The organism is Cellulomonas sp., assembly GCF_036279715.1.
In the GTDB taxonomy this organism is placed as follows: Bacteria; Actinomycetota; Actinomycetes; order Actinomycetales; family Cellulomonadaceae; genus Cellulomonas_A.
Genome location: NZ_DASUIR010000137.1, coordinates 1 through 53874, shown reverse-complemented (window position 1 = coordinate 53874; position 53874 = coordinate 1). Strand labels below are relative to the sequence as shown.

The window sequence follows — 53874 nt, the reverse complement described above, 5'->3', positions numbered from 1 at the left end:
TGCCGGCCCCGAACGCGTCCTCGGCGCCCATGAGGATCGGGAGGCTGAACCGTCCCTCGAGGTCGTTCGTCAGCAGGCCGACGGTGCCGGTCTGACCGGCCAGGATCGCCTGGGCGAGCGTGTTCGGCGTGAAGGAGATGCGCTCCGCGGCTTCCACGACTCGACGTCGCGTGTCCGGGTGCACGTTGGCGCGTCCGTTGAGGGCCTTGGACGCGGTGGCCATGGACACGCCGGCGAGGACGGCGACGTCCCGCAGCGTTGCGGCGCGGGGGCGTGCCGCTGCACCGTTGGTCTTGTTCACTCGTCCCCCGTCGTCTCTCGCACACGCCAGAAAGGCCCGGACCCGCCCGGTGCTTTGACCGCTGCGTTCGCACGATGCTAGCCTACAAAAACCGTTTCGGGACGTTTCGCCTGTGCTGAGTGCAGCCCCGAGTCATCGTCGCCTCGCCACCTGGAGCCTCCCATGCAGACCACCCGAGACCTCACCGGATCCGTCGTCGCCATCACCGGTGCCACGGCGGGCATCGGACGTGAGACTGCGCGCCTCCTGGTCGCGGACGGAGCGCGTGTCGCACTCGGTGGCCGGCGCACGGACCGGCTCGACGAGCTGGTCGCCGAGCTCGGCGCGGAGAACGCCGTCGGGGTGCCCATGGACGTGCGCGTGCCTGCCGACAATGCGCGGCTCGTCGCGGCGGCCGTGGACCGGTGGGGCCGACTGGACTCCGTCATCCCGAATGCCGGCATCGGCATGTACGGCGGGATCCTCGACCAGAGCGACGAGGACCTCACGACGATGATGGACACGAACTACGCGGGCACGGTCTGGACCGTGCGTGCGGCGCTGCCGGCGATGCTGGCCGCAGGGGGTGGCGACGTCGTCATCGTCTCGAGCGTCGCGGGCTTCCGCGGCGGTGCCGACGAGGCGGTCTACGCCGGGACCAAGCACGCGCAGGTCGGGCTGGCGGGGTCGCTCGATCGCGAGCTGCGCGAGAAGGGGGTGCGCGTCACGCTGATCTGCCCGGCCGGGACGTTCACCGAGTTCGCCGTCGGCGCCGGCCGCACCGACGACGACCCCCGTGCGAGCGAGTGGCTGACGCCCGGCGACGTGGCTGCCGCGATCGTGACTACCCTGCACCAGCCGCGCACGATGCGCACGTCCATCTGGACGCTGTGGAGCATGGGTCAGGGCAGCTGACGAACAGCGGGCGTGGGCTCGTCCGGGGAACGTTTCGCACGTCGGACGGGCCCCCGAGGGTCATCATGAACGGGTGAAGGTTCAGCTGCTGTACTTCGATGGATGCCCGAACTGGCGCGAGACCGACGACCGGCTGCGCGTAGCCCTCCAGGCTGTCGGGGGCGCCGATGTGGCGGTCGAGCATGTCGTGGTCTCGACGCCGGAGCAAGCAGTGGAGCTGAGCTTCCACGGCTCGCCGTCGGTGCTGGTGGACGGCGTCGACCCGTTCGCTGCGCCGGACGCTCCCGTCGGCCTTGCGTGCCGCCTGTACCGGACGGCGTCGGGGGTCTCCGGTGCGCCGACCGTTGAGCAGCTGGTCGCTGTTCTCGCGCCGGGATGAGCACGTCCGGGGTGGCAGCGCCCCGGAACCGGAGGGCGTCGCCAGACCGCTACGTCGAGCGGGTCGGGGGATGCTCGACCATCGCCAGCGCGCCCGACGGGCACCGGCCGACGACCTCGCGGGGCTGCTCCGCCAGGTCGGGGGTGCTGGTCTTGCGGGTCATGGTGTGATGCGTCGTTCGAGGACGCTGACGTCGCGCACCGCGCCCTTGTCGGCAGACAGGGCCATCGCCGCATACGCACGCAGCGCGGTCGAGACCACGCGGTCGCGCGAGGTCGGGTGGTAGCCACCGCCGGCCTCGAGCTTGGCGCGGCGATCGGCGAGGTCCTCGTCGGGGACGTCCAGGTGGATCGACCGCTGGGGGATGTCGATGAGGATCGTGTCGCCGTCCTCGACGAGCGCGATGACACCACCGGCCGCCGCCTCGGGGGAGACGTGCCCGATCGACAGCCCGGACGTCCCGCCGGAGAATCGTCCGTCGGTGATGAGCGCGCACTGGGCGCCGAGCCCGAGGCCCTTGAGGTAGGACGTCGGGTAGAGCATCTCCTGCATGCCGGGTCCGCCGCGCGGTCCCTCGTAGCGGATGACGACGACGTCGCCGGCCGTGATGCGGCCGCTGAGGATCGCCTCGACGGCGTCGTCCTGGGACTCGAGCACGACGGCGGGGCCGGAGAACGTGAAGCAGGACTCGTCGACCCCGGCGGTCTTGACGACGCACCCGTCCTCGGAGAGGTTCCCGCGGAGCACCGCGAGCCCGCCGTCGACCGTGTAGGCGTGGGCGACGTCGTGGATGCACCCGGTCGCGGCGTCCAGGTCGAGGCTGTCCCAGCGTGCCGACTGGGAGCCCGCCGTGGCCGAGCGCACGCGGCCCGGTGCGGCGTGGAACAGCTCGATCGCCTCGGGCGTGGCGGCGCCGCCGCGGATGTCCCACGCGTCGAGCCAGGTCTGCAGCGAGTCGGCGTGCACGGAGTGGACGTCGGGGTGGAGCAGGCCGGCGCGGTTCAGCTCGCCGAGGATCGCGGGGATGCCGCCTGCCCGGTGGACGTCCTCCATGAGGTAGCTGCCGTTGGGCGCGACCTTGCACAGGCACGGCACGGCCGAGGAGCGCGCCTCGATGTCGTTGAGCGTGTAGTCGAGCTCGGCCTCGTGGGCGACGGCGAGCAGGTGCAGGATCGTGTTGGTCGAGCCGCCCATCGCGATGTCGAGCGACATCGCGTTGTCGAAGGCCTCCCGGGTCGCGATCGCCCGCGGCAGGACGCTGGCGTCGTCGTCCTCGTAGAAGCGGCGGGTGATCTCCACCGCGGTGCGCCCGGCCTGCTCGTAGAGGTCGCGGCGTGCGGTGTGGGTCGCGAGCGTCGAGCCGTTGCCGGGCAGGGCCAGGCCGAGGGCCTCGACGAGGCAGTTCATCGAGTTGGCGGTGAACATCCCCGAGCACGACCCGCACGTCGGGCACGCGGCCTCTTCGATGAGGTCGATGTCGGCGTCGGACACCGTGTCCGCGACCGCGTCGGCGATCGCAGTGACGAGGTTGAGCCGGGTGCGCGTCGTGCCGTCGGTCAGGACCGCGGTGCCGCCCTCCATCGGGCCGCCCGAGACGAAGACCGTGGGGATGTTGAGTCGCATGGCCGCCATCAGCATGCCGGGCGTGATCTTGTCGCAGTTCGAGATGCACACCAGCGCGTCGGCGCGGTGCGCCTGGACCATGTACTCCACCGAGTCGGCGATCAGGTCGCGCGACGGCAGCGAGTAGAGCATGCCCTCGTGACCCATCGCGATGCCGTCGTCGACGGCGATCGTGTTGAACTCCCGCGGCACCGCCCCGGCCGCCAAGATCGCCGCGGACACGATCCGCCCGACCGGCTGCAGGTGCGTGTGGCCCGGCACGAACTCGGTGAAGCTGTTCGCCACGGCGATGATCGGCTTGCCGATGTCCTCGCGGGCGACCCCGGCTGCGCGCAGCAGAGCGCGGGCGCCGGCCATGTTCCTGCCGTGGGTGACTGTTCGTGAACGCAACGGTGGCATGACGCCATTCCATCACCCGCAGGGGACTGGCGGATCCCGAGGACCGGCAGGCGGACGGCAGCCGGCCGAAAGGTCTCGCGCTGTGTGGGACCAAGGTCCTAGCCTGGACGGCATGAGCGAGGCGATCCGGGCCCAGGGACTCGTGAAGCGGTACGGGAAGGTGACAGCGCTGGACGGCGTCGACATCTCCGTGCCGACCGGCACCGTGCTCGGGCTGCTGGGACCCAACGGGGCCGGCAAGACGACGATCGTGCGCATCCTCGCGACGCTGCTTCGGCCCGACTCGGGTGAGGCCCAGGTCGCCGGCGTGGACGTCCTGACCGACCCGGCGGGCGTGCGACGGAAGATCGGGCTGTCGGGTCAGTACGCCGCCGTGGACGAGTACCTGACGGGGTTCGAGAACCTCGACATGATCGGGCGGCTGTACCACCTCGGTCGTCGGGCGAGCCGAGTGCGGGCGCGCGAGCTGCTCGCCCAGTTCAGCCTGGACGACGCCGCGGACCGCCCGGCCCGCACCTACTCGGGCGGCATGCGACGACGGCTCGACCTTGCGGGGGCTCTGGTGGCGGATCCACCGGTGCTCTTCCTGGACGAGCCGACGACCGGTCTGGACCCGCGCGGCCGGACCGAGATGTGGGAGATCATCCAGTCGCTGGTGTCGGGCGGCACGACGCTGCTGCTCACCACGCAGTATCTCGAGGAGGCCGACCTGCTCGCGGACACGATCGTGGTCATCGACCACGGCACGATCATCGCGAAGGGGACCTCCGACGAGCTGAAGCGGCAGGTCGGCGGTGAGCGCCTCGACGTCACGGTCGCCGACGGCACCCGGCTCGCGGAGGCGCGCGACCTGCTCGAGCCGCTCGGGATCGGCCCGGCGACCCATGATCATCAGCGCCGGACGGTCCTGATCCCGGTGACGGGCGGCGCCGCGGTGCTCACCGAGGCGTTGCGTCGTCTTGACGCAGTCGACCTTCGGCTCGACGACGTCGGCCTGCGCCGCCCCACGCTCGACGACGTCTTCCTCATCCTCACAGGACACGGCGCGGCGGACACCGAGGCCGCCGGCGTCCGGCAACGGGAGGCAGCGCGATGACCTTGACGATCCCGCACGTGATCGCCGACGCGCACGTCGTCGCGAAGCGCAACATCATCAAGATCAAGCGGGTCCCCGACCTGCTGGTCTTCACGACCCTGTCGCCGATCATGTTCGTGCTGCTGTTCTCGTACGTGTTCGGCGGCGCGATCGACCAGGCCGGTGGGGGATCCGCGTACCGGGAGTTCCTCATCGCCGGGATCTTCGCGCAGACGGTCATCTTCGGCGCCACGATCACCGGCGCGGGCCTGGCGGACGACGTCAAGAAGGGCATCATCGACCGCTTCCGATCGCTGCCGATGGCACCGTCCGCCGTCCTGACGGGACGCACGCTGTCCGACGTCGTCAACAACGTGATCGTGCTCGTCGTCATGTCGCTCACGGGGCTCCTGGTCGGGTGGCGCATCCGTAGCTCGCCGATCGAGGCGCTGGCAGGGTTCGGACTGCTGCTGGTCTTCGCGTACGCGGTCTCGTGGGTCATGGCGTGGATCGGCATGCTCGTGCCGAGCCCGGAGGTCGTGAACAACGCCTCGTTCATCGTGATCTTCCCGATCACCTTCGTGGCCAACACGTTCGTCCCGCTGTCCACGCTTCCGGGACCCCTGCGGAGCTTCGCGGAGTGGAACCCCGTCTCGTCCGTCACGCAGGCCGCCCGCGAGCTGTTCGGCAACATCCCCGCGAACACCCCCGAGCCCACCGCGTGGCCGCTGCAGCATGCGGCCGAGTACACGCTCATCTGGACAGTGCTCATCCTGGTGATCGCCATCCCGGTGGCGAACGCGCAGTACCGCGTGTCGACGAGCCGCTGACCTCTCCGGTCGGTGCTCCGGGTCCCTGACCGGAGCCGGGTGCACACGGCGCGCCGTACTGGGACCGCGGTACGCCGATCGCCCGTCGATGGGGGACGACACGTCGGCCCCAGGTTGCGAGAGTGAAGGCATGGTCGCGGACCGACCTGCTGAGGTCGGCGGACCTGCAGCTGACGTCCGAGGAGCTCGCTGCGTTGTCGGCCGCCTCGGCGTGGGCCGTCGGGGCGTCGTCCTGCCCTAGTCCTTACCCTTGTGCTTGCCCGGTCCGGCGTCGGGCTTCGTAGTGGCCGGGGCAGGTGCCGGCGTTGCCTTCGCCGTGGGTGTCGGTGACGATGCTGGTGGCTGTGCCGCAGCGAGTGCTCCGAGATCGCCGCGGACCCGGTCGATCGCCGCCTGGATCTTCGCTCCGCGGTCGGCCCCGACCTGACCGGCGGTGAGCGCCTGGTCGAGCCGTGACTGGAGGGTGTCGAGCAAGGTCACGGCGGCCGCGTAGTGGCCCGCTGCGGCGGCGGTGCCGACATCCTGGACGGCGGCCTGCAGCTCGCTGGAGGTGGTCGCGGCGATGTCTGACGCACCGGACGCGCACCCGGAGAGCAGGGCTACGCCGACGACCGCGGCGGCGAAGCGCCGCACGCCGATCATGGGCTCACGCTCGTCAGGAGAGCCTGCAGGTCGGTGCGCAGCGGTTCGACGAGGGCGGGCACAGTGGGTGCCGTGCTCGGCGTCGGCGCCGGGTGGGCGAGCCGTGGCACCGCGACGACGGCCGCGACGACGACGAGCAGTCCGACCGCAGCCAGGACGAGGGGACGGCGGGTCCGGTGCGTTCGCGTGCCGCCTGTCGACGGCGCGCCACGCGCGTGCCTCTCGCCGTGCCCGCCATCCAGACTTGCGCCCCGCCCGGTCGCATCACCGGCGTCGTGCTCGGCGGCCCGGTTGGCAGCATCGCGGCCGAGCTGTGCGATGACTGCGGCCGGCATGATCGCGGTCGAGCCGCTCGCGTGCGCGTCCATCGGGACCGTCAGCGTGGTCGGTGTGTCGACGCCGACGCTCGCCCCGAGGGCCTCCGTCGCAGGTGATGAGGCGAGGGCGTCCTCGGATGCGGCCGCCTCGCGCTCGAGCGCCCGCGCGGCGACAGCGACGTCGACGGCGGTCGGCCTCGCCTCGGGGTCGCGCGCCGTCATGGCCGACAGGAGTGCGGCCCAGCCGGACCCGACGGAGCCGGGGATCGGCGGATCGCTGACCAGGCGTGCGCCGACGGACTCCATGAGGGCGCCCGGGAACGCGCGTGTCCGCGTCAGCGACTCGAGGAGCACGAGGCCCAACGAGTAGACGTCCGACGCGGGAGCGGGAGCGGCGCCGCGGGCCTGCTCGGGGCTGAGGTAGGCGGCTGTGCCGACCAGACCTCCCGCGGCGGTCAGGCGCGTCGAGTCGATAAGGTGGGCGATCCCGAAGTCGGCGAGCTTCGCGGTGAACTCGTGCGTGGGCAGCGGCGAGGAACCGAGGAGCACGTTGCCCGGCTTGATGTCGCGATGGACGATCCCGCTCGCATGGACGACGTGCAGGGCCTCGGCGAGATCTACCGCCATCCGGCACACATCCGCACGGGCGAGGGGACCTCGCTGGATCCGCGCACCCAGGGTCGGACCGTCGACCAGCTCCATGACGAGGAACGTCCGCACGCTGCCGTCGACCTCGTCGACACCCGCGTCGAACAGGGTGACGAGCGCGTGGTGGTTCAACGATGCGAGGAGCTCGACCTCGGCTCGGGCGCGCCGCACCGCCGAGGCATCAGCGGAGGCTTGTGGGATGACCTTCAGCGCCACCACGCGCCCCAGGATCTCGTCACGGGCGCGGTAGACCGCGGCCGTCCCACCATGGCCGATGACGGCCTCGATGCGATAGCGGTCGCCGACGAGGCTGCCTGCGACCGCGGCGTTCTCTGTGTCGCTCATGGCATCTCCCCTCTAGGCACGCCCACACGGTACGTGGCTCGTGCCGAGCACGCGCGCGCGGTTGCCCTCGGCGGGGCCCGCTGCTCTTGACATCCCCCGGGCTGTCCCTAGTCTGGGTGCTGCCTGATTGACACGAGTCACCAGTGCATTTCACCTCAATGGGGAGGCCTGAATCGCATGAGATCGTTACCCACCCCGACCCTTGGCGCCGGCGCCGAGAGCCATGGCACCTGGCGGCCCGGCCGACGACGTCGTGGCCGCACCCTTGCCCTGGGAGTCGCTCTCGCGACGGCTCTCACCGGCGGCATCGCGACCGCGGCAGGCGCGACGAACCCACCCGCGACGAGCGCCACCGAGCCGGACCTCGGCCCGAACGTCGTCGTCTTCGACCCCAGCATGCCGGTGAGCCAGATCCAGGCGACCGTCGACGCGGTCAACGCCGAGCAGATCGACGCCGAGATGGGGACGGGTCGGCACGCGCTGCTGTTCAAGCCGGGCGTGTACGGCACGGCCACCGCGCCGCTGCAGATCAAGGTCGGCTACTACACCGAGGTGGCCGGCCTCGGCGCGTCCCCGACCGACGTCGTCATCAACGGCAAGATCGAGGTCTACAACCGCTGCCTCGACGACGGCGGCACCAGCAACTGCCTGGCCCTCGTGAACTTCTGGCGCACCCTGTCGAACCTCACGCTCAACATCAACGGCACCGGTCAGGACGGCTGTCGAGCCTCAGCCGACTTCTGGGCCGTGTCTCAAGCCGTCTCCATGCGGCGACTGAACATCACCGGCGGGAACCTCTCGCTGATGGACTACTGCACCGCCGGCCCCCAGTACGCGAGCGGTGGATTCATCGCGGACACCAAGAGCGGCTTCGTCATCAACGGGTCGCAGCAGCAGTGGATCACGCGTAACAGTGACATCGGCGGATGGTCCAACGGCGTCTGGAACGCCGTCTTCGCCGGCGTCGTCGGCGCCCCGACGGATGAGGCGTTCCCGAACCCGCCGTACACGACGCTCGACACGACCCCTGTGAGCCGTGAGAAGCCGTTCCTGTTCGTCGACGGAAGCGGCCGGTACAACGTCTACGTGCCGTCGGCGCAGCAGAACAGCCGTGGGGTCACGTGGGCGAACGGTCAGACCCCGGGACGATCGATCCCGATCTCCAAGTTCTATGTCGTGAAGCCGTCCGACTCGGTGCAGGTCATCAACAACCAGCTCGCCCGCGGCCGCAACCTGCTGCTCACCCCGGGCGTCTACGACGTCTCCAGGTCCATCGCCGTCAAGCGCGCCGACACGGTGGTGCTGGGGCTCGGCCACGCGACCCTGACGGCCGTCGGCGGTGCGACTCCCGTGACGGTGGCCGACGTTCCCGGGGTGATCCTTGCCGGCCTCACGATCGACGCAGGTGATGTCAGCTCGCCCGTCCTGCTGCGCATCGGCACGAATAACGGCCGCGAGGCGACCAGGGCCTCCGACGCGCTCAACCCGACCACGCTCAGTGATGTCTACTTCCGGGTGGGCGGTCCGCACGTCGGCAAGGCGGACGTCAGTCTCGAGGTCAACAGCGACAACGTGCTGATCGACCACCTCTGGGCCTGGCGCGCGGACCACGGCGTCGCCGGCTCGGTCGGTTGGGACGTCAGCACCGGCCGCAACGGCGTCGTCGTCAACGGCGACAACGTGACCGCGACCGGTCTCTTCGTCGAGCACTACCAGCAGTACAACGTCCTGTGGAACGGCGAGAACGGTCGCACGGTGTTCTTCCAGAACGAGCTGCCGTACGACCCGCCGAACCAGGCGGCGTGGCAGCACGACGGCGTCCTGGGCTGGGCAGCGTACAAGGTGGCCGACGACGTCACGACCCACGAGCTGTGGGGCGGCGGCGCGTACATCTTCACGAACGTCGACCCGACGATCCACGCTGCGCGTGGCTTCGAGGTCCCGGTGGCGCCGGGCGTCCGGCTGCACCACGTCCTGACGGTCAACCTGAGTGCCGGGACGATCGACCATGTGGTGAACGACACGGGTGCTCCGGTCGACAACACCACCACCGGGACGCCGAGCTTCGTCACCAGCTTCCCGTGACGGACGACGACGACTGAACGGCGTATCACGGGCCTGGGGGTCGGGGCGAGCTCGCTCCGGCCCCCAGCGCTGTCAACGGGAACGTGCGGCGACGCTCACGTCGAGTCGCGCGCGACGACGTCGAGGACATCGGCGGGGAACGTCGGCGGCAGGGTGTGGCCGTCGATTGCCGCGAGGACCGCCGAGGCGAGATACCGCGCCTGGGCGTCGACGCCCTGAGACACCGTGGTCAACGCGGGAAGCGCGAGCCGCGCGGCCGGGATGTCGTCCACGCCGATGACGGCCACGTCCGCGGGCACGCTCACCCCCTCGGCGCGCAGGCCCGCGAGAACCGCGAGTGCCACCTCGTCGTTGTAGGCGGCCACGGCCGTCACCGGGATGCCTGCCGCGCGCCATCCCCGGACAGCGAGCGCGGCCGACCGCACGTCGAGGTCGACGGGCGCCACGAGCGGCTCCGGGAACCCGCGGTCCGCGCACTCGAGGCGCACACCCGCGAGCCGGCCGTCGGCGAAGTCCGCGAGCCGGGGATCGGTGGGCGTGGCGTACGCGATCACGCGGTGGCCGCGGGTGGCGAGGTGCTGCACCTGGAGGCGGCCGATCGCAGCCTGGGAGACCGAGTGGGCGACGGGGTCGCGGGGGTCCTGCTCGAGCGCCGTGCCGACCACCTGGATGCCTGCCTGGCGCATCGACTGCTCGTCCTCGGGGGCGAAGGTGGTGAAGCCGACGACGGCGCGGGGAGTCACCGCCCGCCACAGCTCGGACAGCGGCCGGTTGCCGCGACCGTGGTGGACGAGCACCGTCAGGCCGCGCTCGGCGAGCTGACGCGCAAGGTGGTCGAGCAACGTGTCGATGACCGGACCGATCGGCCAGTTCGGCAGCACGCAGAGCACGAGGTCGCTCTTGCCCCGACGCAGCGTCCGCGCCGCCGCCGACGGCGAGTAACCGAGCCGGACCGCAGCGGCGCGGACGCGCTGGCGCGTCGCCTCGGAGATCACCACGCCCTCCTTGGCGTTGAGCACATAGCTGACCGTGGTCCGCGAGACCCCGCTCTCTCGAGCGACGTCGGCACTGGTCACGCCCGGCACGGGTACCTCCCTCGGCAGCCACGACTTCCCGGTCCACACCCTAATCTCGTGCCAGTCGCCCGGCAGTCACGCTCTGGTCGCCCGGTTGTCGGCAGGGGTGATTTCTCGCCCCACGACCTGATCAGCCCACGCGCGGTGAGGACTGGGTCCCTTAGCGTGACGACTTGTGACGATCTTCCAGGCCGGGCGCCCGTGAGCGAGGCGCCGGCCCACGCTGCGTTGCTGGACGCCATGAGCGACGGCATGTACGTCGTCGAGCCGTCCAGGCGCATCACCTACTGGAACCGCGCCGCGGAGGCGATCTCGGGCTTCTCCGCCGACCAGATGGTGGGCGGGTGGTGCGGGGACGGCCGTCTCAACCATGTCAACGAACGCGGCGTCGAGCTGTGCGGTGCGGGCTGCCCTCTGGTCGCGACGATGACGGACGGACGCACCCGGTCGGTCAGGGTCTTCCTGCACCACCGTGAGGGGCACGTCCGACCCGTCCACGTGACCGCCGTCGCACTCCGCGCCGAGGACGGCACGATCAGCGGCGCGGTCGAGACCTTCCGGGACGACTCCGACCACAGGGAGCTGGAGCAGGACCTGCGCGACGCCGAGCACCTCGCGCTGATCGATCCACTCACAGGTGTCGGCAACCGTCGATCCCTCGACCGGTGCCTGAGCCTTCGGCTCTCCGAGTGGCGACGTGACGGCGCGCGCTTCGCCGCGCTGGTGATCGACGTCGACCGGTTCAAGCAGACCAACGACACCCTTGGGCACGACGCGGGCGACGCCGTGCTCACCGTGCTCGCCCGCAGCCTCGTCCATACCGTCAGAGCCGGTGACCAGGTCGTGCGGACGGGTGGCGACGAGTTCGCGGTGATCACGGGTCCGATCACCGACGACGAGCTGCGCTCGCTCACGGAGCGTCTTCATGTCGTGGCCGCGAACAGCCGCTACGGCGACGTCTCACCCCTGCGGATCACGGTGTCGATCGGCGCTGCCATGGTCGGCGTCGACGATGACGCCGCAGCGCTCATGCGCCACGCGGACCGCCAGCTGCTCAGGGCGAAGCGCGCGGGCCGCAAGCGAGGCGTCGCCGAGGACGACGCCTCGACGGCCTGATCGCTGCTCACCGCACACTCACGCCGGGGGTGGGGCAGACCCGTCGGGCTCGGCGGGCGACGACAGCCGGCCGACGTCCGACGTGTGGCTCGCGCCGACGCGCTGGCTCGGTGTGCGGCCGAGCCGACAGGTGCCGGTCCAGACCACGAGCACGACGCCGACCGCGATGAGCACGTCGCCCACGCTGAAGGTGTTCGCGAGCGGCAGCGGCGCCGGCCACGCGAACACGTCGCCCAGCCAGGGCAGGACCGGGTGCGCGACGACGGCGGAGTTGGCGAACGCCATGTGGTTGTCGAGCGCGGCCGCGGAGACGGCGCCCGCGGAGGCCGGCAGCACCCCGCCGTTGAGCGCGATCGTGAGGCCGTTCGACGCTGCCCCCGCCGCGACGACCGCGATGTGGGGGAGCGTGCGGTTCACCCAGAGGAAGCCGACGACGACGACGTAGGTCAGCACGTGCAGCACCGGCGCGACCACCCCAGGCAGCGGGACCTCGACGGCGACCACCTGCAGTCCCAGGGTCACCCAGACCAGGAGCGGCCAACGCCACGCGTGCAGCAGCAGCCCGGCGGGCCACCGACCGACGAGCAGGGGCGAGACGAGTCCGAGGACGCAGACGGCGAGCAGCAGCACGGTCAGAGTGTCGCCGCGGGGCGAGAGGCCGCCAGCGATCGTTCGTCGTCGAGGCGCAGGAGGATCTGGTCGGGCGTGGTCGGGCGACCCAGGTGGTAGCCCTGACCCACGCCGCAGCCGAGGGCGCGCAGGGCGACGGCCGTCTCCTCGTCCTCGATTCCTTCGGCGATCACCCGCAGGCCGAGGTCCAGGGCAAGGGCGATCGTCGACCGGACGATGATGAAGTCGTGGGTGTCGCGGCCCATGTCGACGACGAACGACTTGTCGATCTTGAGCTCGTCGACCTCGAGAGTCTTGAGATAGCTGAGCGAGGCATGGCCCGTTCCGTAGTCGTCGACCGCGATCGCGACCCCGAGCTCGCGGAGCGTGCCGATGACCGCGTCGACCCGCGCCGGGTCCGCAAGGATGCCGGTCTCCGTCACCTCGAGCACCAGCATCGCGGGAGGGATCCCGTGCCGCGTGAGCGCCTCGGCGACCTGCCGTGGCAGTGCAAGGTCGGACAGGTGCCGGGCGGAGAGGTTGACGGCCATGCGCAGCTCGTGGCCCGCTGTGCGCAGCGCGGCCAGCTGGCCCAGCGCCGCGTCGAGCACGAAGGCTGTCAGCTCGGCGATCATGCCGGAGTTCTCCGCGAGAGGGATGAAGCTCTCCGGCGGGACGGCCCCGCGGGTCGGGTGCTGCCAGCGGATGAGCGCTTCGAGGCCGACCATCCGCCTGCTGATCAGGCTCACCTGAGGCTGGTACGCGACGTCGAGCTGGCCGGTGTCGAGGGCGGTACGCAGGTCGGCCAGCAGCTGCAGACGCTCGAGCGTGTTGACGTCGTACTCGGGCGAGTAGGTGCTGATGCGGTCCCGGTCGAGCTTCGCCTGGTAGAGCGCGATGTCCGCGTTCTTCATCAACGCCTCGGCGTCGTCGCCGTGCTCCGGGGCGACCGCGACGCCGGCGCTCGCCCGCACGAGCAGCTCGACCTCGCCCACCCGCATCGGTGCCTCGAGCGAGGCGAGCAGCGCTTGCGCGACCGTCTGGGTGGCCGCCAGGTCGCCGTCGACCACGACGGCGAACTCGTCGCCACCGAGCCGACTGGCGAGGTCGTCATCGCCGAGCGCGAGCACGAGGCGCTCTGCCACCTGCTGCAGGAGCCTGTCGCCGACAGGGTGACCCAAGGTGTCGTTGATGTCCTTGAAGTGGTCGAGGTCGAGCAGGACGAGGCCCGGACCGCTCGACGCCGTGCGGTGGGCGGCTGCGAAGGTGTGCTCGAGCTGGGTGTAGAGCCGGTCCCGGTTGCTCAGGCCGGTCAGCGAGTCGTGCGACGCCTCGTGTCCGTGGCGGATCGCCGCGGCCGTGGTCCAGTGGACGACGACGACGGGCGCACACAGGAGCGCAAGAACGGCCACCCCGTCCTTGGCGACGGTAGCCGCGACCGCGCCGATGCACAGCAGCACCACCTGCGTCGCGGCGTGAAAGCGTGCGTCCTCGCGAACGACGGTGAGCAGCGGCTGGGGCGTCGCGATCGCGACCACGATGGCCACGAGGAACAGGTTGACGACGACCATCGCAAGCCCGCCTGCCAACAACGGGCCGACGTCGCGCGCCTCGACCGTCGAAGGACCACCGAAGAACGGGCGATGCGCCAGGCCCGAGTAGACGGCTCGGGCGGCGACGAGACTGAGGACGTACTGAGCGGAGTTGAAGGCCGACTTCTTCGGCGTGCGACGGTTGATGAGGTCGTCAGCCAGGCTTGCGACGGCCTGAGCCAGGACGGCTACCCCGACGCCCGCGACTGCGACGAGGGCGAGGACGAACGGACCCGACGTGGACACGGTGCCGGACGACCTGCCGCTCCGCGAGATGAGGAGCGGCTTCGTCTCGCCTACGACAGTGGCAACTGCCAGGAAGCCGATCGGCCACCAGGCGCCCTGCGCGACCGCCGACCACGGTGTCTGTGCGACCACGCCGACCAAGGCCGCCAGACCCAGACCGCACACCGCTGCGACGTAGGCGCCGAGCAGCGAAGGCGGGGCCGCGGGCGTGCCCGCAGCCCCGCCTTCGCGAGGCTGAGCAGTTACCACTTAAACCCGGCGCCGGCCAGCGCGGCGACGGCGACGATCGTGCCGGCGGAGGCTGCGATGCGGATGATCGTGCTGTTCTTCGCGATGCGCCACTTGTCCATGATGGTTCTCTCTCTCTGGTTGCCGGGCGGCGGTCGCGGCGGATGCCGCCCCTGCCACTCTCCACGAACCCGAACCCACGGGGCACCTGCGAGTGCGCTCGCCATTCACTGATGTGATCGGCCGACAGGGGCGCGGCCTTGAGTCATCGTTTCGTGTCGAGGGGGTCCGGGTCTACGGGCCGCGCCGAACACGTTGTCCTGAATGTGCTGTTCACGAGGCCTCGACGGGCTGGCGGCCGACAGCCGATCACACGGCACAATGGTGGTGATGACCTCCTCCGAGCCACCGCAGCGACCCGAGGTGGAGCTGCGTGAGGTTGCCCGCGGGGTCTATGCCCCGGCCCTGGTCTTCGAGATCGGCGTCGGCGCGATCATGCCGATCATCCCGCTCTCGGCGGTCGCTCTCGGTGCGAACCTCGCGGCTGCTGGACTGCTGGTGGCACTGCTGGGTGTCGGGCAGATCGTGGGGGACGTGCCAGCCGGGGTCCTTGCGGCCCGCATCGGCGACCGGCGGGCCATGCTCGTCGCCGCGGCACTCTCCGTGCTCGCGCTCACCGGCTGCGCGCTCGCGCCCAACATGTGGGTGCTCGGCGCGGGCGTGGTCTGCGTCGGAGCGACCAACGCCGTCTTCACGCTGGCCCGCCAGTCGTATCTCACCGAGGTCATCCCGGTCCTGAAGCGCGCCCGGGCGCTCTCGACGCTCGGCGGCGTCCAGCGCATCGGCGCCTTCATCGGGCCGTTCATCGGCGCGGGTGTCGTGCACCTGGTGGCCCTGAACGGCGTCTACTGGCTCGCAGTCCTCACGAGCCTCGTCGCCGGGCTCGTCGTGCTCGTGGTCCCCGACGTCGCCGGGGCCGAGGCGGTCCGACGTCGCCACGCTGCCGTCACCGTGCCGATGCGCACCGTGCTGCGCCAGAACGCCCGGGTCTTCCTGACCCTCGGGTTCGCGGTCATGGCAGTCGGCGCCGTCCGGGCCAGCCGCCAGGTCGTGCTGCCCCTGTGGTCGGAACAGCTCGGATTCAGTCCTGCCACGACCAGCATCGTCTTCGGCATCTCCGGAGCGGTGGACATGCTGCTGTTCTACCCGGCCGGCAGGGTCATGGACCGTCGCGGCCGGCTCTGGGTCGCGATCCCGTCGATGGTGGTTCTCGGCTGCGCGATCCTCGCGCTGCCCATGACCACCACCCTCGCCGGTGTGACGGTCGCGGCGATGGTCATGGGGCTCGGCAACGGCATCGGTGCGGGGATCCTCATGACGCTGGGCGCCGACGTCGCCCCCGCTGCGGTGCGGCCGCAGTTCCTCGGGATCTGGCGCTTGTTCTCCGACGCAGGAGTGGCGGGCGGCCCGCTCGTGGTCGCCGCCGGAGCCGCGCTGGGGAGCCTTGCGGCGGGGATCGCCGCCATGGGTGCGGTCGGGCTGCTGGCGGCAGGAGGCCTCGCTCGGTGGGTGCCGCGGTGGTCCGACCACGCCAATGCGACAACCCGCCGACGCGCAGCCGAGCGGGAGTCGTAGCCTGCTGTCGTGTCGCAAGGGATGACTGTCGTCGAGCGGGTTGCCGGGTGCTGCGGGGAGCTCGTGCTGCTCCGAGGTGAGGGGCACCACGAGATCGTGGCGAACGGTGTCTTCTTGATGGACACCCGCGGTGGCGCCTCCGAGCGTCTCCATGTGACCGCAGCAGCCGACCGGATGCCACAGCCGGGTCGGATGCTCATCGGCGGGCTGGGTGTGGGCTTCTCGCTCGCTGCGGCGCTCGCCCACCCGGGCGTCGGCGAGGTGCACGTCGTCGAACGGGAGGCCGCAGTGCTGCGGTGGAACCGCGGCCCGCTCGCCTCGGTGAACGGAGACGCGCTGCGTGACCCACGCGTGCACGCGTACGAGGCCGACGTGGTCCCGTGGCTGGTCGGGGCGCCTGCGGGCTCGCTCGATGCGATCTGTCTCGACGTCGACAACGGGCCCGAGTGGCTCGTGACGCCGGGCAACGGGTGGCTGTACGCGGACGACGGCCTGCGCACCGCCACGCGCGTGCTGTCTCCTGGCGGGGTCCTGGCGATCTGGAGCGCAGCGCCCGTGCCTGCCTTCGTCGCGCGGATGAGGGAGCACTTCACCGACGTGGCGGTCGCCGAGGTCTCTGCCGCGAGGGGCGAGCCGGATGTCGTCGTCGTAGGTCGTTCGCCGTCCCGTTGACCTTCCGGCAGGGTCGGACTTAGGTTACCCTTGCCGACCAGTCGATGGTCGCCTGGTCCGCAGTGGAGGAGCCATGCTCTCCGAGTTCACACCGGTGCCCACCCTCGCGGTCCGGGACCTCGAGAAGGCACGTACCTTCTACGAGGACGTCCTCGGATTCACACAGGTCGGTGATGCGCCCGACGGGGTCATGTACCGAGCCGGTTCGAGCCACATCCTCGTCTACCCCTCGGCCTACGCCGGCACCAACAAGGGGACGGCTGTGTCGTTCGAGGTCCCCGGGGGCCAGTTCGACGCCGAGGTCGCGGCGCTGCGAGCGAGCGGCCTGGAGTTCCAGACGTTCGAGCTCCCCGGCGCGTCGTGGGTGGACGGCGTCGCGACGTCCGACGGGATGAAGGCCGTGTGGTTCGCCGACCCTGACGGGAACATCCTCAACGTCGAGACGTCACTCGAGGCCGCGCCGGTCTGACGCGCCTCGGGTTCCGGCCCGACGAGGTACATCTCAGCAGCAGGCGGCGCCGCCCCCGGAGGTGAGGGAGCGGCGCCGTCCTGCGCGATAGGGCGGCTCAGGCCGTGGCCCATCCGCCGTCGGCACTGACGACCGCGCCGTTGACGTTGGACGCCTCGTCGGACGCGAGCCAGGAGATGACCGTCGCGATCTCGTCGGGGTCGGCCATGCGCGACATCGTCGCCATGGACAGCTGGGCGCGCTCCATGGCCCACGGCACGAGCGGGTTGGAGGTGGCGCCGATCGCGGTCATCACGCCGCCGGGGAGGACGGCGTTGGACCGGATCCCCTTGCCCCCGTAGTAGTACGCGACGCTTTTAACGAGGCCGATGACCGCGTGCTTGGAGGTCGTGTACGCCACCCCGGACGCACCGGCTCCGAGCGACGCCTTCGACGCGACCGTGACGATCGCGCCGTGACCTGCAGCCTCCATGGCCGGGATGACCGCTCGCGTCAGGCGCATCACACCGGTGACGTTGACGCCCATCACACGCTCCCAGAGCGCATCCTCGAGCTCGCCGAGCGGCACGAAGTGGTCCATGATCCCGGCGACGTTCGCCAGGATGTCGACCCGCGGACCGGCCGCCGCGACGACGCGGTCGACGTCGTCCTGGCGGCTGACGTCGGCGACGACGAGCTGCGCCGTCTTGCCGGCCTCGGCCAGCAGCTGCTCGGTCTCGCTCAGAGCCGCGGCGTTGACGTCGCAGCCGATGATGGTGGCGCCCTCCTGTGCGAGTCGCAGGACGGTGGCGCGGCCGATGCCGTTCGCCGCTCCGGTGACGATGGCGACCTTGCCCTGGTGACGGGTTGTGTCCATAACTGATCTCTCCGTCGAGTGCAGTGGACGTGCTGTCTCTCGGACGATACGCGCTGGTGAGGAGCAGGATCTCTGGCCGAAGGTCCCGAGCGCGTCGTCGCGCTGCCGGAGTGGGTCGCGGCCTCGTCGGCAGGTCCGGGCGGCGTAGAGTGACGCCGCCCAAGAGTGCCGGTGCGGCTGGAGACGTGCGATGAACAGATCACGGCTGCACGGCCGGCATGGCGGCGTCAGGCCACGCAGGAGCGGGGGATGAGGCCCGCCCACCACCTGAACCCCCGGCTCGTCGCGCTCGTTGCGCTCGGTGGCATGGTCGGCACGACCGGCCGTTACCTGCTGAGCGAGGCGCTGCCCAGCCACGGCGGCTGGCCGGTCGCGACGTTCGTCGCCAACGTGGTCGGCTCCTTCCTGCTCGGCGCCCTGCTTGAGGCGCTCCTGCGGCGCGGAACCGAGAACCCGCGGCGTCGCGCGGTGCGCCTCGGCCTCGGCACCGGCGTCTTGGGTGGCTTCACGACCTTCAGCAGCCTCGCGATCGAGCTCGAACGCTTGCTCTCTCACGACGCGCTGCTCACCGCGGCGACGTACGCGGTGTCGACCCTGACGTGCGGGCTGCTCGCGTGCCTGCTCGGCGTCGTGGTGTCGGCACGGCACGACCGGCGACGTCGGGCATGCGGCCCCGACGGTGCCGTCCGACCGGCGTCCGGGGGCACGGACCGATGACCCTCCTGCTCGTGGCGCTGCTCGGCGGGCTCGGTGCGGCGACCCGGTTCATCGTCGACGGGCTGATCCGTGGGCGTTGGAGCCGGGTCTTCCCGCTCGCGACCGTCCTGATCAACGTCTCGGGGTCGGCACTCCTCGGGCTCCTGGCGGGCGCTCTGGCGTACCACTCCCTGTCGACGACCGTCTACCTGGTGGCAGCCGTCGGGTTCTGCGGCGGCTACACGACCTTCTCGACCGCGATGGTCGAGACGGTCCGCTTGGCGCAGTCGGGGGACTACCGCCGGGCCGTCGCCAATGCGCTGGGGACGCTGCTCCTGGCGGTGGCCGCCGCCGCGCTGGGGGTGCTCGTCATGTGGCTGCTCGCATGACGGCCCGGTCCGGGGCCCTCGTCGTCGTGCGCCACGGAGAGAGCACGCTGAACGCAGCCCGACGTTTCACCGGCCGGATGGACGTGGACCTCTCGGTCGCGGGGGTCGACCAGGCGCGCGCAGCAGCAGCCCTGATGCGGGACACCGACGTGGTGCCCGACGTGCTGATCAGCTCGCCGATGCTCCGCGCACGACGGACCGCCGAGGTGATCCGCGCCGAGCTCGGGCTGACGGCCGTGCCGCTGGAGCTGTCGTGGCGCCTCGTTGAGCGCGACTACGGGTGCCTGACGGGCATGGCCAAGCACCACGCGCGTGAGCTGCTCGGCCCCGAGGGCTTCATGAGCATGCGTCGGACCTTGCACGGCACCCCGCCGCCCGCCGCGCCCGGCACGGTCGTGACGTCGGACTGTTACGCGGAGCCGGGGGCCGAGCTCTCGCCGGCCGGGGCGGGGGAGTCGCTGCACGACGTCATCGCCCGGGTCGCGCCGTGGTGGGCCGACACCCTCCCTGCGCTTCGTCGCGGCGGCACGGTCCTCGTCGTCGCGCACGGCAACAGCCTGCGGGCCCTGTGCGCGCTGATCGACGACCTCGACGAGCACGAGGTCCAGGACCTCAACCTCCCGCCGGGGCACCCCCTCGTGTACGACGTCGCGCCCGACGGTCAGGCCACCCCGCGCGGCGGACGGTACCTCGACCCGCCGAGCGCACGTCGGGCTGCCGAGGAGATCGCCGGCGAGGGCGGGACGTGACGAGCGTGGCTAGCCGACCATCGCGGCGCTGCGGTCCCACAGCTCGCGCGCGAGGTCGACGTCGTACGCCTGCGTGTTCGCTTTCGCGACCTTGCGCTTGACGTAGTACTCCCCGGAGACCCAGTCCGCGCCCGGCTCCGTCGACGCGAGCCAGACCAACGTGTCGGCGCCCTTCTCCGGGGAGATCAGGACGCGCCGCAGCACCGTGGTGTAGACGATCCGCATCGGGCTGGTCGAGTCGGCCGCGAAGTTGGTCGCGACCCCGCCGGGGTGGAACGACGCCGTGGCGAGGCCGTGCGCCGCGTAGCGCGTGTGCAGCTCCCTCGTGAACAGGATGTTCGCGAGCTTCGAGTCGCCGTACGCCTTGTTCGGCGAGTACTTCCCTCGGGCGTCGAGATCGTCGATCTCGAGGTGGCCGAACGCCGAGTTGGCCACGCTCGACGTGGTGATGACGCGGGCGTTCGACTCGATCAGCCGGTCGAGGAGGAGCGTGGTCAGCAGGAACGGTGCGAGGTGGTTGACCTGAAAGGTCTTCTCGTGCCCGTCGACGGTGTCCGTGCGCTCGCCCATGATGCCGCCGGCGTTGTTGGCGAGGACGTCGATCCGGGGGTACGCCTCGAGCAGTCTGTCGGCCAGCTCGCGCACGTCGTCGAGCCGGGCGAAATCGGCGAGGAACGTCTCGGCGCCGAGCTCGGCCGCGACAGCCCGGGTCTTCTCAGCCGAGCGCCCGACGACGACGACCCGGCCGCCGCTGCGGGCCAGCTCGCGTGCCGCGGCTGCCCCGATCCCGTCGCTCGCGCCGGTGATGACGATGGTGCGTTCGGACATCGGTGTTCTCCCCGCGTCGAGCCGGGCCCCGCGAGCACGGCGGGGCCATGGAGAGGGTATGCCCGGCACCCGTGGACGCCGCGTACGTCCGGTCAGCTGCCGGTGATGGTCAGCCAGAGGCCGACAACACCGGCGACCAGCATGATCGCTGTCGTCCTCCAGCCGAGTGTTGCCGCGAGCTTGCCGTTGCGGTACCGGCCCATGAGCTGCCGGTCCCGCGAGATGAGAGCGGGAGCGTGACCGGCGCGGTCCAGAGCATGCCGGTGCCGAACGTGGCCCCCGCCTGCGCGTAGGTCGCCACGCCCGACGGGTCGTCGTCCGACGCCCCGGTGACCAGGCCCGGTCCGAGCACGTCGAGGAACCGGCGGACAGGCGAGCGGTGGACCTCGTCGGTGGACGGGCCGGAGGTCGTCGCGGTCACGGGACTCCTTCGATCGTTGCCGACATCTCGCTGCGTCGGGACGCTACAAGCGGTGCAGACGGCTCGCGAGTCGAGGGCGTGAGCGCGGACGGCCGACATGCGGGCACGCGACGGACCGGACTAGCGTGCTGACGTCCGCGCGTCGTCCACGAAGGGGTCGTCATGACATCGGCTGAGCTACTGGTAGACGCGTTCGGTCGCATCCGTGAGGTGGTGGAGGCGGCGGTCGACGGGCTGTCGCCCGAGCAGCTCGCGGAGCGCCCCGAGGGTCGCGGCAACTCGGTCGCGTGGCTCGTGTGGCACCTCACGCGCGTGCAGGACGACCACGTCGCGGACGCGTTCGGCACCGAGCAGATCTGGACGACCGCAGGGTGGCACGAGCGGCTCGCGCTGCCGTTCGGCCCGGCGGAGACCGGCTACCGGCACACCTCCGACAAGGTCGCAGCGGTGCGCGTCCCCGCCGAGCTTCTGACCGGCTACCACCGGGCGGTTCACGAGCGGACCGTCGCCCTGGTGGGACAGGTCGTGGACGCGGACCTCGGACGCATCGTCGATGTGCGGTGGGACCCGCCCGTGACACTCGGTGTCCGGCTCGTCAGCGTGATCGCCGACGACCTGCAGCATGCGGGTCAGGCCGCGTACGTGCGCGGGCTCCTCACGGGGTCGACAGCCCGCTGACCTCGAGCCGCGCCGACATCGTGTGGCTCTGGTCGGGCTCGAGCAGCACGCTGTCGTCGCGCACGTTGCACGTCTCGACGCAGACCATCCCGGTCCACTCGTCGTCGCCGAAGTCGGCCATCGCCCGGGCGTTGTCGAGCCACGGGTTCCAGACCACGGTCGTGGCCGACCCGTCCTTGGCGATGGCGATGGCGCGCGCGCCGGCCTCGTCGCGCACGGTGGTCGGCGCGGTGGTCGCGAGGTAGATGCGGTCGGTGGGGCCCGTGAAGCGCACCGGTCCGGGCTCGCCGGGCAGGGGGTCGGGGCCGGACGGCCGGTCGACGTAGTCCGTCCCCTCGAGCCCGGTGACCTCGGTCGAACGGACGTCGCCGACGGCGAGGTACGTGTGGAGAGCCTCCTCGAAGGCGAACTCCGTGGTGTCGCGGTTCACGACCTCCAGCGTCATCGACAGCCGCACGCCGACGACGACGGTGAACGTCGCCTCGAACAGGTAGGGCCAGGCCGACGCCCGCGTCGCCTCGCTGTCGGTGAGGCGGAGCCGGACGACGACCTCGTCGCCCTGCTCCTCGGCGTCGACGAGCTCCCAGTCGGACAGGCGGGCGAAGCCGTGCTGCGGGGCCTCGGGGTGGCCGGCGCGTGCGCCGAACCACGGGAAGCAGATCGGCACGCCGCCACGGATGGCCGAGCCCTCGTCGAAACGGCTCTCGGCGCTCAGCCACACGACGGGCTGCTGCCCCTGCGGCACCCAGCTGGTCACGTGGGCGCCGTGGAGGTAGATCTCCGCGGTCGATGCGGGTGCGGTCACGCGCACGAGGGGCAGCCCGCCCTGTCCGGTCTCGAGGCGCACGCTGGGGGGCAGGGTCGACATGTCGTCTCCGTCGGTCATTCGGTGGTCGTCTTCGGTCGCGGTCACCCTGGGTCGGGCGCAGGCTCCAGGTTCCTCTTCCGGCGGCCGCGGCGCACGTCGCCGCCAGGGCGGTCACTCGTGCATGCGCGAGGCGGCACACTTCAGGTGTGGCCGACGACGCGATCCGCACACTGCTGGCCGCCCCGCCGGACCTCCCGGTGGTCGCCGGGCTGCCCGCGCTCACCGCCGCCGTCGCTTCCCGGGGACTCACGGTCGTGCAGGCTCCGCCGGGAACCGGGAAGACGACGATGGTGCCGCCTGCCCTCGCGGCGCTCGTCGAGGGGCGCGTCGTCGTGACCCAGCCGCGGCGCATCGCGGTCCGCGCGGCCGCGCGCAGGCTCGCGCAGCTGCTCGGCGAGCCGGTCGGGGCAAGCGTGGGGTACGCCGTCCGGGGCGAGCACCGCAGCAGCCGAGCCACCCGGATCGAGTTCGTCACGACAGGCGTCCTGCTGCGTCGGTTGCAGCGTGACGCCGACCTGCCCGGCGTCGACACCGTCGTGCTCGACGAGTGCCACGAGCGCGCGCTCGACGGCGACCTGGCGCTCGCGCTGCTGGTGGACGTGCGCACCCACCTGCGTCCCGACCTGACGCTGGTCGCGATGTCCGCGACGGTCGAGGCGGCACGGACAGCGGACCTGCTCGGGGGCGCCGAACCGGCTCCCGTGGTCGCGGTGACGAGCGCCCTGCACCCCGTGGCTCTGCTGTGGTGCCCGCCGCCCGGACGGGTCGCGCGGACCGACGAGCGCGGGGTCACCCCCGGGTTCCTCGACCACGTGGCGGCCTGCACGCGCCGGGCGCTCGCCGAGTGCTCAGGGGACGTCCTGGTGTTCGTGCCGGGCGCGGGTGAGGTCAACGGCGTCGCGCGCCGACTCGCCGGGATCGATGCCGACGTCCGCCCGCTGCACGGACGACTGTCGCACCGGGACCAGGACCTGGCGCTGACGGCGGGTCCACGCCGCCGGGTCGTCGTCTCGACCGCCGTGGCCGAGTCGTCGTTGACGGTGCCCGGGGTGCGGGTCGTCGTGGATGCCGGCTTCTCACGGGAGCCGCGCACCGACCATCGACGCGGTCTTGCCGGGCTCGTCACCGTCGGGGTGAGCCGGGCGGCCGCCGAGCAGCGTGCGGGCCGTGCGGGCCGCGAAGGTCCCGGAGCGGTCTACCGGTGCTGGTCGCCGGCCGAGCATGCGCGGCTGCGCGAGCACCCCGAGCCTGAGATCAAGACGGCTGACCTCACGGCCTTCGCGCTCGACCTCGCGTGCTGGGGGAGCCCCGACGGCGCGGGCCTCGCGCTCATGGACCCGCCGCCCGAGGCCGCGCTCGCCGCAGCGCGCAGCACCCTGGTCGGGCTCGGCGCGGTGGACGCGGACGGTCGGGTCACCGAGCGCGGGCGGCGGATCGCGGGGATCGCGGCCGACCCGAGGCTCGCACGCGCGCTCCTGGACGCGTCGGAGGTCGTCGGACCGGACCGCGCCGCGGAGGTCGTCGCCCTGCTCGCGGACGACGTGCGCGCTCCCGGCGGGGACCTCGTCGCGGCGTTGCGGGCCCTGCGGCGAGGCAGCTCCGACACCGCGGCCTGGGTCGCCCAGACGCAGCGGCTACGGGCCGCCCTGCCGCCCGGCGCCCGGGCGCCCGCGGGTGGCGGTCACCTGACCGACGACCTCGCCGTCGGGCTCGTCGTGGCGTTGGCCCACCCCGACCGCATCGCACGCCGGCGTCCGAACGGCTCGACCTACCTGATGGCGTCGGGGACCGGCGCGTCCCTCCCAGCGGAGGCGTCGCCGTTGGCCGGTTTCACCTGGCTGGCGATCGCGGATGCGGACCGCGGGGCTGGACGACGCGACGCGACGGTCCGCTCCGCAGCACCGCTCGACGAGTCGCTCGCGATCGAGGCGGCCCCGTCGTTGCTCACGGACGAGGACAGCGTCTCCTGGGTCGACGGGCAGGTCGTCGCGCGGCGCACCCGGCGTCTCGGCGCGATCGAGCTGTCGTCCGCAGCGATCACCGACCCGTCGCGCGCGCTCGTGGCCGCCGCGGTCCGTGCGGGCCTTGCCCGTGACGGCCTCGCGCTGCTGCCGTGGTCGGCCACGGCGACGAGCCTGCGGCGCCGGATGGCGTTCCTCCGTGCGACGTTCGGCCCGCCGTGGCCCGACGTGTCGGACGACGCGTTGCTGTCCGACGTCGACGGCTGGCTCGGCCCGGACCTCGCGCGGATCCGCGGTGCGCGTGACCTGCAGCGCGTCGACGTCACGTCGGCCCTGCGCCGGATGCTGCCGTGGCCGCAGGCGGGGCGCCTCGACGAGCTCGCACCCGAGCGGGTCGTGGTCCCGAGCGGCGCGGGCGTGCACGTCGACTACGAACCGGACCAGCCCGTGCTCGCGGTGCGGGTCCAGGAGGTGTTCGGCTGGCGGGCGACGCCCCGGATCGCGGACGGTCGCGTCCCGCTGCTGCTGCACCTCCTCTCGCCGGCTCGGCGTCCCGTCGCGGTGACCGCCGACCTGGCGTCGTTCTGGCGCACGGGCTACCCGCAGGTGCGGGGCGAGCTGAGCCGCCGCTACCCACGGCATGCGTGGCCGGACGACCCGCTGACCGCGATCGCGGTCCGGGGCGCTCGGCGGCCGCGCGACGCGTGACATGCGCGTGCCGTTCGACGGCGCCGCACTCGTGCCGTCAGCGCTCGAGCCGACGCGCCGCCCGAGCGATGCGCCGCCAGGCGGCTCTCGTCGTCGCGGTGTCGGTGCGAGCAGCCGCCTGCTCGCGTGCGTGCAGGAGACCCACGGTGAACGTGTCCTCTCCGGCGGCGCGCTGCGCGTTCGCGAGCCGGATCAGGTACTGGCGTGCGACGACGCTGTCCTGATGCTCGCCGAGCAGGTCCTGGACGCCGTGCGCCGCCTCGGCAAGCTCGTCCGCGGGGCGACCGAGGACTTCTGCAGCCGACTCCGCCGCGTAGTGGAGCCGTTTGGCCTTCTTGCGCGCCTCGTGGAGGGCGACGTCCTGGTCCGGCGCCGACATGTCCGCCCGGGTGGCACGCACCGCGCGACGCGCGAGCCGCACGTCCGCGCGCAGGGCACGCCGAACGGATCGCGCGGCACTGCGCTCGGGAGTGTCCGACGGTGTGCCGACTGTCGTGAGCGCGTCGAGGTCGCGGAGCAGGTGCGAGTAACGGGCTGAGCTGAGCGCCTCGGCCGCGGCTTCCTGCCCGCGGCGCGCATCGGCGTCGAGCGCGGAACGGATGCGGTCACCGACGGGCCCGACGACGAGATCGTCCGGGGTGTCGGCGAGCTCCCCGAGGAGGCGGGCGCGCATCACCTGCGCGTCGCGCGCCGGGCTGAGCGCGGACCCGAGCCACCGCAGCTCCTCGGTGAGCCCGCGAGCCTCCGTGGGAGGCAGAAGCCTGCGGTAGGACGTCAGCGTGGAGCGCAGCCGACGCGCAGCGATGCGGACGTCGTGGATCGCGTCGGGCTCGCCCGCGCGGACATCGGCGTCGGCCGCCCGGAGCTCGTCGATCTGGCGCCGCAGCAGCGTCGCCGCGAACATGGACGAGCCCGGGCGCGCGGAGACCGACATGGGACCATCATGGGCACCTGACAGCGGCGCGCCAACCACGAGGGGCTCTTGACGTGAGCGAACCCATCGCCGACGCCGATCTCGAGCGGATCTACCACCGGTCCGCGGCCGCAGCAGCGGAGCGGACCCTCAGCGACATCCTCCACGCGACAGCCCGCGGGAACGGTGACGCGCTCGCGATCGACGACGGCTCGGTCGCGCTCACGTACGCCGAGCTGGCCGCGGCGGTCACCGCGAAGGCCGCCGAGCTGGCCGCAGTCGGGATTCGACGAGGCGATCGGGTGGGCATCCGCATCCCGTCCGGCACGGTCGAGCTCTACGTGGCGATCCTGGGCGTGCTCGAGGCGGGCGCGGCCTACGTCCCGGTCGATGCCGACGACCCTGACGAACGCGCCCGGACGGTGTTCGCCGAGGCGGACGTCGTGGCAATCCTCATCGGCGAGGGAGAGATCGTCCATCGCCGACCCGTCGTCCAGACCGCCGGGCGTCGGCTGGTGAGACGGCCCACGCCCGAGGACGACGCGTGGGTCATCTTCACGTCGGGCTCGACCGGGATGCCCAAGGGGGTCGCGGTGAGTCACCGGTCGGCGGCTGCATTCGTCGATGCTGAGTCCCGGCTGTTCCTGACCGGGCGACCGCTCGGACCGGGCGACCGGGTCCTCGCCGGGCTCTCGGTCGCGTTCGATGCGTCGTGCGAGGAGATGTGGCTCGCGTGGGCGCACGGCGCGTGCCTCGTCCCGGCGCCCCGAGCGCTCGTACGGACCGGGATGGACCTCGGACCGTGGCTCGCGGTGCAGGGGATCACGGTGATCTCGACCGTGCCCACCCTGGCGGGGCTGTGGCGCCCGGAGGACCTCACGGGCGTCCGGCTCCTCGTCTTCGGCGGCGAGGCGTGCCCCCCTGAGCTGGCCGCACGGCTCGCGATGCCGGGCCGCGAGGTCTGGAACACCTACGGGCCGACCGAGACCACGGTCGTGGCGTGCGCGACGCGGCTGACGGGCGAGGCCCCGGTGCGCATCGGCGTGCCACTCGACGGCTGGGACCTGACGGTCGTCGACGGCGCCGGCCGCGTCGTCGAGGCGGGCGAGATCGGCGAGCTCGTCATCGGCGGGGTTGGTGTGGCCCGCTACCTCGACCCGCTGCGGGACGCGGAGAAGTTCGCGGCGCTCCCGGCGCTCGGGTGGCAGCGCGCGTACCGCACCGGTGACCTGGTCCGGTACGACGCGGCGGGACTGGTCTTCGTCGGCCGAGCCGACGACCAGGTCAAGCTCGGCGGACGACGTATCGAGCTGGGCGAGGTCGACGCGGCCCTGCTGGCCCTGCCGGGCATCGCCGGTGCCGCGGCCGCCGTCCGTTCCACTGCGGCCGGCCATCAGGTGCTCGTGGGCTACCTCGCGCCGGCCCAGGACGTCGAGCTCGACCTGGCGGCGCTCCGGACCCTGCTGCAGGAGCGCCTCCCCGCGCCGCTCGTGCCGCTGCTCGCGCCCGTCGGGTCGATCCCGACACGGGGTTCCGGCAAGGTCGACCGCGACGCGCTGCCCTGGCCGCTCGAACGCCTCGAGAGCGAGGACCTTGCCCCGGCTGCCCTCGTCGGTGCAGCGGGCTGGCTGGCCGAGCAGTGGACCCGCACGCTGGGCGTCGCTGTCCAGGGCCCCGACGCCGACTTCTTCGCCGACGGTGGGGGGAGCCTGTCGGCCGCCCAGCTCGTGTCTGCTCTGCGTGAGCGCTACCCGAACGTCACTGTCGCGGACGTCTACGAGAACCCGAACCTCGGCGCGCTGGCCCAGCGGCTCGAGGAGCTCGAGCCGACGACGTCGGGCGAGTCGCGCAGCGTCATGCCGACGCCGCGTCGGGCCCAGGTCGTCCAGTCACTCGCGGCGGTGCCGCTGCACGCCGTGATCGGCCTGCGCTGGCTCACCTGGCTCGCCGTGGTCGACAACGTGCTCGCGGCAACCGGGAGCGTCCCCTGGGTCTCGCCCGTGTCATGGTGGTGGGTGCTGGCCGGCTGGCTCGTCCTCGTCACGCCGCTCGGCCGCATGGGGATGACGATCCTGGTCGCCCGCACCCTGCTCCGGACGGTGAAGCCGGGTCGGTACCCCCGCGGCGGCAGCATGCACCTGCGTCTGTGGTTCACCGAGAGCTTCGCCGCGGCGGCGGGCGCCGACAACCTCGCCGGTGCCCCGTGGGTCAGCACGTACGCGCGCGCGCTCGGAGCAAAGATCGGTCGGCACGTCGACCTCCACTCGTTGCCACCCGTGACGGGACTTCTCACGCTCGGCAAGGGCTGCTCGATCGAGCCCGAGGTCGATCTGACGGGTCACTGGCTCGACGGCGACGTGCTGCACATCGGCAAGGTCCGGGTCGATGCGCGCGCGACGGTGGGGTCGCGCAGCGTTCTCGCGCCCGGGATCCGCGTCGGCCAGGGCGCCGAGATCCCCGCCGGGTCGGCCGTGCTCGTCTCGGTGCCGCCGGGGGAGCGGTGGACCGGGTCGCCCGCGACCTTCGCCGGGCCCGCACGGCACGACTGGCCGCACCGCCGCGCGCCCCGCGCGCCCGGATGGGTGGCCGTCTACGGTCTGACCGCGGTCGTGCTCGGCGCTCTTCCTCTGGTCGCAGGTGCGTGCGGCCTGGCCGTCGTCGGTCTGGGGGTGCGCGGCTCGGCAACACTCGGCGGAGCGGCCCGCGGCGCGTTGGCGTGGGTGCCGGCCGGGGCCGTGGTGATGTTCGTCGTCCTGGCCGTGCTCACGCTCGTCTGCGTGCGCCTTCTCGGAATCCGGCTGAGCGAGGGCCATCACCCTGTCCGCAGCCGGGTGGGATGGCAGGTCTGGGCGACCGAACGCCTCATGGACGACGCCCGCACCTGGTTGTTCCCGCTCTACTCGAGCCTCGCGACCCCCACCTGGCTGCGCTCGCTCGGTGCCACCGTCGGGCGCGGCGTCGAGGCGTCGACGGTACTGCTGCTCCCGCGGATGACCACGATCGGCGACGGTGCGTTCCTCGCCGACGACACGCTCATCGGGTCCTACGAGCTCGGCCGCGGCTGGCTGCGGATCGACCGGGCGAAGGTCGGCAAGCGGGCGTTCCTCGGCAACTCGGGGATGACCGCGGCGGGTCGGGCGGTTCCGAAGCGCGGCCTCGTCGCGGTCCTCTCGGCGACACCGGAACATGCCAAGTCCGGAACGTCGTGGCTCGGGTCGCCGCCCGTTCGGCTGCGCCGCGCGCCGACGACGTCGGACGAACGGCTGACGTTCGCGCCGTCGGTGCGGCTGCGGGTCGCGCGTGCGGTGGTCGAGGCGCTACGCGTGATCCCGGTGGTGACCACGGTGGGCATCGGCGTGGCGCTGCTCGGATCGTTGCAGGCCGTGCTCGATGCGTGGGGCGGGCTCGCAGCAGGCCTGCTCGCCGGCCCGCTCGCGATCGCAGCGGCAGCGCTGGGGTGCACCCTGGCGACACTCGCCAAATGGGTCCTCGTCGGGCGCGTCCGGGTGGGGGAGCACCCGTTGTGGAGCTCGTTCGTGTGGCGCAACGAGCTCGCTGACACCTTCGTGGAGACCGTGGCGGTGCCATGGTTCGCGCGCACGGCTCTCGGCACCCCGGCTCTCACTCTGTGGCTGCGGAGCCTCGGGGCCCGGATCGGCCGCGGCGTGTGGTGCGAGACGATCTGGCTTCCCGAGGCGGACCTCGTCGCACTGGGGGACGGCGCGACCGTCAACCGCGGGTGCGTGCTGCAGACGCACCTCTTCCATGATCGGATCATGAGCATGGACACCGTGACGCTGGCAGCGGGCGCCACGCTCGGACCGCACGGTGTCATCCTGCCGGCCGCGTCGATCGGCGCCGGAGCGACCGTGGGGCCGGCCGCCCTGGTCCTGCGCGGCGACGAGCTTCCCGCGGGCAGCCGGTGGACGGGCAACCCGGTCGCGCCATGGCCTGCGCCCGTTCGGCGTTCGCGATGACGGTCGACCCCTACGTGCCGGGGCACGGCAACCCGGGCTTCGCGGTGAGCCGCTACGAGCTCGACCTGGACTACCGCGTCGCGAGCAACCGCCTCGTCGCCACGGCGCGGCTGCACGTCACGGCGACGGAGCCGCTCACCCGGTTCAGCCTCGACCTGGCCGGGCTGCGCGTGAACAAGGTCATGGTCAACGGCCGTCGGCCGAGCCGGTACGTCCACCGCACCGGGAAGCTGCAGATCGTGCTCGAGGCGGCCGTCGGCGCCGGCACCGGCCTGGTCGTCGATGTGGACTACTCCGGACAGCCGCTGCCGATCGTCGGGCTCTGGGGTGAGGTGGGCTGGGAGGAGCTTGCGGACGGTGTGATCGTCGCCGGTCAGCCCGATGGTGCACCGTCGTGGTTCCCGTGCGACGACCACCCAGGCGACAAGGCGAGCTTCCGGACGACCGTCACCACGGACGTCGGCTACACGGTCGTCGCGAACGGCACGCAGACCTCGCGAACCGCGCTGGCGAGCCGGGTCCGGTGGGTGTTCGACCAGCCCGAACCCACCGCGACGTACCTGGCGACGGTGCAGATCGGTCGCTACGAGCCGGTGCGGATGAGCGGTGGCCCGGTCCGCCAACGGGCGTTCGTGCCGGCTCAGCTGGCGCAGAGGTTCCGCCACGACTTCGGCCGCCAGAAGGAGATGCTGGCGCTCTTCGTCGAGATGTTCGGTCCGTACCCGTTCGCCGAGTACACGGTCGTCGTCACTGCGGACGACCTCGAGATCCCGCTCGAAGCCCAGGGGATGTCCGTCTTCGGCGCGAACCACCTCGACGGCCGCCGTGGGCAGGAACGGCTCGTCGCCCATGAGCTCGCGCACCAGTGGTTCGGCAACAGCGTGACGGTCGGGCGCTGGCAGGACATCTGGCTGCACGAGGGTTTCGCGTGCTACGCCGAGTGGCTCTGGTCCGAGCGCACCGGGGGGCCCACTGCCTCGGCGATGGCGCGCAAGGCGTGGTGGGACCTCCGTGGGCAACCGCAGGACATCCTTGTGGGCGACCCCGGTCCGGACCGCATGTTCGACGACCGCATCTACCGGCGCGGTGCGCTGACGCTGCACTCGATCCGGACCGTGGTCGGCGACGTCGCCTTCTTCGACACGCTACGGTCCTGGACCCGGACGCACGCCCACGGCACCGTGAGCACGCAGGACTTCGTCGACTGCGCGGCACGCTTCACGGCCGAGCCGCTGCATCACCTGTTCGACGGGTGGCTGTTCCGAACCGAGCTGCCACCGCTGGTCAGCGAGCGCACGTCGAGCTCGACAACGTGAACCTCGAGGGGCCCGCCCGAGCCCGTCCGGACGGCGACCGCGCACGCGAGGCCCGCTGCGAGCTCGACGTCCGCGAGCTGCCAGCTGCCTGCGTCGTCACCCGATGAGGGGTCGAGGACGCGTGGCGGCTCGTGCGGCGCGCTGACCACGACGCAGCGAGGATCGACGGCGAGGCCGAGGCCCGTGGCCTTCAGCACCGCCTCCTTGCGCACCCACGTCCGCGCGCGTGCGCCCGGATCGTGCCCCGCGTGGGCGGCCATCTCGGCATCCGACAGCGTCACAGCCTCGAACCCGTCGAACCGGGCGGCTCCCGCAGGCTCGACATCCACGCCGACCGGTCCGGCCGCCGTGACCGCGACCACGACGACGTCGTCCGCATGGGCCACGCTGACGTGGGGCGGCGCCGGGGTTGCGGGCGTCGACGCGACGAACGGCTTGCCGTGATCCGTCGCTCCGCACAGGGCGCACGCGCGGCGGACGACGACGTCGTCGGCGGCCGCGCCGGTCCAGGTGCTGACGGCCGCCCGGAGCAGCACGCTCGCCGACGCGGAGCGGTCACGGTCCCCGCTGCGGCGCAGACGGCCGAGCCGTGCGTGATCGTCAGCCGGCAGGGCGAGAAGCTCGGCCGCCACCGTTCGAGCCCAGGTGATCGCCACCAGCTGCGAGGGTCGGCTCGGGATCGAGTCGTGCCCCGACCCCAGCGGTCGCGTCACGGGTTCACCAGGCCGAGCGGGCGTAGTCCTTCAGGAAGCAGCCGAACAGGTCCTCGCCGGCCTCGCCGCGCACGATCGGGTCGTACACCCGCGCGGCGCCGTCGACGAGGTCGAGGGGCGCGTGGAACCCCTCCTCGGCGAGCCGGACCTTCGTCGGGTGCGGCCGCTCGTCGGTGATCCAGCCGGTGTCGACGCTGGTCATGAGGATGCCGTGCTCGGCGAGCTCGGTCGCGCTCGTCCGGGTGAGCATGTTGAGCGCAGCCTTCGCCATGTTCGTGTGCGGGTGCCCGGGACCCTTGTAGCCGCGGCCGAAGACCCCCTCCATCGCCGAGACGTTGACGATGTACGCCCGCCGCCCGCTCGACGCGGCCATGGCCCGGCGCAGCCGGCTGACCAGGATGAACGGCGCCGTCTGGTTGCACAGCTGCACCTCGAGCAGCTCCATCGCGTCGACCTGCTCGACAGTCGCGACCCAGCTGTTGGACTCGGCCGTGTCAGGGACGAGGCCGCCGGCGTCGATCGACGTGCCCGCGAGCAGCCGCTCGAGCGAAGCCGACTCGGCCGTGAGCGCGAGCTGGGAGACGTCGGCGCCCGGCCCGAACGTGGGGCTCGTCAGCGCCGAGACCGAACCGGCGAGCGCCCTCGGGTGGGCATCGGACGAGTGGCCGAGCGTGAGGACCTTCGGCAGCGGACCGGCCGGCAGGGGCTGCTGCTCGGCGTCGACCAGCGGGGCGTACGAGCCCGGGGAGCGGCGCACGGTCTGCGCCGCGTTGTTGATCAGGATGTCGAGCGGGCCAGCCGCGGCCACCGCGTCGGCGAGCGCGACGACCTGGGCCGGGTCCCGCAGGTCGATCCCGACGATGGTCAGCCGGTCGAGCCACTGCTCGGAGTCGGGCATCGCGGCGAACCGGCGGGCGGCGTCGCGGGGGAACCTCGTGGTGATCGTCGTGTGCGCACCGTCTCGGAGCAGCCGCAGCGCGATGTACATGCCGATCTTGGCTCGGCCGCCGGTCAGCAGCGCGCGCTTGCCGGTCAGGTCGGTGCGGGCGTCCCGCTTCGCGCGGTTGAGCGCCGCGCACGACGGGCAGAGCTGGTGGTAGAACGCGTCGACGTGGGTGTACAGCTCCTTGCAGATGTAGCACGGCCGCGGCTTGAGCAGGGTGCCCGCGGTGGCGCCCGGCACGCTGGCGACGAGGGTGATGCCCTGCGTCTCGTCGTCGATCCGGCCGGGACTGCCGGTCGCCGTGGCGTGCACGACGGCGCGGTCGGCCGTGCTGATCGCGTCGCGACGTTCGGTCCGGCGCTGCTTCTTCGCGGACTTGAACAGCTGCGACGTGGCACGGCGCGCCACCGCGAGCTGGGGGTGGTCCGACGGGAGCTGTCCGACCTCGTCGATCACCCGGAGGAAGACCGCGAGGTCCGCGGGGTCGACACCATCGCCGGGATCCGTCGCCTGAGCGTCGTCGGTCTGGGTTGCCGTCATGAGTGCTGCCGTCCTGCCGTGATGCCGCCGCGGTCCGGTCGGTGACCCCGATCTCCCGCGTGATTGCCACGTCAACTGTACGTGGCCCCCGGGGAGGGCCAGGCGAGCGCCCGAGCCGAAGGGCTCAGGCGAGGTTGGCCGCCGCGCGGCGCCGCTCCCGCTGCTCGGCCGGATCGGGCACCGGAACTGCCGCGAGGAGAGCGCGGGTGTAGGGGTGCGCAGGCGCACGCAGCACCTCGGCGGTCGAGCCGATCTCGACCAGCTTGCCCCCGCTCATCACCGCGACGTCGTCGGCGACCAGGTCGATCACGGCCAGGTCGTGGCTGATGAACAGGCACGCGAAACCCATCTCGGCCTGCAGTCGCTGGAAGAGCGCGAGCACGGTGGCCTGGACCGACACGTCGAGCGCACTCGTCGGCTCGTCGGCGATGAGCAGGTCCGGCGCGAGCACGAGAGCCCGGGCGAGGCTGACCCGCTGGCGCTGACCGCCGGACAGCTCGTGGGGGTAGCGCGTCGCATACGCCGCGGGCAGCTCGACGGCCTCGAGCAGCTCGGCCACGCGACGGTGCCGGGAGGCGTCGTTCCCGACGGCGTGGACCGACAACGGTTCGGAGATGCACGCACCGACGCTCGCGCGGGGGTTGAGCGACGCCGCCGGGTCCTGGAACACGAAGCCGAACCGCCGGCGCAGCGCGCGCAGCGTGGCGGGCGAGGCCGTCCGCAGGTCGGTCCCGAAGACCTCGATGCTGCCGACGGCAGCGGGCACGAGACCGACGACCGCGCGGCCGACCGTCGTCTTGCCCGAACCGGACTCGCCGACCAGGCCGAGCACCCGCCCCGGCTCGATCGTCAGGGAAACGCCGTCGACCGCGCGCACCCGCGGGCTCCCGAGCCGTCCCGGGAACTCGACCACGAGGTCCTTGACCGCCAGCGCGGGCGTCGAGGTGCCCGCGCGGGGGGCCGGCGCCTGGGCGTCGACGTGCGACCGTCCTTGTCCCAGGTGCGGGACCGCAGCAAGCAGCCGCTGCGTGTACGGGTGGGCCGGTGCCGCGAAGATCTGTGCGGCCGTCCCCTGCTCGACGACCTGTCCCCGATACATCACGACAACCCGGTCGGCCAGGTCGGCGACGACGCCCATGTTGTGCGTGATCAGGACGATCGCCGTGCCGAGCCGGTCCCGTAGGTCCCGGAGCAGCTCGAGGATCGCCGCCTGCACCGTGACGTCGAGGGCCGTGGTCGGCTCGTCGGCGATGATCACCTCAGGCTCGCACGCGATCGCGATGGCGATCATGACGCGCTGCTTCTGCCCGCCGGACAGCTGGTGCGGGTACGAGTGGGCGCGGCGGGCCGGGTCGGGGATCCCGACGAGGTCGAGGAGCTCGACGGCGCGAGCCCGGGCTGCCCGGCGCGACAGGGGTCGGTGCGAGCGCAGCGCCTCGACGACCTGCCAGCCGACCGTCCGGACCGGGTCGAGCGACGTCGCCGGCTCCTGGAAGATCATGGCGATCCGGTCGCCGCGGATCCGCCGCATCGGCTCGCCCCGCAGCCCGGTGAGCTCGGTCCCGTCGAGCTGGGCCGATCCCTGGACCGTCGCGGTGCCGGGCAGCAGGCCCAGGAGCGCGCGCGAGCTCACGGACTTGCCGGACCCCGACTCGCCGACGACCGCGACGATCTCGCCGGGTGCGACCTCGAAGCTCACCTCGCGGACCGCGCGGACGGGGTCGGCATCGGTCTGGAACGTGACGCTCAACCGGTCGAGCCTCAGCATCGGAGGCGTCGGGACGCTCATCGGTCGTCCTCTGTCGTGGGTATGGCGGCGGCGGGGGAGGCGGACTCGCCCGCGACCGGGTCGAGGTCCCCGGCTCTCGCTATCTCGTCCTCGTCCGCGGTCGACGTCCCACCGCCGCGCGTGCGCAGCATCGGGTTCAGGACATCGTTGAGGCTCTCGCCGACGAGGGTGACCCCGGCGACGACGAGCACGATCGCAAGACCCGGGTAGACGCCCGTCCACCAGATGCCGTTGGTCGCGTCGGCCAGCGCCTTGTTGAGGTCGTAACCCCACTCGGCAGCGGCAGACGGCTCGATGCCGAAGCCGAGGAAGCCGAGACCGGCGAGCGTCAGGATCGCCTCGGACGCGTTGAGCGTCGCCAGGACCGGCAGGGTCTGGGACACGTTGGGCAGCACGTGACGGAACATGATCCTGCTCGAGCGAGCCCCGGTGATCCGGGCGGACTCCACGAAGGGCTCGTTCTTCACGGAGACGGTCAGGTTGCGGACCACCCGGAAGTACTGCGGGACGTACACCACGGTGATCGAGATCGCGGCGGCGAGGATCCCGCCGAACGGCGTCGATCGACCGCCCGAGATCATGATCGAGACCACGATGGCGAGCAGGAGGGACGGGAACGCGTAGAGCGCGTCGGTGACGAGCACGAGGACCCGGTCGAGCACGCCGCCGAAGTAGCCGGAGACCAGCCCGAGCGGGACACCGACCAGCAGCGAGATCGCGACGGCGAGCACGATGACGGTCAGCGCCGTGCGGGCCCCGAACAGCACGCGGGAGAGCACGTCCTGGCCGCCGACGGTCGTGCCGAACAGGTGTGCGGCGCTCGGCGGCTGCTGCGTCCCGAAGATCACACCGCCGGCCCGGTCGGCGTTGAAGCCGTAGGGCGCCAGGAGCGGAGCGAGCACTGCTGCGGCGATGAACAGGGTGATCACGGCGATGCCGCCGAGGAGCATCCCGCGCTGCAGGCCGTGCGTGGACCGGAGCAGCGCGACCCCGGGGAGGCCCTTGCGCGGCGGCGGTCCCGCGAGCCCTTCGGTCTCGATGGTGACGATGGCGCTCATCAGTACCTCACTCTCGGGTCGACGAGAGCGTTGATGACGTCGATGAGGAAGCTCGCCAGGGCCACGACGACCGCGATGGCCGTCACCAGTCCCTGCACGGCGACGAAGTCGCGGGCGAGCAGGTAGCGCGACAGCACGTAGCCGAGCCCCTGCCACTCGAACGTGGTCTCGGTGAGGATCGCCCCTCCGAGCAGCATGGCGATCTGCATGCCCATGACCGTCACGACCGGGACGAGCGCGTTGCGGAACGCGTGCTTGCGCACGACGAGCCGCTCCGGGACGCCGCGGGCGCGCGCCGCCGTGACGTAGTCGGTGCGCATCGTCTCGATCAGGTTGATCCGGATCAGGCGGATGAACACCCCGGCGGTGAGCAGCCCGAGGGCCAGCGCGGGCAGGATCGCATGGCGCAGCACGTCGAGGACGTAGCCGGTGTCGCCGTACAGGATGGCGTCGACCACCATGATGTTGGTCTTCGGGTTCACGTTGGTGAGCGCGACCTCGACCCCCGCGGACGCTCGGCCGGAGGCGGGTAGCCAGCCGAGCGTCGCGGAGAAGAGCAGCTTGAGGAGCAGCCCGACGAAGAACACCGGTGCGGCGTACACGAGCACCGCGAACATCCGGATGCTCACGTCCGGGAGCCGGTCGCGGTAGCGCGCGGCGAGCCGCCCCAGCGGGACCCCGACGAGGAACGCGATGAGGAGCGCCCACACGCTCAGCTCGAGCGTCGCGGCCCCGTTGGTGATGAGCACCTCGCGGATCGCACGGTGGTCGGTCAGCGCGGTGCCGAAGTCACCGTGCAGAAGACCCGCGAGGTACTCGCCGTACTGGGTGAGGATCGGTCGGTCGAAGCCTGCCGCAGCCCGACGTTCCGCCAGCTGGGTGGCCGACAACCGCCCCCCCTGGGAGGCGGTGATCGGGTCGCCGATGACGCGCATGAAGAAGAACACGACCGTGACCAGGATCAGCACGGTAGGGACGATCAGTGCGAGTCGGACCAGCAGGTAACGAACGAGAGGGCTACGCGGGATGAGCCGCCGAGGAATGGTTGCGGCGAGCGAAGACGTCGGTCAGCCCTTCGTCAGCACGGCGTAGCGGAACTGGAACGACGCGTTGAGCGTGTCCTTGACCCCGCTGACGCCATCGCGAGCGACGGCGACCTGCGAGCCCTGGAGCAGCGGGATCGTGGACAGGTACTTCTCGGCCATGACCTGCTGGATCTTCGTGATGGTCGCGAGACGGCTGGTCGTGTCCTTGTCCGTCCGCTCCGACGCGAGCAGGGTCGAGATCTCGTCGTTCTCGAAGTGGTTGCCGAGGAAGTTGCCCTTGTCGAAGAACGGCGTCAGGTAGTTGTCGGCGTCCGAGAAGTCCGGGAACCAGCCGAGCTGGTAGGCCGGGTAGGCGTCGGCGGTGCGCTCCTTGGCGTACGTGACCCACTCGGTCGACTGGAGCTGCACCGAGAAGAGCTTGGTCGCCTCGAGCTGGCGCTTGACGGCGTTGTACTCCTGGTCGGAGCTCGGCCCGTAGTGGTCGGGGTTGTACTGCAGCTGGAGGGTGACCGGGGTCGTCACGCCGGCGTCGGCGAGCGCCTTGGTGGCCGCGGCGACGTCGGGCTTGGTGCCGTAGAGGTCCTTGAACGGCGTCGCGGCACCCGGCAGGCCCTCAGGCACGTAGGAGTACAGCGGGGTGTATGTGTCCTTGTAGACCTGCGTCGCAATCTCCTGGCGGTCGAGCGAGTAAGCGAAGGCCTTGCGGATCGCGAGCTTCTGCTCGGGGGTGTCGCCCGGCATCGTGTTCATGTTGAACACGACGTAACGGATCTCACCGCCGGGACCGGTCACGACGCTGACGCCCTTGGTGGTCTTCAGGCTGTCGATGTCGGTCGCCGTGAGGCTGCGGGTCGCGACGTCGATCGCGCCGCTGGCGATGTCGAGCTTGAGGTTGTTGGCGTCGGCGTAGTACTTCAACGTGACGCTGTCGTTCTTCGGGGCGCCCTGGATGCCCGAGTAGTCGGCGTTCTTGGCGAGCACGACGAGCTCGTTCTTCTTGTACGAGGAGATCGTGTACGGGCCCGCGAAGGCCTTCGCCGTGGCGATGGCGGAGTCGTCGAGCAGCGCGTCGGCAGGGAAGGTCTTCTCGTCGACGATCGGGCCGGCGGGTGAGGCCAGGACCTGGGCGAACGTCTGGTCGTTGGCCGACTTGAGCGTGAAGGCCACGGTCTTGTCGTCGGGGGCGGCGATCGACTCGACGTTGCCGAGCAGCGACGACGGCCCGTTGGCGTCGGCGATCTTGATCTGGCGGTCGAAGCTGTACTTCACCGTCGAGGCGTTGATCGGGTTCCCGTTCGCGAACTTCAGACCGTCCCGCAGGATGCAGGTGTAGACCGTGTCGGACGTGAACTCGCAGCTCTTGGCCGCGTCAGGCGCCAGCTCGGCACCGCCCGGCTTGAAGCTCATGAGGAACGGGTAGACCTGGACCTCGATGTTGAACGAACCGTTGTCGTACGAGCCGGCCGGGTCGATCGCCGTCACCTTGTCCGTCGTCCCGACGAGGATCCCTGCCCCAGCCGCCGCACCCGCGGTGCTCGTCGCGCCGCCGTCGGTGCGACCCGCGCCGCACGCGGTCAACGCAAGGAGGGTCACGGCTGCTGCCGCGACCGCTGCGACACGGCGGTTGATGCTCGTCTTCACGGTGGTCCTCTCGGAGGTGGATCTGGGGTTCGTCGGGGCTGTCCCGGCGCGCTGCTGACAACGCAGGCGCGTCTCGGATACCGCACCGAGAGTTTCCCACCGCTGTGTTAACCCAAGGTATCCCCCCAGGTTACGTCTCGGTAACAGTTAGGTCACCCGACTCTGATCGCCGTACCGTGCCGCGGGTCAGACTCGGGGTGGCGCGACGCCGCACGGCATCGACCGCGGCGATCGCCTCCTTGAGCGCGAGCCCTTCCGGCGGGTACGCAGCGTCGTCGTCATGCTGTAGAGCGGCAGGTCCCGGATCTGGATCTCGACGAGCTCCAGGCATGGCGGGGCCAGGCGGATCAGGGCCTTGGCGAGCGTGCGGTTGATCGACGCCTGCGCGAGGCGGGTGCTGTCACCGTGGCGGGACCGCGCGACCGATGGCCTGGGGCAGGGGTCCGTTCCCGCCGCCGACGCGCACTGCCACGACCGCGACGATGAACGCCACGAACGCCCCCGCGGCGTCGAGGACGAAATGGTTGCCGGTGACGACGACGACGAGGAGGGTGACGGCGGGGTACAGCATGCCGAGCGCCTGGACGGCCGGCCGGCGCACGTGCCTGGCGATGATCACACCGCACCACAGAGACCACCCGACATGCATCGACGGCATCGCCGCGTACTGGTTCGACGCGCTCGTCACCGGCTCGGAGGCGGCGACCCCCCAGGTTCCCCAGGCGCGCACGGTGTCGACGAACCCGCCGCCCGCCATGAGCCGCGGCGGCGCGAGCGGGTAGAGCCAGTAGCCGACGAGCGCGATCAGGGTCATCACGAGCAGGACGCCTCGGGCCGCGCGATAGGCCTGCGGTCGCCGCCTGTAGAGCCACACGAGGAGGGTCAGCGTCACGGCGAAATGCATCGTCGCGTAGTAGTAGTTGGCCGGGACGGCGAGCCATTCGACGCGGCCGAACCGAAGGTTCAGTCCCTGCTCGACGTCGAGGCCGAGTACGCCTTCGAGGTCGAGGATCGCCGTCGCATTGTTCTGGGCGCGCCCGACCTGGGCCGGTGCGGCGTTGCGGATCACCGAGTACAGCAGGTAGACGAGGCCGAGGAACACCAGCTCACGCCACCATCGGAGCCTCGTGAGCCCCTCGTGTGCGCGCGTGGCCGCGGCATCGGCGGACCGCGAGTCCGCGGGGCCAGCGAGGACATTCGGCACACCAGGAGTCTTACCATTCCCCGGTTCGCCCAGCGCCGGCTTTCTGGAAGAGATCTCGGCTGCTGTCGGCGATTGTGGCTGGAGGCGCCGAATGCGGCCGACTCGATGGTGCCGGCCGGTGCGGGGAGCCAGGCAGCTCCCCGCACCGGCCGTGGTTCAGATGAAGAGCAGCTGAGCACCCTCGGTCATCTCGATGAAGTCGCTCGCGCTGATGATCCCCTCGACCTCGTCGTAGAGGTCCGCCTCGGTCAGGTTGTTCATGTCCGCGGACATCCGGCAGGCCCACAGGTGGCCGCCGGAGGCGACGATCTGCTCGAGGAACTCGGGCACCTCGGGGACGTCGAGGTCGGCGATCGACTTCTTGAACTTCGACGTCGCCATGCCGGTCATGCCGGGAAGGCCGCCCAGGCCCTGGGGCATGTGGGTCGCGGTGTTGCCCAGCATGGTGAACTTCAGGTCGCCCATGGTCTTCTTGTTGATCATGTCGAAGCCCCAGAACGTGAAGAACATGTGGACCTCGACGCCTTCGCCGAGCGCGGCGTTGGCAAGGATCAGCCCGGGGTAGGCCATGTCCAGGTTTCCCTTGGAGCAAATGAAGGCGATCTTGCGACCGGCTCCGGCGTCCACGTCGAAGTTGGGGATGACGGCGGGGGTCGTGTCGGGGGTCGTGCTCATGGTGGGTTCCTCAGGTCTCGTCGGGACGGTCAGACGCAGCCGTGCGGCTTGGGCAAGCCGGCGACGTACGCGATCTTCTTCGCGGGCTTCTGCGGGAACAGCGCGAAGAGCTGCTTGACCGGGATGCCGCCGACGGTCGCGATGCGCCGCAGGGTCGCGGTCTCGCCCTGAGTGGCGAAGTCGGCGCGCAGGAACCGGATCGCCGCCCAGTGGTCGTCGGTGAGGGTCAGGCCGATCTGCTCGGCGAGCACGCGAGCGAGCTCCTCGTCCCACTCGGCGGGGTCGGTGAGGAAGCCCTCGGCGTCGACGTGGATCTGGTGACCGGCGAGCGTGGTGACGGGCATGGTGATCTCCTTCTAGTCGGTGGACGACGTCGTGGTCGGCACGGTCTTGCCGGCCATCGACATGAGGGTGGGCACGGGCATCCGGCGGCCCGGCAGCAGGATGTTCCAGTAGATCCAGCGGAACGCCAGCTTGCCGAGGTGGTTGGCGCGGGTCTCCTTGAGCAGCTTCATCGGGCCGATGTACGGCACGGGGTACGAGCCGGGCAGCGGCTCGGTGTCGTAGTTGAAGTCGATGAGCAGGCCCTTGCCGTCCCCGGACTCGATGAAGCAGTTGGCGTGACCGTCGAACGCTCTGGTCATCGGCTTCCCGGCGATGTGCTCGAGGAAGTTGTCGACGAAGATGTCGACCGCGAAATGGGCGACCGACCCGGCCTTCGAGGCCGGGATGTCGCTCGCGTCGCCGACCGCGAAGATGTTCGGCCAGACCTTCGACAGCAGGGTGTGCTTGTCGACCGCGACGTAGTTGAGCTCGTCGCCGAGCCCCGACCTCGCTACGAAGTCGGCACCCATGTTGATCGGGATCGTGACGAGCAGGTCGAACGGGATCTCGCGCTCGTCGTAGGACACGAGGGTCTTGGCCTCGGGGTCGATGTGCTCGACGAGGAAGTCGGCCTCGACGACGATCTTGCGGTCGTCGAGCATCGAGCCGAGGCGCTCGGATGCGATCGGCTTGGTGAACGCGCCCGGCAACGGCGTGACGTAGACGAGCTCGACGCGGTCGCGCAGGCCCTGCTTGCGCAGCCAGGCGTCGGCAAGGAACGTGAACTCGAGCGGCGCGACCGGGCACTTGATGGGCATGTCGGCGATGTGGACGACGAGCCGGCCGTGGTCGAAGTGCCGCAGCGCCTCGGCCAGCGCGAGCGAGCCGTCGAGCGTGAAGAAGTCGAAGATGCTGCGGCGCCACTCGGAGCCGAGCATCCCGGGTGTCTGGTCAGGTCGCGGCGACGTTCCGGACGCGATGACCAGGTAGTCGTAGCGGATCTCCCGTCCGCCGGTGAGCGTGACGGTGCTGCTCCCGGGGTCGATCACGTCGACCTCGCCGATCACGAAGTCCACGTGGTCCGACAGGAACTTGTGCCGTGAACGCGTGACCTGCTTGGGGGAGTAGGTCCCGAACGGGAGGAAGAGGTAGCCGGGTTGGTACGGATGGACGTCGTCGCGGTCGACGACCGTGATGTCCCACGTGCCGACGTCGAGTCGGCGTCGCAGCTTGTTGACGATCATCGTCCCGGCCGTGCCGGCGCCGAGCACCAGCAGTTGCTTCTTCACGGCTCACTCCTTCGTGCGGGGTGTGTCCCCTTGCCTCTCATCACGGTACGGAGCGGTGGCGACGGATCATGTGACCAAGGTCCCGCGTACCCCATGGGGTATCTCTCATGACCTGATCGACCAGACTGGCGGGGTGCGCTTCCAGCCGATGTCCACGGACGCTCTCGTCGAGCACGTCGTCGCACTCGTGCTGCAGCGCGCCGCCGATCGGCGGTGGCGGCTCGCGGTCGACGGTCCGCCCGTGACCCGACCGCGGGACCTCGCCGATGCGCTCGTGGCTCCGCTGCGTGCGCACGGCCGACCCGTCGTCCGGGCGCACGCAGACGACTTCCTCCGACCCGCGTCGCTGCGCTGGGAGCACGGTCGTCGAGATGTCGACGCGTTCTACTCCGATCGACTCGACCTCGGCGCGATGTCGCGCGAGCTGCTTGATCCCCTCGGCCCGGACGGCACCGGGCGGTACGTGCCGTCCTTCTGGGATGCGGCGCTCGAGCGCGCGACCCGCGCACCGCACGAGCAGGCGGCGCCGGGCGCGATCCTCGTGCTCGACGGAAGCCTGCTGCTCGGACGAGGACTCGCGCTCGACCTGGTGGTCCACCTGTCGGTGCGCCCCGAGACGCTCGCTCGCAAGACGCCGCCCGACGCGCGGTGGACGCTCCCCGCGTTCACGCGGTACGCAGAGGAGGCGGCACCTGAGGTCGTCGCCGACGTCGTGGTCCGCGTCGACGACCCGCGGCATCCCGCTGTTCGGTTCGATCCGTGAGGACGCGACCCGGCGTCGCGGACCTGCGCGACGTCAGCCCGCGATCGCGTTCACGACCCGGCCGAACACGGCGGGTGCGCGGTGGGCCACCGGCACGATCGCGCTGCGGGCCGGCGACGAGGCCCAGGCCAGCAGACCGGTCGTCAGGAGCCAGTAGTCCCGGGTGACGTGCGCCCAGGCGCGCTCGTAGCCGGCCGGGTCGTCGAGGTACTCGATCGCTGCGGCCGCCTGGGCGAACCCGACCCGGAGGCCCTCACCTGTCAGGGCGTCGACATAGCCGGACGCGTCGCCGACCAGGCGCACGTTGCCGATCGTGCGCCGCACGCTGCGTTGCCGCAACGGGCCGGCACCGCGCACCGGCCCTGCGGCCCGGGCGCCGGCGAGGTGCTCGACGAGCTCGGGGAACTCCGTCAGCGCGGCGTCGTAGTCCACCGACCTCGGCCCGAGCAGCGCGATCCCGACCAGGTCCTCGGCCACCGGTGTGACGTACGCCTCGGCACGCCGACCCCAGTAGACCTCGACGAAGTCGCTCCACGGCCGGACGGCGAAGTGGCGGCGCAACCCGTAGCGGGACGGCACCTGCAGGCGTCCGGGGCGCTCTGCGGGCACCTGCAGCCCGGTGCGGCGGCGGACGGTCGAGTGCAGCCCGTCGCACGCCAGGAGCCAGCGCGCGCGAACCCCGGCGGCCTCGACCATGCCCGGACCGTCCGTCACGGCGCCGAGACGACCCGTCACATGCTCGACCCCGAGCTCGAGGCTGCGGTCAAGCATCGCGGTGTGGAGCGCGGTGCGCCGCACACCCCGGCCGAACCCCGAGTCGAACTCGTGCTCGGCGTGCCGGTGCCGGTTGCGGTAGCTGATCCCGACGATGCGGTGCCCCGGAGGGTCGACGCCCAGGCGTTGGAGCGCCGCGAGCGCCCCTGGCATGAGCCCTTCGCCGCAGGCCTTGTCGATCGGTGCCGTCCGCGGCTCCACGACGATGACGCTCAGGCCGACGAGCCGCGCCTCGATCGCCGCGGCGAGCCCGACCGGCCCGCCGCCGATGACGAGCACGTCCGCGTCGAGGTGGGCGCTCATGCGCGCTCGCTGCGGGTCGCCGCCGAGGGTGCGGCACCGAGCGGCGACAGTCCCAGCGCGCGCTCCTCAGCGGGGATGCGGAAGCGCCCGAGGAGCACCGCATTCAGCGCGGTGAAGAGCAGCGCGGTCACCCACGCGCCGTGGACCAGGGGGAGGGCGAGACCCTCGACGACGACGGCGACGTAGTTGGGGTGACGGAGCCACCGGTACGGGCCCGAGCCGACGAGCGGCAGACCCGGAACGATGATCACGCGCGTGTTCCAGCGGGTCCCGAGCACGGCGATGCACCACCACCGCAGCACCTGGCTGGCCAGCGCGGCCGCGAGGGCCGGCCAGCCGAGGGCAGGCAGGAACGGGCGGCCGCCCAGCACGGTCTCCGCGGCGCACCCGACCAACAGGGCCGTGTGCAGGGTGACCATCGCCGGGAAATGGCCCCGACCGTGCTCGACGCCGCCGCGCGCGAACGACCAGCGCGCGTTGCGGGCCGACACCACGAGCTCCGCGAGGCGCTCGACGGCGACCGCGCCCAGCAGGACGAGGTAGACGGCGACCGTCATGGTCGGCCCCCGGTGACCGGCCGACGGAGCAGCACGACCTCGGCGCTGACTCCCGGTCCGAACGCGAACAGCACCGCAAGACCGCCCGGCGCGGGGTCTCCGTCCGCCAGCACGTCGGACAGGATGTGCAGCACGGACGCGGAGGACAGGTTGCCGACACGCGCGAGCGATGCCCGGCTGCGGGCGAACGCGGCCGGCGGCAGGGATAGGGCATGCTCGGCGGCCTCGAGGATCCGCGGCCCACCGGCGTGGGCGATCCACGTCGTGACCTCGGCCGGCGCAGCCCCGTGCGCCGCGAGGAGCGCCTGGACGTCCGCGCCGATGTGCTGCTCCACGACGTCGGCGAGGCCCGCACCGAGGACGATCCGGAAGCCGCTGCCGCCGATGTCCCACCCGAGCGCCCCGGTCGAGTCCGGGTAGAGGACGCTGCGCGCCCCGACGACCTCGAGCCCGGGCGTGGCCATCGACGCCGCGCGCTCGTCGCCGACCATGACCACGGCGGCGGCTCCGTCCCCGAAGATCCCGCTCGAGACGAGGTTCGCCGTCGAGTCGTCACCGTGCTGGGCCGTCAGCGAGCACAGCTCGACCGACAGCAGCACCGCCACGTCGTGCGGATGGCCGACGAGGTAGTCGTGGACCCGGGCGATCCCCGCCGCGCCCGCGACGCAGCCCAGACCGAAGGACGGCAGCCGCTTCACGTCGGGCCGTAGGCCCAGCCGTCCCACGAGCAGGGCGTCGATCGACGGCGCGGACACGCCCGTCACCGAGGTGAAGAGCAGGAAGTCGACGTCGGTGGGAGTCAGGCCGGCGTCCGCGAGCGCCGCGCTGACCGCCCTCTCCGCGAGCTCGGAGCCGATGGCCACGAACAGGTCGTTGGCCTGGTCGAACGACGTCAGACCTGCGTACTTCTCCAGCGGCAGCGCCAGGTGGCGGGTGTCGACGCCGCTCGCCGCATGGAAGCGGTCGAGGACGGCGCGGCGGTCGGGGCTCGACGTGAGGAGCGGACCGATCGTCGCGGTGATCTCCGACTGGCTGTAGCGGTGCTCGGCAACGACCGGTGCGACGGTGACCAGGTGCGACATTTCGGCATCGTGTCATGCCGCAGGCGTTCAGCACAGGAATTGCTAACCTCAGGCGCCCGGGCCGACGAGGGGAGCAGGCGATGTCGTGGTCGTCGCGGGTCCTGCGCGGTCTCGTCCTGGCGTGCCATCCGGGTCCCGTCGTCGTCGTCACCGGGCTGGCGGCTGCTCTCGCCGCGGGGATCGGCGCCGTTCCCGCAACGACGCTGCTCATCGCCGCCGCAGTCCTCACCGGCCAGCTCTCGGTCGGCTGGTCGAACGACTGGCTCGACGCGTCGCGTGACCTTGCGGTCGCCCGCCCGGGGAAGCCCGTGGTCGCCGGGCTGCTCGATGCGCGGGCTCTGCGCACGGCGGCCCTCGCGGCGGTCGCCGCGTGCGTGCCGTTGTCGCTCGCGACGGGATGGCTGCCCGGCACCGTGCACCTCGTGGCGGTCGCGAGCGCGTGGGCCTACAACCTGGTGCTCAAGCGCACGGTGCTGTCCTGGCTGCCCTACGCGGTGTCGTTCGGGCTGCTGGTGCAGTTCGTCACGCTCGCACAGCCCGGGCGCCCCGTCGCGGCCTGGTGGGCGACGGCGGGCGCCTCGCTGCTCGGCTTCGGAGCGCACGCCGCCAACGTGCTGCCCGACCTCGAGGACGACGCGGCGACCGGCGTCAGCGGGTTGCCGCACCGGCTCGGCCGCGAACGGACGACCCTCGTGGCCCTCGGTGCGCTCGTGGCGGCCGTGGGCCTCGTGGTCCTGGCTCCCGCTGGGCAGCCTGCTCCCGCCGCCTGGGCCGGCGGAGGAGCGGCCGTGGCGCTGGCGGGCGTCGGCGCCGTCGCCTCGCGCACGGACCCGCGCAGCCGGCTGCCGTTCACCGCGGCGATGGCGGTGGCCGTCGTGTGCGTCGTCGTGCTCGTGCTGGCGGGTCCCGCCATCGCACGCTGATGCCGGACACCGTCGCGCTGCGCTACGGCTGGCTCAGCCCGAGCCGCGGGTAGAGCACGGCGAACCCCTCCTCGAGGCCACCGTTGAGCGCGCCGATCACGTGGCCGCCGTTCGGGACCTCGAAGTACGTGACCTGGATCCCTGCGGCCTTGGCGGCAGCCGCCACGCGCTTGGCGCCCGGCATGTACGCCGGGTCGTTGGTCGACACCGTGAAGATGCCGACGGTGTCCGGATACGTGTGCTGCGCGAGGATGACCGAGGGCTTCTGCGCGTCGTACGCCTTCTGGTTGCCCTGGAAGATGTCCTTGAGCACCCCCGCGGAGTGGTCGGCCCCGGGGTACTCCTCTCCGGAGATGTCGAGGACGTTGCCCCACAGGTCGGGGTACTTGGCAGCGAACGAGATGGCGCACTGCCCACCGTTGGAGTACCCGGCGATCGTCGTGTGTGCCCTGTCCGTCATGACGTTGAGGTGTGTCCGCGCCCAGGGCAGGACGTCCTTGTTGACGTAGCTGTCGACCTTGCCGAACTGCGCCGTGTCGAGACAGAGCGTGTCCTTCGTCGGGTCTCCCAGCTGGTCGGCGACGACGACGATCGGCGCAAGGCCCTGGTGCGCGGCGGCATAGCGGTCGAGGACCGCGGCGACGTACTGAGGATCGGGGTTCCCCGGCTGGCCCATGAGCAGGACGACGAGGGGCAACGTCGGCGGGTGCGCGGTCAACGCGGCCGGTGGGAGGTAGATGCCGGCCGCCCGGGCGGTGAAGCCCGAGACCGTGCTGGGGATCGACTGGATACCGGTGGTTCCGACGTCCGGCATGCCGGCCGGCGCGGTCCAGGTCTGCCACAGCGGACCGGCGGCGGCGGTCGCAGTGGCGGTGCCTGTGCCTGTGCCGGACGAGGCGACGGGAGCGGGCAGTGCCAGCTGACCGACGGTCGCCACACCGACCAGGGAGCCCACTGTCGGGTTGAGGCCGTACAGCGCGTTCACGCCGAGCACCGAGGCTGCCACCAGGACGAGAGATCCGAGCACCGCCCCGACCTTCCGTCGCACGGTCGAGCGGCGCCAGTTCATCGCAGCAAGGCCGAGCGCAGCACAGCACCCGACGACCCAGGCGCGCGTCGACCAGCCGAGCGCAGTGCCGAACACGTCCGCGACGCCCTCCACGAGCCACAGCGCAAGCACGCCGATCATGGCCCCACCCACCACGCCGGCGGCGGCGAGCGCCGGCCACCGGGTCGTCCGGCGAGCGGCCAGCAGGATCACGGTCATCGCAGCGAGGGTGAATGCGGTGCCGAGGACGACCGGTGTGAGTACCGGGAAGCGAAGCAGGGCGTGCACGAGACTCCTCATGAGCGGGTCGCGGTCGGTGTTCGGACCGTTGTGTGGTCGGTGGGATCGGGTACTCGGGCGTCCGCCGCGTCGGGGTCGTCCAGGGCGAACGCGTCGCGGGGCATCGAGGACGCCTCGGCCGGCAGCACCGGGGGACAGACCTTCGCGTCGTGCGCGGAGCTCAGCATCAAGCGGTTGAAGAGCCGCAGAAGCATCCCGAGGGATGCGTCGGGGACATACGCACGCGCGACCGCCCGACCGATCGCGGGGAGCGCCGCCGCGTCCGCGTAGATCAGGTACAACGGTCGGAGCTCGGGCTGGAACTTCGCCTTGAAGCGCATGAGCGACCGGAAGCCGTACACCGGCTCGAGCCTGGTGCCGACGAGGTCGAGCAGCCGGTCGAGCGGATCGGATCGGGCCGCGGCCGCGGCTGCGTCGGCGCCGCCGGGGCCAGAGGTCCCCTCGATGCGAGCCAGCGGCGCCCCGGACAGGCTCAGGACGGAGTACCCCTCCGCCCGGAAGTCCAGGGCTGCCTGTGCGATGAGGAGCTCGGTCCCGTGCCGGAACCCGTCGGTCCGCCGGCGCATGAAGTCGATGGTCCATCCCGTCACGGCGCCGGCCGCGTAGATCGGGAGCCACGAGGCGACCGCGTGGACCGACCCCGCCGCGTCGACGACCACCGAGCACCGCACGTGCGGGTCGTTGAGCTGGTCGACGCCGCCCAGGGTGAAGCCCATCTCCGGCAGCTGCTGCTGGGCGACCCACTCTTCCGAGATCGCCTGGATCTGCAGGACGATGCTGATCGGCGCGTTCCGGTAGTCGATCCACTCGGTCCGCATGCCCTCGCGGCGAGCCCGGTTGAGCGCCGTGCGGACGTCCTGGAACCTCTTCCCGGTGAACGCGACCGACCCGAGCGGAAGGACGGTCTCCTGAGCGATCTGCACGCTGCCCCAGCCGGCTGAGCCGCAGATCTCCTCGAGGTCCGCCGTCGCCGAGTAGAAGCAGGGCGCGATCCCCGTCGACTCGCAGTAGCGGGCGAACTCCATGACGGCCGCCGCACGCTCGGCCGCCGGACCGACGGGGTCGCTGATCGTCAGCGCCACACCCTGGATCACGCGGTACGCGATGTAGGTGGTGCCGGTCGAGCTGAACCAGTACTGGTTGTCGCGCCACAGCCCCATCCACGCGAGCGTCGGCCCGCCGTGCTCGACGAGGATCGCCTGGGCCGCGGAGTTCTGGCTGCCGGTCTGGGCGGGTCCGGCGGGCCGACCGCGCGAGACGAGCACGCAGACGCCGGCCCAGAAGACAACGCCGATCCAGTCGAAGAGGACGTGCGCCACCGGACCCGTCGGGAGGCGCTCAGGCAGGGCGCCGAGCGCCACGCCAGCGGGTGCGAGCCGCAGGGGGAAGTCAGTCAGGAGCGACCACGCCGTCGGTCCCGTCGCCCACTGCCCGCCGACCCCGAGGCCGACCGCCACGTACACAGCGGCCGACACCGTCAGCAGCGCGGCCACGCGGAGTCCCAGTCGGCGGTAATGCCCGACGGGGGAGCCCACAGTGAACAGGTCGCGGCCAAACAAGAGGACGCCGACCACCGCCGTCAGCGGGACGACGCAGGGCAGCACGAGATGGGTGAGCAGCAGTGCGGGCTGCTGGTCGGTCAACGACAGCGTGGCGACCGCGCTGCCCGCATCAGCAATCGTCAGGAAGTAGTCCGCCACTGCGACTGCGGCGAGGACGCCTTCGAGTGCCAGTGCGGCGACCCACGCGCCGCGGTTCCCGCGCCGCAGCCCCGCAGCAGCGAGCAGCAGCAGCAGGGTCGGCAGGCAGGCCATGAGGGTCACGCCGATGCCGGGGTGCAGGTTGAGGCGGCCGATCGCGCAGGCGGCGGAGGTCGGACCCTCGGTGCACAGCTCTCGCACGGCGCGGGGAGCTGAGCCGTGGACGTCGGCGACCAGGTAGCCGAGCACCGCGAAGGGCCCGGTGGGGTGCGGGGTGACGGTGGCCAGCAGCGGGCCGACAGCCGTGGCCGCGACGATCACCGACGTCAGGACACGCGCCTCGTGCACCGAGCTCACCGGGCTGGGCCGGGCGGCCACCCGGACAAGCCGACGCCCGAGGAGCAGTCCGGCGACCGAGGCGGCAACCAGCAGGACCGCAGCACCGCCACCGTCGAACAGCGCCATCGTGACGAACAGTGTCAGCGCCCCCGCGCGCAGCCGGCGCCGCCAGAGCACCGGGAGCGCCGCGCTCGCCGCAAGGGTCGACCCGATGACGCCGACGGTCGGCCCGCCGTAGTGGATCGCGAGGAACGCGTGCGTCCACGACGGCTCGAGCCAGCCGAGGACCAGCGAGCTTGCGGCCAGCGTCGCGCCGGCGAGCACGTGCGTCGCGACCAGGGCGAGCGCATACCGAGCGGTGCCGAGGCGCTGCTCGACGAAGACCCCGAGCGTGAGGAGCGCGATGGTGCCCCAGACGTAGCCGACGAGGTTGGTCGACCACAGGAACGAGGCCATCCACGTCAGGGGGTGTCCCAGGGAGGGCCTGCCCTCGAGGAGCACGGTGTGCCGGAGGGGGCCCCGAGGGCCACGCAGCAGGCTTCCGGTGCTCGCACCGACGACCCAGAACGTGACGAGCAGAGAGAGCGTGAGGGGCGCCCTCTGGGCCGCCCTTCCGAATGCGGTCGCCCATCCCGTCGGCGGCCCGTCTGTGCGGACCGTCGACGTGGAGTCGGCATTCACAGTCGTCTCCACGTCACCCTTCACCCGAGACACAGCGCTTCGTGGTCGGTCTGGAGAGTGGCAGGTCCGTCTGGGAGTGTCCTGGCAGCTACGTCGGAGATCCCTGGTAGTCAGGTCGCGAACGCCGCAGGGTGGGTCAGGTGCGCGCGCAGCCGATGCAGGTCCGGGCGACCGGGCGGGCCTCGAGGCGTTCGGGTGGGACCGGTTGTCCGCAGGACTCGCACACGCCGTAGGTTCCGTCGGCGATCCGGGTCACCGCGGCCTCGACCTCGTCCAGGTGGTGCCGCGCCTGCTGGACGAGGGCGTCGATCTGCGACCGCTCGAAGGCAAGGGTCGAGCCTTCGGGGTCGTGCTCGTCGTCGTCGTTCGAGCTCGCGGTCGCGTCGACGAGCTCGACGAAGTCGGCCGTCAGCTGGCCTAGCCGGCGCAGGGTCTCCTCGCGATCCACGGCCAGGAGGTGCGCGAAGTGGTCCGGGTCCAGGCGCCGCGGCGGGGCGGACGGCGTGGAGTCGGCGGCGGGGGGTCTCGTGGCAGGCATCCGACCATGGTGGCACTGAGAGGGCGTCACGGCCCGCGCTGGCCGCGCCGGGCGCTTCACGAGACGGTACGGTGCACCGACCCCTCGCGCGAAAGGCCTGGTAGCTGACGATGGCAACGAATCCGGTGCGCCCCGCCGTGGTGCTCAACCCCAGCAAGTTCGCCGCCGGTGCTGACCCGCGCCGTGAGATCGGGCGCGCTCTCGAGGCGGCCGGGATCGACGACGTGCTGTGGTTCGAGACCACGGCTGAGGATCCCGGGCGCGGCCAGTGCGCCGATGCGCTGGCGGCCGGTGCGGATCTCGTGCTCGCGTGCGGCGGGGACGGCACGGTGCGGGCCTGCGCGGCAGCACTGACGGGCGGCGACGTGCCGCTCGGCCTGCTCCCGGCGGGCACCGGCAACCTGCTGGCCCGCAACCTCGGCATCCCGACGGACCTCGAGTCGGCGGCCAAGGTCATCGGCGCCGGCCACCTGCGGCGTATCGACGTCCCCGCGCTCGACGGCGAGCCCTTCGTGGTGATGGGTGGCGCTGGCTTCGACGCGCAGCTGTTCGAACGGACGTCCGACGAGCTCAAGAGTCGTATCGGCTGGGCGGCCTATGCGCTCGCTGGGGCGCGGGCGATGCGCGACGTCGAGCCGATGAGCATCACCCTCGAGCTCGATGGTCGGAGCGAGGTGGTGTCGGGCATCGGGGTCGTCGTCGGCAACGTCGGCACCCTCACCGGCGGGATCATCCTCATGCCCGACGCGGAGCCCGACGACGGCATGCTCGACGTCGCGATCCTGACGCCGCGGCGGTGGTTCCAGTGGATCGGGCTCGGGGTGAACATCGTCATCGGCCGTCGGCCACAGCCCTGGCAGCTGCAGCGGCGCCGGGCGGCCGAGATCGTCGTCCGCTGGCCGGCGCAGGTGCCCGTCGAGATCGACGGTGACCTGCGTGACCCGGCTGACGTCCTGACGTTCACGGTGTCGGCGCGCGCCCTCGCTGTCTGCGTGCCCGTCGACGAGTGAGCCGTGAGGCAGCGACGGCTGGCCTTGGTACGAGCCGAGGAGCTACCGGGCTGCAGTGGGAGCGCGGACGGACCGTGCGTGCGTGCCGTGGCTCGGTCGCAGGGGAAGCAGCGTGGTGATGACCACGGCCAACCACAGCGCCCCACCGATCGCACCGAACAGCACGTCGCTCGGGAAGTGCATGCCCCGGTACAGCCGCGAGAACCCCACCACGAAGGGGACGGCGAACAGCACGCACCCAGCGAGGCGTGACGCGACTCCCGGCCACAGGACGAGCAGCAGGATGGCCACGCAGCCGTAGAGCGCGATCGCGGCCGCGGTGTGCCCGGACGGGAAGCTGGACGTCGGCGGAGCGGGGTCCAGGCGCTCGACGGCGGGGCGAGCCCGGTGGACCGTCGCCGTGATCGCCACGAACACGAGCAGCTCTCCCGCGATCGCCGCGACGACGATCCACGACTCGAACCAGCGCCCCAGGCGCCACCGCAGCAGCAGCACGACCACCACCGTCACGGCGATAGCGGTGTAGGTGTCGGAGATGCTGCTTCCGATGTGGGTCGCGGTGTTCATCGTCGGCGTGCGATGCGCCACGAGCCAGTCGATGGTGCGTGCGTCCCACGACGGCGGGCCGTCAGGGCTGATGACGTGGGTGATGAGCAGGCCGATCAGGGCGATGACGGCCCAGATGCCCACAGCGCCACCGGCGAGGCGTAGCGCGACGGCCTTGCCGCTGCTGCGGTCGCGTGGGCCATCGGAGGCGGCGGAGGGGCCCCGGTGCGACGGGACGGCGGACGCGGAACGCGAGGAGGGCATGGGTGTCCTTCGTCGGATGGTCGGAGGTCAGACGCGGCGGTAGCGGGCCTCGACGAGGCCGTACAGGCCGAACGCCACGAGGCCGAGGCCGGCCAGGGTGAGCAGGACGGGCCCGAAGGGCTGGTCCCGCAGGGTCTTGAGTGCGCCGTCGAGCCCGCCCGCCTTGTTGGCGTCGTAGGTCCAGGCGGCAGCGACGACGAGCCCGCCCGCGAGTGCGAAGACGAGTCCGCGCGCCGTCGTCCCGACCCGCCCCAGCTGGGTGACCAGCGTGCGGGCGCGGGGT

48 protein-coding genes are annotated in these 53874 nt (G+C 71.7%); 19 read left to right on the top strand and 29 right to left on the bottom strand.

All coding sequences use genetic code 11. From position 1 onward, the window contains the following. Positions 1–301, bottom strand: a 301-nt coding sequence (locus VFW79_RS13050; protein ID WP_329677722.1) for a LacI family DNA-binding transcriptional regulator, incomplete at its 3' end; no start/stop codon positions are given. A gap of 162 nt (positions 302–463) precedes the next feature. Here VFW79_RS13050 and VFW79_RS13045 point away from each other — a divergent pair. Further along, on the top strand, positions 464–1195 hold the full coding sequence (locus tag VFW79_RS13045; protein ID WP_329677721.1) for an SDR family oxidoreductase: 732 nt from the start codon (positions 464–466) through the stop codon (positions 1193–1195). A gap of 73 nt (positions 1196–1268) precedes the next feature. After that, on the top strand, positions 1269–1574 hold the full coding sequence (locus VFW79_RS13040) for a DF family (seleno)protein (protein WP_329677720.1): 306 nt from the start codon (positions 1269–1271) through the stop codon (positions 1572–1574). A gap of 159 nt (positions 1575–1733) precedes the next feature. Here the strand turns inward: VFW79_RS13040 and ilvD are convergent, their stop codons facing one another. Next, on the bottom strand, positions 1734–3596 hold the full coding sequence (gene ilvD / locus VFW79_RS13035) for a dihydroxy-acid dehydratase (RefSeq protein ID WP_329677719.1): 1863 nt from the start codon (positions 3594–3596) through the stop codon (positions 1734–1736). Positions 3597–3708: 112 nt separating this feature from the next. Here ilvD and VFW79_RS13030 point away from each other — a divergent pair, with 112 nt between their 5' ends. Together VFW79_RS13030 and VFW79_RS13025 are read left to right on the top strand one after the other, a co-directional pair. Then, entirely contained in the window at positions 3709–4692 is a 984-nt protein-coding gene (locus VFW79_RS13030) for an ATP-binding cassette domain-containing protein (RefSeq protein ID WP_329677718.1), read from the top strand. Next, positions 4689–5501 (top strand): ABC transporter permease, encoded by an 813-nt coding sequence (locus VFW79_RS13025; protein WP_414647968.1) that lies wholly within the window; start codon positions 4689–4691, stop codon positions 5499–5501. The genes VFW79_RS13030 and VFW79_RS13025 overlap by 4 nt, the downstream gene beginning before the upstream one ends. 237 nt (positions 5502–5738) lie before the next feature. Here the strand turns inward: VFW79_RS13025 and VFW79_RS13020 are convergent, their stop codons facing one another. After that, entirely contained in the window at positions 5739–6143 is a 405-nt protein-coding gene (locus tag VFW79_RS13020) for a hypothetical protein (protein WP_329677717.1), read from the bottom strand. Beyond that, positions 6140–7453, bottom strand: a complete 1314-nt coding sequence (locus tag VFW79_RS13015) for a serine/threonine-protein kinase (protein ID WP_329677716.1) — start codon at positions 7451–7453, stop codon at positions 6140–6142. The genes VFW79_RS13020 and VFW79_RS13015 overlap by 4 nt, the downstream gene beginning before the upstream one ends. Positions 7454–7630: 177 nt before the next feature. Here VFW79_RS13015 and VFW79_RS13010 point away from each other — a divergent pair, with 177 nt between their 5' ends. Then, positions 7631–9538 (top strand): adenylyl cyclase, encoded by a 1908-nt coding sequence (locus VFW79_RS13010; RefSeq protein WP_329677715.1) that lies wholly within the window; start codon positions 7631–7633, stop codon positions 9536–9538. 95 nt (positions 9539–9633) lie between these two features. On the opposite strand, the gene VFW79_RS13005 is transcribed toward VFW79_RS13010, so the two are convergent. Beyond that, positions 9634–10623, bottom strand: a complete 990-nt coding sequence (locus VFW79_RS13005; protein WP_329677714.1) for a LacI family DNA-binding transcriptional regulator — start codon at positions 10621–10623, stop codon at positions 9634–9636. A 48-nt stretch (positions 10624–10671) separates the two neighbouring features. Here VFW79_RS13005 and VFW79_RS13000 point away from each other — a divergent pair, with 48 nt between their 5' ends. After that, positions 10672–11730 (top strand): sensor domain-containing diguanylate cyclase, encoded by a 1059-nt coding sequence (locus tag VFW79_RS13000; protein ID WP_329677713.1) that lies wholly within the window; start codon positions 10672–10674, stop codon positions 11728–11730. A gap of 18 nt (positions 11731–11748) precedes the next feature. On the opposite strand, the gene VFW79_RS12995 is transcribed toward VFW79_RS13000, so the two are convergent. After that, entirely contained in the window at positions 11749–12360 is a 612-nt protein-coding gene (locus tag VFW79_RS12995; protein ID WP_329677712.1) for a DUF5317 family protein, read from the bottom strand. Positions 12361–12362: 2 nt separating this feature from the next. Continuing rightward, positions 12363–14309 (bottom strand): putative bifunctional diguanylate cyclase/phosphodiesterase, encoded by a 1947-nt coding sequence (locus VFW79_RS12990; protein WP_329677711.1) that lies wholly within the window; start codon positions 14307–14309, stop codon positions 12363–12365. A gap of 486 nt (positions 14310–14795) precedes the next feature. On the opposite strand from VFW79_RS12990, the gene VFW79_RS12985 reads away from it, so the two are divergent. The 3 genes from VFW79_RS12985 (at position 14796) to VFW79_RS12975 (ending at position 17181) form a co-directional block, all read left to right on the top strand. Next, positions 14796–16040, top strand: a complete 1245-nt coding sequence (locus VFW79_RS12985) for an MFS transporter (RefSeq protein WP_329677710.1) — start codon at positions 14796–14798, stop codon at positions 16038–16040. Positions 16041–16049: 9 nt separating this feature from the next. Beyond that, a complete protein-coding gene (locus VFW79_RS12980; RefSeq protein WP_329677709.1) occupies positions 16050–16712 on the top strand; it encodes a hypothetical protein in 663 nt (220 codons plus the stop codon). A 73-nt stretch (positions 16713–16785) separates the two neighbouring features. Next, positions 16786–17181: a VOC family protein gene (locus VFW79_RS12975; protein ID WP_329677708.1), complete on the top strand. Its 396-nt coding sequence runs from the start codon at positions 16786–16788 to the stop codon at positions 17179–17181. Between the two features lie 97 nt (positions 17182–17278). Here VFW79_RS12975 and VFW79_RS12970 read toward each other — a convergent pair whose 3' ends face one another. Continuing rightward, on the bottom strand, positions 17279–18037 hold the full coding sequence (locus VFW79_RS12970; protein WP_329677707.1) for an SDR family oxidoreductase: 759 nt from the start codon (positions 18035–18037) through the stop codon (positions 17279–17281). 249 nt (positions 18038–18286) lie between these two features. On the opposite strand from VFW79_RS12970, the gene VFW79_RS12965 reads away from it, so the two are divergent. The 3 genes from VFW79_RS12965 to VFW79_RS12955 are packed head-to-tail and all read left to right on the top strand — an operon-like array spanning position 18287 to position 19871. Then, complete coding sequence (locus VFW79_RS12965) at positions 18287–18754, top strand: CrcB family protein (RefSeq protein ID WP_329677706.1); 468 nt, start codon at positions 18287–18289, stop codon at positions 18752–18754. Beyond that, positions 18751–19122, top strand: coding sequence for a CrcB family protein (locus tag VFW79_RS12960; RefSeq protein WP_329677705.1), 372 nt, complete (start codon positions 18751–18753; stop codon positions 19120–19122). Before VFW79_RS12965 ends, VFW79_RS12960 begins: the two co-directional genes overlap by 4 nt. Next, on the top strand, positions 19119–19871 hold the full coding sequence (locus tag VFW79_RS12955; protein WP_329677704.1) for a 2,3-bisphosphoglycerate-dependent phosphoglycerate mutase: 753 nt from the start codon (positions 19119–19121) through the stop codon (positions 19869–19871). Before VFW79_RS12960 ends, VFW79_RS12955 begins: the two co-directional genes overlap by 4 nt. Positions 19872–19880: 9 nt before the next feature. On the opposite strand, the gene VFW79_RS12950 is transcribed toward VFW79_RS12955, so the two are convergent. Further along, positions 19881–20699, bottom strand: a complete 819-nt coding sequence (locus tag VFW79_RS12950; protein WP_329677703.1) for an SDR family NAD(P)-dependent oxidoreductase — start codon at positions 20697–20699, stop codon at positions 19881–19883. A gap of 583 nt (positions 20700–21282) precedes the next feature. On the opposite strand from VFW79_RS12950, the gene VFW79_RS12945 reads away from it, so the two are divergent. Then, positions 21283–21798 (top strand): mycothiol transferase, encoded by a 516-nt coding sequence (locus tag VFW79_RS12945; RefSeq protein WP_329677702.1) that lies wholly within the window; start codon positions 21283–21285, stop codon positions 21796–21798. Here the strand turns inward: VFW79_RS12945 and VFW79_RS12940 are convergent. Next, positions 21776–22666 carry a D-hexose-6-phosphate mutarotase gene (locus tag VFW79_RS12940; RefSeq protein ID WP_329677701.1) on the bottom strand — a complete coding sequence of 297 codons (891 nt, stop codon included), beginning with the start codon at positions 22664–22666 and terminating at the stop codon, positions 21776–21778. The two genes, VFW79_RS12945 and VFW79_RS12940, sit on opposite strands and share 23 nt — an antisense overlap. A gap of 146 nt (positions 22667–22812) precedes the next feature. Between VFW79_RS12940 and hrpB the strand changes: the two genes are divergently transcribed. After that, positions 22813–25335, top strand: a complete 2523-nt coding sequence (gene hrpB / locus VFW79_RS12935; protein WP_329677700.1) for an ATP-dependent helicase HrpB — start codon at positions 22813–22815, stop codon at positions 25333–25335. A 37-nt stretch (positions 25336–25372) separates the two neighbouring features. On the opposite strand, the gene VFW79_RS12930 is transcribed toward hrpB, so the two are convergent. Beyond that, positions 25373–26269 carry a CHAD domain-containing protein gene (locus VFW79_RS12930; protein WP_329677699.1) on the bottom strand — a complete coding sequence of 299 codons (897 nt, stop codon included), beginning with the start codon at positions 26267–26269 and terminating at the stop codon, positions 25373–25375. A gap of 53 nt (positions 26270–26322) precedes the next feature. On the opposite strand from VFW79_RS12930, the gene VFW79_RS12925 reads away from it, so the two are divergent. Beyond that, positions 26323–30225, top strand: coding sequence for a Pls/PosA family non-ribosomal peptide synthetase (locus tag VFW79_RS12925; protein ID WP_329677698.1), 3903 nt, complete (start codon positions 26323–26325; stop codon positions 30223–30225). Next, a complete protein-coding gene (locus VFW79_RS12920; protein WP_329677697.1) occupies positions 30195–31541 on the top strand; it encodes a M1 family metallopeptidase in 1347 nt (448 codons plus the stop codon). Before VFW79_RS12925 ends, VFW79_RS12920 begins: the two co-directional genes overlap by 31 nt. Here the strand turns inward: VFW79_RS12920 and VFW79_RS12915 are convergent. From VFW79_RS12915 to sqr, 10 genes are all read right to left on the bottom strand, one after another. Further along, positions 31463–32254 carry a 4'-phosphopantetheinyl transferase family protein gene (locus VFW79_RS12915; protein ID WP_329677696.1) on the bottom strand — a complete coding sequence of 264 codons (792 nt, stop codon included), beginning with the start codon at positions 32252–32254 and terminating at the stop codon, positions 31463–31465. The two genes, VFW79_RS12920 and VFW79_RS12915, sit on opposite strands and share 79 nt — an antisense overlap. Positions 32255–32258: 4 nt before the next feature. Continuing rightward, positions 32259–33737 carry an SDR family NAD(P)-dependent oxidoreductase gene (locus VFW79_RS12910; protein WP_329677695.1) on the bottom strand — a complete coding sequence of 493 codons (1479 nt, stop codon included), beginning with the start codon at positions 33735–33737 and terminating at the stop codon, positions 32259–32261. A 124-nt stretch (positions 33738–33861) separates the two neighbouring features. Further along, positions 33862–35526, bottom strand: a complete 1665-nt coding sequence (locus VFW79_RS12905) for an ABC transporter ATP-binding protein (protein WP_329677694.1) — start codon at positions 35524–35526, stop codon at positions 33862–33864. Beyond that, positions 35523–36584 carry an ABC transporter permease gene (locus VFW79_RS12900; RefSeq protein ID WP_329677693.1) on the bottom strand — a complete coding sequence of 354 codons (1062 nt, stop codon included), beginning with the start codon at positions 36582–36584 and terminating at the stop codon, positions 35523–35525. Before VFW79_RS12900 ends, VFW79_RS12905 begins: the two co-directional genes overlap by 4 nt. Next, on the bottom strand, positions 36584–37582 hold the full coding sequence (locus VFW79_RS12895; protein WP_329677723.1) for an ABC transporter permease: 999 nt from the start codon (positions 37580–37582) through the stop codon (positions 36584–36586). The genes VFW79_RS12900 and VFW79_RS12895 overlap by 1 nt, the downstream gene beginning before the upstream one ends. Before the next feature lie 69 nt (positions 37583–37651). After that, the gene (locus VFW79_RS12890) at positions 37652–39271 is read right to left on the bottom strand and encodes an ABC transporter substrate-binding protein (protein WP_329677692.1); all 1620 of its coding nucleotides are present in this window, start codon (positions 39269–39271) and stop codon (positions 37652–37654) included. A 400-nt stretch (positions 39272–39671) separates the two neighbouring features. After that, a complete protein-coding gene (locus VFW79_RS12880) occupies positions 39672–40475 on the bottom strand; it encodes a phosphatase PAP2 family protein (protein ID WP_329677691.1) in 804 nt (267 codons plus the stop codon). Positions 40476–40631: 156 nt separating this feature from the next. Continuing rightward, on the bottom strand, positions 40632–41150 hold the full coding sequence (locus VFW79_RS12875) for a DsrE/DsrF/DrsH-like family protein (RefSeq protein ID WP_329677690.1): 519 nt from the start codon (positions 41148–41150) through the stop codon (positions 40632–40634). Between the two features lie 29 nt (positions 41151–41179). Continuing rightward, positions 41180–41494: a TusE/DsrC/DsvC family sulfur relay protein gene (locus VFW79_RS12870; RefSeq protein WP_329677689.1), complete on the bottom strand. Its 315-nt coding sequence runs from the start codon at positions 41492–41494 to the stop codon at positions 41180–41182. 12 nt (positions 41495–41506) lie between these two features. Beyond that, entirely contained in the window at positions 41507–42763 is a 1257-nt protein-coding gene (gene sqr / locus VFW79_RS12865) for a type III sulfide quinone reductase, selenoprotein subtype (protein WP_329677688.1), read from the bottom strand. Between the two features lie 133 nt (positions 42764–42896). Here sqr and VFW79_RS12860 point away from each other — a divergent pair, with 133 nt between their 5' ends. After that, positions 42897–43526 carry a uridine kinase gene (locus tag VFW79_RS12860; protein WP_329677687.1) on the top strand — a complete coding sequence of 210 codons (630 nt, stop codon included), beginning with the start codon at positions 42897–42899 and terminating at the stop codon, positions 43524–43526. Between the two features lie 33 nt (positions 43527–43559). Here VFW79_RS12860 and VFW79_RS12855 read toward each other — a convergent pair whose 3' ends face one another. The 3 genes from VFW79_RS12855 to VFW79_RS12845 are packed head-to-tail and all read right to left on the bottom strand — an operon-like array spanning position 43560 to position 46242. After that, positions 43560–44603 (bottom strand): NAD(P)/FAD-dependent oxidoreductase, encoded by a 1044-nt coding sequence (locus VFW79_RS12855; protein WP_329677686.1) that lies wholly within the window; start codon positions 44601–44603, stop codon positions 43560–43562. Further along, a complete protein-coding gene (locus tag VFW79_RS12850) occupies positions 44600–45160 on the bottom strand; it encodes an isoprenylcysteine carboxyl methyltransferase family protein (protein ID WP_329677685.1) in 561 nt (186 codons plus the stop codon). The genes VFW79_RS12855 and VFW79_RS12850 overlap by 4 nt, the downstream gene beginning before the upstream one ends. Then, on the bottom strand, positions 45157–46242 hold the full coding sequence (locus tag VFW79_RS12845; protein ID WP_329677684.1) for a type III polyketide synthase: 1086 nt from the start codon (positions 46240–46242) through the stop codon (positions 45157–45159). The genes VFW79_RS12850 and VFW79_RS12845 overlap by 4 nt, the downstream gene beginning before the upstream one ends. A gap of 80 nt (positions 46243–46322) precedes the next feature. On the opposite strand from VFW79_RS12845, the gene VFW79_RS12840 reads away from it, so the two are divergent. Next, positions 46323–47165, top strand: a complete 843-nt coding sequence (locus VFW79_RS12840; protein WP_329677683.1) for a UbiA family prenyltransferase — start codon at positions 46323–46325, stop codon at positions 47163–47165. A gap of 22 nt (positions 47166–47187) precedes the next feature. Here the strand turns inward: VFW79_RS12840 and VFW79_RS12835 are convergent, their stop codons facing one another. From VFW79_RS12835 to VFW79_RS12825, 3 genes are all read right to left on the bottom strand, one after another. Further along, the gene (locus VFW79_RS12835) at positions 47188–48501 is read right to left on the bottom strand and encodes an alpha/beta hydrolase (RefSeq protein WP_329677682.1); all 1314 of its coding nucleotides are present in this window, start codon (positions 48499–48501) and stop codon (positions 47188–47190) included. 8 nt (positions 48502–48509) lie between these two features. After that, complete coding sequence (locus VFW79_RS12830; RefSeq protein WP_329677681.1) at positions 48510–51008, bottom strand: DUF2156 domain-containing protein; 2499 nt, start codon at positions 51006–51008, stop codon at positions 48510–48512. Between the two features lie 361 nt (positions 51009–51369). Continuing rightward, positions 51370–51771 carry a TraR/DksA family transcriptional regulator gene (locus VFW79_RS12825; protein ID WP_329677680.1) on the bottom strand — a complete coding sequence of 134 codons (402 nt, stop codon included), beginning with the start codon at positions 51769–51771 and terminating at the stop codon, positions 51370–51372. A 110-nt stretch (positions 51772–51881) separates the two neighbouring features. On the opposite strand from VFW79_RS12825, the gene VFW79_RS12820 reads away from it, so the two are divergent. Further along, a complete protein-coding gene (locus VFW79_RS12820) occupies positions 51882–52781 on the top strand; it encodes a diacylglycerol/lipid kinase family protein (protein ID WP_329677679.1) in 900 nt (299 codons plus the stop codon). Positions 52782–52823: 42 nt separating this feature from the next. Here the strand turns inward: VFW79_RS12820 and VFW79_RS12815 are convergent, their stop codons facing one another. After that, the gene (locus tag VFW79_RS12815) at positions 52824–53591 is read right to left on the bottom strand and encodes a phosphatase PAP2 family protein (protein ID WP_329677678.1); all 768 of its coding nucleotides are present in this window, start codon (positions 53589–53591) and stop codon (positions 52824–52826) included. Between the two features lie 27 nt (positions 53592–53618). Next, positions 53619–53874 (bottom strand): DUF1206 domain-containing protein (locus VFW79_RS12810; protein WP_329677677.1); only part of this gene is annotated, 256 nt, incomplete at its 5' end.

Coding starts and splice junctions, on each gene's coding strand:
- VFW79_RS12970 (WP_329677707.1), bottom strand. CDS start 18,037: ATGGACACAACCCGTCACCAGGGCAAGGTCGCCATCGTCACCGGAGCG.
- VFW79_RS13045 (WP_329677721.1), top strand. CDS start 464: ATGCAGACCACCCGAGACCTCACCGGATCCGTCGTCGCCATCACCGGT.
- VFW79_RS13030 (WP_329677718.1), top strand. CDS start 3,709: ATGAGCGAGGCGATCCGGGCCCAGGGACTCGTGAAGCGGTACGGGAAG.
- VFW79_RS12910 (WP_329677695.1), bottom strand. CDS start 33,737: ATGACGGCAACCCAGACCGACGACGCTCAGGCGACGGATCCCGGCGAT.
- VFW79_RS12950 (WP_329677703.1), bottom strand. CDS start 20,699: ATGTCCGAACGCACCATCGTCATCACCGGCGCGAGCGACGGGATCGGG.
- VFW79_RS12920 (WP_329677697.1), top strand. CDS start 30,195: ATGGCCTGCGCCCGTTCGGCGTTCGCGATGACGGTCGACCCCTACGTG.
- VFW79_RS13015 (WP_329677716.1), bottom strand. CDS start 7,453: ATGAGCGACACAGAGAACGCCGCGGTCGCAGGCAGCCTCGTCGGCGAC.
- VFW79_RS12930 (WP_329677699.1), bottom strand. CDS start 26,269: ATGTCGGTCTCCGCGCGCCCGGGCTCGTCCATGTTCGCGGCGACGCTG.
- VFW79_RS12965 (WP_329677706.1), top strand. CDS start 18,287: ATGAGGCCCGCCCACCACCTGAACCCCCGGCTCGTCGCGCTCGTTGCG.
- VFW79_RS12820 (WP_329677679.1), top strand. CDS start 51,882: ATGGCAACGAATCCGGTGCGCCCCGCCGTGGTGCTCAACCCCAGCAAG.
- VFW79_RS13010 (WP_329677715.1), top strand. CDS start 7,631: ATGAGATCGTTACCCACCCCGACCCTTGGCGCCGGCGCCGAGAGCCAT.
- VFW79_RS13020 (WP_329677717.1), bottom strand. CDS start 6,143: ATGATCGGCGTGCGGCGCTTCGCCGCCGCGGTCGTCGGCGTAGCCCTG.
- VFW79_RS12900 (WP_329677693.1), bottom strand. CDS start 36,584: ATGAGCGCCATCGTCACCATCGAGACCGAAGGGCTCGCGGGACCGCCG.
- VFW79_RS12985 (WP_329677710.1), top strand. CDS start 14,796: ATGACCTCCTCCGAGCCACCGCAGCGACCCGAGGTGGAGCTGCGTGAG.
- VFW79_RS12975 (WP_329677708.1), top strand. CDS start 16,786: ATGCTCTCCGAGTTCACACCGGTGCCCACCCTCGCGGTCCGGGACCTC.
- VFW79_RS12905 (WP_329677694.1), bottom strand. CDS start 35,526: ATGAGCGTCCCGACGCCTCCGATGCTGAGGCTCGACCGGTTGAGCGTC.
- VFW79_RS12940 (WP_329677701.1), bottom strand. CDS start 22,666: ATGTCGACCCTGCCCCCCAGCGTGCGCCTCGAGACCGGACAGGGCGGG.
- VFW79_RS12870 (WP_329677689.1), bottom strand. CDS start 41,494: ATGCCCGTCACCACGCTCGCCGGTCACCAGATCCACGTCGACGCCGAG.
- VFW79_RS12850 (WP_329677685.1), bottom strand. CDS start 45,160: ATGACGGTCGCCGTCTACCTCGTCCTGCTGGGCGCGGTCGCCGTCGAG.
- VFW79_RS12945 (WP_329677702.1), top strand. CDS start 21,283: ATGACATCGGCTGAGCTACTGGTAGACGCGTTCGGTCGCATCCGTGAG.
- VFW79_RS12875 (WP_329677690.1), bottom strand. CDS start 41,150: ATGAGCACGACCCCCGACACGACCCCCGCCGTCATCCCCAACTTCGAC.
- VFW79_RS13025 (WP_414647968.1), top strand. CDS start 4,689: ATGACCTTGACGATCCCGCACGTGATCGCCGACGCGCACGTCGTCGCG.
- ilvD (WP_329677719.1), bottom strand. CDS start 3,596: ATGCCACCGTTGCGTTCACGAACAGTCACCCACGGCAGGAACATGGCC.
- VFW79_RS12815 (WP_329677678.1), bottom strand. CDS start 53,591: ATGCCCTCCTCGCGTTCCGCGTCCGCCGTCCCGTCGCACCGGGGCCCC.
- VFW79_RS12960 (WP_329677705.1), top strand. CDS start 18,751: ATGACCCTCCTGCTCGTGGCGCTGCTCGGCGGGCTCGGTGCGGCGACC.
- VFW79_RS12855 (WP_329677686.1), bottom strand. CDS start 44,603: ATGAGCGCCCACCTCGACGCGGACGTGCTCGTCATCGGCGGCGGGCCG.
- VFW79_RS12955 (WP_329677704.1), top strand. CDS start 19,119: ATGACGGCCCGGTCCGGGGCCCTCGTCGTCGTGCGCCACGGAGAGAGC.
- VFW79_RS12830 (WP_329677681.1), bottom strand. CDS start 51,008: ATGGCCTCGTTCCTGTGGTCGACCAACCTCGTCGGCTACGTCTGGGGC.
- VFW79_RS12840 (WP_329677683.1), top strand. CDS start 46,323: ATGTCGTGGTCGTCGCGGGTCCTGCGCGGTCTCGTCCTGGCGTGCCAT.
- VFW79_RS12825 (WP_329677680.1), bottom strand. CDS start 51,771: ATGCCTGCCACGAGACCCCCCGCCGCCGACTCCACGCCGTCCGCCCCG.
- VFW79_RS12845 (WP_329677684.1), bottom strand. CDS start 46,242: ATGTCGCACCTGGTCACCGTCGCACCGGTCGTTGCCGAGCACCGCTAC.